Annotated in this window: 56 protein-coding genes and 1 pseudogene (2 of these 57 only partly in view); 17 read left to right on the top strand and 40 right to left on the bottom strand. The window is 70.8% G+C overall.

Annotated elements, in window-relative coordinates:
* Positions 1 to 487: the 5' portion of a DUF4190 domain-containing protein gene (locus AB0N27_RS26640; RefSeq protein ID WP_364375338.1), read on the bottom strand. Its footprint begins 77 nt before the window's first position; 487 of the gene's 564 nt are visible here — the first part of the coding sequence; the start codon lies at positions 485 to 487; its stop codon lies off the left edge, out of view.
* Between the two features lie 27 nt (positions 488 to 514).
* Positions 515 to 811 carry a CD225/dispanin family protein gene (locus tag AB0N27_RS26635; protein WP_364375335.1) on the bottom strand — a complete coding sequence of 99 codons (297 nt, stop codon included), beginning with the start codon at positions 809 to 811 and terminating at the stop codon, positions 515 to 517.
* A 177-nt stretch (positions 812 to 988) separates the two neighbouring features.
* Here AB0N27_RS26635 and purN point away from each other — a divergent pair, with 177 nt between their 5' ends.
* Together purN and purH are read left to right on the top strand one after the other, a co-directional pair.
* On the top strand, positions 989 to 1,609 hold the full coding sequence (gene purN, locus AB0N27_RS26630; RefSeq protein ID WP_364375332.1) for a phosphoribosylglycinamide formyltransferase: 621 nt from the start codon (positions 989 to 991) through the stop codon (positions 1,607 to 1,609).
* On the top strand, positions 1,606 to 3,177 hold the full coding sequence (purH, locus tag AB0N27_RS26625) for a bifunctional phosphoribosylaminoimidazolecarboxamide formyltransferase/IMP cyclohydrolase (RefSeq protein WP_364375329.1): 1,572 nt from the start codon (positions 1,606 to 1,608) through the stop codon (positions 3,175 to 3,177). The genes purN and purH overlap by 4 nt, the downstream gene beginning before the upstream one ends.
* A gap of 111 nt (positions 3,178 to 3,288) precedes the next feature.
* Here purH and AB0N27_RS26620 read toward each other — a convergent pair whose 3' ends face one another.
* The 5 genes from AB0N27_RS26620 to AB0N27_RS26600 form a co-directional block, all read right to left on the bottom strand.
* The gene (locus AB0N27_RS26620; protein ID WP_364375326.1) at positions 3,289 to 4,323 is read right to left on the bottom strand and encodes a dipeptide ABC transporter ATP-binding protein; all 1,035 of its coding nucleotides are present in this window, start codon (positions 4,321 to 4,323) and stop codon (positions 3,289 to 3,291) included.
* Entirely contained in the window at positions 4,307 to 5,335 is a 1,029-nt protein-coding gene (locus AB0N27_RS26615) for an ABC transporter ATP-binding protein (RefSeq protein ID WP_364375323.1), read from the bottom strand. Before AB0N27_RS26615 ends, AB0N27_RS26620 begins: the two co-directional genes overlap by 17 nt.
* A 7-nt stretch (positions 5,336 to 5,342) precedes the next feature.
* Positions 5,343 to 6,299, bottom strand: coding sequence for an ABC transporter permease (locus AB0N27_RS26610; RefSeq protein ID WP_364375320.1), 957 nt, complete (start codon positions 6,297 to 6,299; stop codon positions 5,343 to 5,345).
* A complete protein-coding gene (locus AB0N27_RS26605) occupies positions 6,292 to 7,230 on the bottom strand; it encodes an ABC transporter permease (RefSeq protein ID WP_139588066.1) in 939 nt (312 codons plus the stop codon). The genes AB0N27_RS26610 and AB0N27_RS26605 overlap by 8 nt, the downstream gene beginning before the upstream one ends.
* 201 nt (positions 7,231 to 7,431) lie before the next feature.
* A complete protein-coding gene (locus AB0N27_RS26600) occupies positions 7,432 to 9,033 on the bottom strand; it encodes an ABC transporter substrate-binding protein (protein ID WP_364375316.1) in 1,602 nt (533 codons plus the stop codon).
* Between the two features lie 448 nt (positions 9,034 to 9,481).
* Here AB0N27_RS26600 and AB0N27_RS26595 point away from each other — a divergent pair, with 448 nt between their 5' ends.
* Together AB0N27_RS26595 and AB0N27_RS26590 are read left to right on the top strand one after the other, a co-directional pair.
* A complete protein-coding gene (locus AB0N27_RS26595; RefSeq protein ID WP_266246080.1) occupies positions 9,482 to 10,342 on the top strand; it encodes a bifunctional methylenetetrahydrofolate dehydrogenase/methenyltetrahydrofolate cyclohydrolase in 861 nt (286 codons plus the stop codon).
* 119 nt (positions 10,343 to 10,461) lie between these two features.
* Positions 10,462 to 11,412, top strand: coding sequence for a malate dehydrogenase (locus tag AB0N27_RS26590; protein WP_364375312.1), 951 nt, complete (start codon positions 10,462 to 10,464; stop codon positions 11,410 to 11,412).
* 130 nt (positions 11,413 to 11,542) lie between these two features.
* Here AB0N27_RS26590 and AB0N27_RS26585 read toward each other — a convergent pair whose 3' ends face one another.
* Entirely contained in the window at positions 11,543 to 12,355 is an 813-nt protein-coding gene (locus AB0N27_RS26585) for an MBL fold metallo-hydrolase (protein WP_364375309.1), read from the bottom strand.
* A gap of 138 nt (positions 12,356 to 12,493) precedes the next feature.
* Between AB0N27_RS26585 and AB0N27_RS26580 the strand changes: the two genes are divergently transcribed.
* Positions 12,494 to 13,708, top strand: a complete 1,215-nt coding sequence (locus AB0N27_RS26580) for an NADP-dependent isocitrate dehydrogenase (protein ID WP_364375306.1) — start codon at positions 12,494 to 12,496, stop codon at positions 13,706 to 13,708.
* A gap of 277 nt (positions 13,709 to 13,985) precedes the next feature.
* On the opposite strand, the gene galT is transcribed toward AB0N27_RS26580, so the two are convergent.
* From galT to cysC, 3 genes are all read right to left on the bottom strand, one after another.
* Positions 13,986 to 15,059 carry a galactose-1-phosphate uridylyltransferase gene (gene galT, locus AB0N27_RS26575; protein WP_364375303.1) on the bottom strand — a complete coding sequence of 358 codons (1,074 nt, stop codon included), beginning with the start codon at positions 15,057 to 15,059 and terminating at the stop codon, positions 13,986 to 13,988.
* Positions 15,056 to 15,880 (bottom strand): DeoR/GlpR family DNA-binding transcription regulator, encoded by an 825-nt coding sequence (locus AB0N27_RS26570; protein WP_364375299.1) that lies wholly within the window; start codon positions 15,878 to 15,880, stop codon positions 15,056 to 15,058. The genes galT and AB0N27_RS26570 overlap by 4 nt, the downstream gene beginning before the upstream one ends.
* A 112-nt stretch (positions 15,881 to 15,992) precedes the next feature.
* A complete protein-coding gene (gene cysC, locus AB0N27_RS26565; RefSeq protein ID WP_364375296.1) occupies positions 15,993 to 17,522 on the bottom strand; it encodes an adenylyl-sulfate kinase in 1,530 nt (509 codons plus the stop codon).
* Between the two features lie 315 nt (positions 17,523 to 17,837).
* Between cysC and AB0N27_RS26560 the strand changes: the two genes are divergently transcribed.
* The 5 genes from AB0N27_RS26560 to AB0N27_RS26540 all read left to right on the top strand — a co-directional run bounded on the left by AB0N27_RS26560 (position 17,838) and on the right by AB0N27_RS26540 (position 22,011).
* On the top strand, positions 17,838 to 18,752 hold the full coding sequence (locus AB0N27_RS26560) for an ABC transporter ATP-binding protein (protein WP_364375293.1): 915 nt from the start codon (positions 17,838 to 17,840) through the stop codon (positions 18,750 to 18,752).
* Positions 18,745 to 19,650: an ABC transporter permease gene (locus AB0N27_RS26555; RefSeq protein ID WP_364375290.1), complete on the top strand. Its 906-nt coding sequence runs from the start codon at positions 18,745 to 18,747 to the stop codon at positions 19,648 to 19,650. Before AB0N27_RS26560 ends, AB0N27_RS26555 begins: the two co-directional genes overlap by 8 nt.
* Complete coding sequence (locus tag AB0N27_RS26550) at positions 19,650 to 20,561, top strand: ABC transporter ATP-binding protein (RefSeq protein WP_364375288.1); 912 nt, start codon at positions 19,650 to 19,652, stop codon at positions 20,559 to 20,561. The genes AB0N27_RS26555 and AB0N27_RS26550 overlap by 1 nt, the downstream gene beginning before the upstream one ends.
* Before the next feature lie 4 nt (positions 20,562 to 20,565).
* Positions 20,566 to 21,276, top strand: coding sequence for an ABC transporter permease subunit (locus tag AB0N27_RS26545; protein WP_364375285.1), 711 nt, complete (start codon positions 20,566 to 20,568; stop codon positions 21,274 to 21,276).
* A 90-nt stretch (positions 21,277 to 21,366) separates the two neighbouring features.
* On the top strand, positions 21,367 to 22,011 hold the full coding sequence (locus tag AB0N27_RS26540) for a hypothetical protein (RefSeq protein WP_364375282.1): 645 nt from the start codon (positions 21,367 to 21,369) through the stop codon (positions 22,009 to 22,011).
* A gap of 51 nt (positions 22,012 to 22,062) precedes the next feature.
* Here AB0N27_RS26540 and valS read toward each other — a convergent pair whose 3' ends face one another.
* From valS to AB0N27_RS26510, 6 genes are all read right to left on the bottom strand, one after another.
* On the bottom strand, positions 22,063 to 24,627 hold the full coding sequence (gene valS, locus AB0N27_RS26535; RefSeq protein WP_364375279.1) for a valine--tRNA ligase: 2,565 nt from the start codon (positions 24,625 to 24,627) through the stop codon (positions 22,063 to 22,065).
* A gap of 55 nt (positions 24,628 to 24,682) precedes the next feature.
* On the bottom strand, positions 24,683 to 26,557 hold the full coding sequence (locus AB0N27_RS26530) for an ABC transporter ATP-binding protein (RefSeq protein ID WP_364375277.1): 1,875 nt from the start codon (positions 26,555 to 26,557) through the stop codon (positions 24,683 to 24,685).
* Positions 26,554 to 28,392, bottom strand: a complete 1,839-nt coding sequence (locus AB0N27_RS26525; RefSeq protein ID WP_364375275.1) for an ABC transporter ATP-binding protein — start codon at positions 28,390 to 28,392, stop codon at positions 26,554 to 26,556. Before AB0N27_RS26525 ends, AB0N27_RS26530 begins: the two co-directional genes overlap by 4 nt.
* 37 nt (positions 28,393 to 28,429) lie before the next feature.
* The gene (locus AB0N27_RS26520; protein ID WP_364375272.1) at positions 28,430 to 28,939 is read right to left on the bottom strand and encodes a methylated-DNA--[protein]-cysteine S-methyltransferase; all 510 of its coding nucleotides are present in this window, start codon (positions 28,937 to 28,939) and stop codon (positions 28,430 to 28,432) included.
* On the bottom strand, positions 28,936 to 30,423 hold the full coding sequence (locus tag AB0N27_RS26515; protein ID WP_364375269.1) for an AlkA N-terminal domain-containing protein: 1,488 nt from the start codon (positions 30,421 to 30,423) through the stop codon (positions 28,936 to 28,938). The genes AB0N27_RS26520 and AB0N27_RS26515 overlap by 4 nt, the downstream gene beginning before the upstream one ends.
* 95 nt (positions 30,424 to 30,518) lie before the next feature.
* Complete coding sequence (locus tag AB0N27_RS26510; RefSeq protein ID WP_364375266.1) at positions 30,519 to 31,919, bottom strand: FAD-dependent oxidoreductase; 1,401 nt, start codon at positions 31,917 to 31,919, stop codon at positions 30,519 to 30,521.
* A gap of 189 nt (positions 31,920 to 32,108) precedes the next feature.
* On the opposite strand from AB0N27_RS26510, the gene AB0N27_RS26505 reads away from it, so the two are divergent.
* Positions 32,109 to 32,606, top strand: a complete 498-nt coding sequence (locus AB0N27_RS26505) for a hypothetical protein (protein WP_364375263.1) — start codon at positions 32,109 to 32,111, stop codon at positions 32,604 to 32,606.
* A 73-nt stretch (positions 32,607 to 32,679) separates the two neighbouring features.
* Positions 32,680 to 33,414 (top strand): peptidase E, encoded by a 735-nt coding sequence (locus AB0N27_RS26500; protein WP_364375260.1) that lies wholly within the window; start codon positions 32,680 to 32,682, stop codon positions 33,412 to 33,414.
* Positions 33,415 to 33,421: 7 nt separating this feature from the next.
* Here AB0N27_RS26500 and AB0N27_RS26495 read toward each other — a convergent pair whose 3' ends face one another.
* Genes AB0N27_RS26495 through AB0N27_RS26470 form a run of 6 tightly spaced genes read right to left on the bottom strand, consistent with a single transcriptional unit; the run spans position 33,422 to position 36,160 of the window.
* Positions 33,422 to 33,769 (bottom strand): hypothetical protein, encoded by a 348-nt coding sequence (locus tag AB0N27_RS26495; RefSeq protein WP_364375257.1) that lies wholly within the window; start codon positions 33,767 to 33,769, stop codon positions 33,422 to 33,424.
* Between the two features lie 29 nt (positions 33,770 to 33,798).
* Positions 33,799 to 34,353 (bottom strand): nucleotidyltransferase domain-containing protein, encoded by a 555-nt coding sequence (locus tag AB0N27_RS26490; protein WP_357988183.1) that lies wholly within the window; start codon positions 34,351 to 34,353, stop codon positions 33,799 to 33,801.
* Positions 34,350 to 34,919 (bottom strand): exonuclease, encoded by a 570-nt coding sequence (locus tag AB0N27_RS26485; protein WP_364375253.1) that lies wholly within the window; start codon positions 34,917 to 34,919, stop codon positions 34,350 to 34,352. The genes AB0N27_RS26490 and AB0N27_RS26485 overlap by 4 nt, the downstream gene beginning before the upstream one ends.
* Positions 34,916 to 35,407 carry a hypothetical protein gene (locus AB0N27_RS26480; RefSeq protein WP_364375250.1) on the bottom strand — a complete coding sequence of 164 codons (492 nt, stop codon included), beginning with the start codon at positions 35,405 to 35,407 and terminating at the stop codon, positions 34,916 to 34,918. Before AB0N27_RS26480 ends, AB0N27_RS26485 begins: the two co-directional genes overlap by 4 nt.
* Positions 35,408 to 35,415: 8 nt before the next feature.
* Positions 35,416 to 35,733, bottom strand: a complete 318-nt coding sequence (locus AB0N27_RS26475) for a hypothetical protein (RefSeq protein WP_364375247.1) — start codon at positions 35,731 to 35,733, stop codon at positions 35,416 to 35,418.
* 4 nt (positions 35,734 to 35,737) lie between these two features.
* Entirely contained in the window at positions 35,738 to 36,160 is a 423-nt protein-coding gene (locus tag AB0N27_RS26470; RefSeq protein WP_364375244.1) for a YbaB/EbfC family nucleoid-associated protein, read from the bottom strand.
* 152 nt (positions 36,161 to 36,312) lie between these two features.
* Between AB0N27_RS26470 and ychF the strand changes: the two genes are divergently transcribed.
* Entirely contained in the window at positions 36,313 to 37,398 is a 1,086-nt protein-coding gene (gene ychF / locus AB0N27_RS26465) for a redox-regulated ATPase YchF (protein ID WP_364375241.1), read from the top strand.
* A gap of 32 nt (positions 37,399 to 37,430) precedes the next feature.
* On the opposite strand, the gene AB0N27_RS26460 is transcribed toward ychF, so the two are convergent.
* From AB0N27_RS26460 to AB0N27_RS26450, 3 genes are all read right to left on the bottom strand, one after another.
* Positions 37,431 to 38,021, bottom strand: a complete 591-nt coding sequence (locus AB0N27_RS26460; protein WP_364375238.1) for a GNAT family N-acetyltransferase — start codon at positions 38,019 to 38,021, stop codon at positions 37,431 to 37,433.
* Positions 38,018 to 38,623: a TetR/AcrR family transcriptional regulator gene (locus AB0N27_RS26455; RefSeq protein WP_364375235.1), complete on the bottom strand. Its 606-nt coding sequence runs from the start codon at positions 38,621 to 38,623 to the stop codon at positions 38,018 to 38,020. Before AB0N27_RS26455 ends, AB0N27_RS26460 begins: the two co-directional genes overlap by 4 nt.
* A gap of 142 nt (positions 38,624 to 38,765) precedes the next feature.
* Complete coding sequence (locus AB0N27_RS26450) at positions 38,766 to 39,356, bottom strand: DinB family protein (RefSeq protein ID WP_364375232.1); 591 nt, start codon at positions 39,354 to 39,356, stop codon at positions 38,766 to 38,768.
* 255 nt (positions 39,357 to 39,611) lie between these two features.
* On the opposite strand from AB0N27_RS26450, the gene AB0N27_RS26445 reads away from it, so the two are divergent.
* Positions 39,612 to 40,385 (top strand): class I SAM-dependent methyltransferase, encoded by a 774-nt coding sequence (locus AB0N27_RS26445; RefSeq protein ID WP_364375229.1) that lies wholly within the window; start codon positions 39,612 to 39,614, stop codon positions 40,383 to 40,385.
* 3 nt (positions 40,386 to 40,388) lie between these two features.
* Here the strand turns inward: AB0N27_RS26445 and AB0N27_RS26440 are convergent, their stop codons facing one another.
* Complete coding sequence (locus AB0N27_RS26440) at positions 40,389 to 41,624, bottom strand: GAF domain-containing SpoIIE family protein phosphatase (RefSeq protein ID WP_364375226.1); 1,236 nt, start codon at positions 41,622 to 41,624, stop codon at positions 40,389 to 40,391.
* A 91-nt stretch (positions 41,625 to 41,715) separates the two neighbouring features.
* Positions 41,716 to 42,090 carry a VOC family protein gene (locus AB0N27_RS26435; RefSeq protein ID WP_364375223.1) on the bottom strand — a complete coding sequence of 125 codons (375 nt, stop codon included), beginning with the start codon at positions 42,088 to 42,090 and terminating at the stop codon, positions 41,716 to 41,718.
* A 65-nt stretch (positions 42,091 to 42,155) separates the two neighbouring features.
* Between AB0N27_RS26435 and AB0N27_RS26430 the strand changes: the two are divergent.
* A pseudogene (locus AB0N27_RS26430) lies at positions 42,156 to 42,377 on the top strand (hypothetical protein); the annotation flags it as partial.
* Here the strand turns inward: AB0N27_RS26430 and AB0N27_RS26425 are convergent.
* The 6 genes from AB0N27_RS26425 to AB0N27_RS26400 all read right to left on the bottom strand — a co-directional run bounded on the left by AB0N27_RS26425 (position 42,367) and on the right by AB0N27_RS26400 (position 46,280).
* Positions 42,367 to 43,647, bottom strand: coding sequence for an MFS transporter (locus AB0N27_RS26425; RefSeq protein WP_364375220.1), 1,281 nt, complete (start codon positions 43,645 to 43,647; stop codon positions 42,367 to 42,369). The pseudogene AB0N27_RS26430 and the gene AB0N27_RS26425 overlap by 11 nt on opposite strands.
* A gap of 85 nt (positions 43,648 to 43,732) precedes the next feature.
* On the bottom strand, positions 43,733 to 43,942 hold the full coding sequence (locus AB0N27_RS26420) for a hypothetical protein (protein WP_364375217.1): 210 nt from the start codon (positions 43,940 to 43,942) through the stop codon (positions 43,733 to 43,735).
* A 105-nt stretch (positions 43,943 to 44,047) separates the two neighbouring features.
* Positions 44,048 to 44,776, bottom strand: a complete 729-nt coding sequence (locus AB0N27_RS26415) for a class I SAM-dependent methyltransferase (RefSeq protein WP_364375214.1) — start codon at positions 44,774 to 44,776, stop codon at positions 44,048 to 44,050.
* A 228-nt stretch (positions 44,777 to 45,004) separates the two neighbouring features.
* Positions 45,005 to 45,367 (bottom strand): PH domain-containing protein, encoded by a 363-nt coding sequence (locus AB0N27_RS26410; protein ID WP_139585517.1) that lies wholly within the window; start codon positions 45,365 to 45,367, stop codon positions 45,005 to 45,007.
* A 152-nt stretch (positions 45,368 to 45,519) separates the two neighbouring features.
* Positions 45,520 to 45,843: a hypothetical protein gene (locus tag AB0N27_RS26405; protein WP_364375210.1), complete on the bottom strand. Its 324-nt coding sequence runs from the start codon at positions 45,841 to 45,843 to the stop codon at positions 45,520 to 45,522.
* 128 nt (positions 45,844 to 45,971) lie between these two features.
* Complete coding sequence (locus AB0N27_RS26400; RefSeq protein WP_364375207.1) at positions 45,972 to 46,280, bottom strand: 4a-hydroxytetrahydrobiopterin dehydratase; 309 nt, start codon at positions 46,278 to 46,280, stop codon at positions 45,972 to 45,974.
* A gap of 183 nt (positions 46,281 to 46,463) precedes the next feature.
* Between AB0N27_RS26400 and AB0N27_RS26395 the strand changes: the two genes are divergently transcribed.
* A complete protein-coding gene (locus AB0N27_RS26395) occupies positions 46,464 to 46,904 on the top strand; it encodes a (deoxy)nucleoside triphosphate pyrophosphohydrolase (RefSeq protein WP_364375204.1) in 441 nt (146 codons plus the stop codon).
* A 60-nt stretch (positions 46,905 to 46,964) separates the two neighbouring features.
* Here AB0N27_RS26395 and AB0N27_RS26390 read toward each other — a convergent pair whose 3' ends face one another.
* The 6 genes from AB0N27_RS26390 to AB0N27_RS26365 all read right to left on the bottom strand — a co-directional run bounded on the left by AB0N27_RS26390 (position 46,965) and on the right by AB0N27_RS26365 (position 54,461).
* The gene (locus AB0N27_RS26390) at positions 46,965 to 48,032 is read right to left on the bottom strand and encodes a succinate dehydrogenase/fumarate reductase iron-sulfur subunit (protein ID WP_364375201.1); all 1,068 of its coding nucleotides are present in this window, start codon (positions 48,030 to 48,032) and stop codon (positions 46,965 to 46,967) included.
* Positions 48,029 to 49,957 carry a fumarate reductase/succinate dehydrogenase flavoprotein subunit gene (locus tag AB0N27_RS26385; RefSeq protein ID WP_357988123.1) on the bottom strand — a complete coding sequence of 643 codons (1,929 nt, stop codon included), beginning with the start codon at positions 49,955 to 49,957 and terminating at the stop codon, positions 48,029 to 48,031. The genes AB0N27_RS26390 and AB0N27_RS26385 overlap by 4 nt, the downstream gene beginning before the upstream one ends.
* A 12-nt stretch (positions 49,958 to 49,969) precedes the next feature.
* Positions 49,970 to 50,776: a hypothetical protein gene (locus AB0N27_RS26380; protein ID WP_364375197.1), complete on the bottom strand. Its 807-nt coding sequence runs from the start codon at positions 50,774 to 50,776 to the stop codon at positions 49,970 to 49,972.
* Positions 50,777 to 51,040: 264 nt separating this feature from the next.
* The gene (locus AB0N27_RS26375) at positions 51,041 to 52,423 is read right to left on the bottom strand and encodes a metallopeptidase TldD-related protein (protein ID WP_364375653.1); all 1,383 of its coding nucleotides are present in this window, start codon (positions 52,421 to 52,423) and stop codon (positions 51,041 to 51,043) included.
* 20 nt (positions 52,424 to 52,443) lie between these two features.
* On the bottom strand, positions 52,444 to 53,880 hold the full coding sequence (locus tag AB0N27_RS26370) for a TldD/PmbA family protein (protein WP_364375194.1): 1,437 nt from the start codon (positions 53,878 to 53,880) through the stop codon (positions 52,444 to 52,446).
* 32 nt (positions 53,881 to 53,912) lie between these two features.
* Positions 53,913 to 54,461, bottom strand: coding sequence for a Uma2 family endonuclease (locus tag AB0N27_RS26365; RefSeq protein ID WP_364375650.1), 549 nt, complete (start codon positions 54,459 to 54,461; stop codon positions 53,913 to 53,915).
* A gap of 269 nt (positions 54,462 to 54,730) precedes the next feature.
* Here AB0N27_RS26365 and AB0N27_RS26360 point away from each other — a divergent pair, with 269 nt between their 5' ends.
* A protein-coding gene (locus AB0N27_RS26360) for an ABC transporter ATP-binding protein (RefSeq protein WP_364375647.1) crosses the window boundary here: on the top strand, positions 54,731 to 55,206 show its 5' portion. Its footprint extends 580 nt past the window's final position; 476 of the gene's 1,056 nt are visible here — the first part of the coding sequence; the start codon lies at positions 54,731 to 54,733; the stop codon falls past the right edge of the window.

The raw sequence follows: 55,206 nt of genomic DNA, 5'->3' as shown, positions 1-55,206 counted from the left end.
CGCCGCAGATCAGGCCGGCCTTCGCCTGCCCGGCGTTGTTGGCCTGGCCCTGGGCGACCTTCTGCTTGGCGAGGTAACCGGTCACCACGCCCGCGATGCCCACCGGGATGCCCAGGTAGAGGCAGCAGACCAGCGGAATCGACGCGATGCCGAGGATCATCGACACCAGACCGAGGGTGTTGTTCTGCCCCTGGGCCTGCGGGTAGCCGGCGTTCGGGTACGTCGGTGCGCCGTACTGCGGCTGCTGCTGGCCGTACGGGTCGTGGGGCTGCTGCCCGTACGGTGCCGGCGGCTGCTGACCGTACGGGGCCTGCGGCGCCGAGTACGGGTCCTGCGGCTGCTGGCCGTAGGGCTGCCCGGAGGTCGGCTGCTGACCGTATGGGGCGGCCGGCGGCGGGGCGTACGGGTCGTGCGGCGGCTGGGGGGCGGTCGGGTCCTGGTTGGGCTGCTGGCCGTACGGGTCCTGACCGGGGTTACCGGGCTGCATTCGAGAAGCTCCTTGGGGCTTGTTCCGTCAGTTGGTGCTGCTGTTCCCACTCATGATCGCGCCCAGACCGCCCAACGCACAGCACAGCAGGGCGACGACATACCAGCCGATGCCCACGATGAGCGCCCACTTCGACCACTTGCGCGACTCCGCGGCGGCGGCCTGGGCGCCCGCGTAGTCGCCCTGCTGAAGCAGCGGGTTGACCTTCGAGGCGTTGATGATCGCCGGAATGGCCAGCGGCCAGAAGAGGAAGATGGCGACGATCGACATCGCCATGTTGTTGTTGACAGGCGGCTGCTGGTGGGGGTGGGTACCCGGCTGCATGGGGTGCTCCTCATTCCAACGACACGGCTGGCGTGCCGGATCAGTGACGGGGGTGCGGGCCGGCACGACGTCCGGCCCGAGCGACCGGCAGCGTACCGGGTCGATGCATGTCCGCACTGTCAGAGATCGGCGCCTCCCAGCCGGAGGGAGTGCTGAAGTGCCCGATAGGGTGGCCCGGTGACCGAGCCCGCGTCCGCCGCCCGCATCGTCGTCCTCGTCTCCGGCTCCGGGAGCAACCTGCAAGCCCTGCTGGACGCCGCCGCCGACCCCGCGTACGGCGCGCAGGTCGTCGCGGTAGGCGCGGACCGCGACGGCATCGCGGGCCTGGACCGGGCCGCCGCGGCCGGCGTGCCGACGTTCGTCGAGCGGGTCCGCGACCACGACAGCCGGGAGGACTGGGACCGGGCGCTCACCGCGCACGTCGCGAAGCACCAGCCCGACCTGGTCATCTCCGCCGGGTTCCTCAAGCTGGTCGGCCCGCATTTCCTCGCCGCGTTCGGCGACCGCTACCTGAACACCCACAACACCCTGCTGCCGGCGTTCCCCGGCATCCACGGCCCGCGTGACGCGCTCGCCTACGGCGTGAAGCTCACCGGCGCCACCCTCTTCTTCGTCGACGCGGGGATGGACACCGGGCCGATCGTGGCGCAGGTCGCGGTGCCGGTGCTCGACGACGACGACGTGGACACGCTCACCGAGCGCATCAAGGAAGCCGAGCGGCGGCAGCTCGTCGAGCAGGTCGGTCGCCTGGTCCGCGAAGGCTGGACCATCACCGGAAGGAAGGTCACGGTTCCGTGAGTCCCACTCAGGACGGGCGCCGCCCGATCAGGCGGGCGCTGGTCAGCGTCTACGACAAGACCGGGCTGGTCGAGCTGGCCCAGGCCCTGCACGCCGCCGGTGTGGAGATCGTGTCCACCGGCAGCACGGCCGGCACCATCGCCGCCGCCGGTGTGCCGGTGACGCCCGTGGAGACGGTGACCGGTTTCCCCGAGGTGCTCGACGGCCGGGTGAAGACCCTGCACCCGAAGGTGCACGCCGGCCTCCTGGCGGACCTGCGCAAGGACACCCACGTCGCGCAGCTCGACGAGCTGGGGGTGGCGGCGTTCGACCTGCTGGTCTCCAACCTCTACCCGTTCCAGGCGACCGTCGCCTCCGGCGCCGGCGTCGAGGAGTGCGTGGAGCAGATCGACATCGGTGGCCCGGCCATGGTGCGGGCCGCCGCCAAGAACCACGCCTCGGTCGCCGTGCTCACCGACCCGGCCGGGTACCCGGCGCTGCTCGGCGCGCTCGCCGAGGGTGGCTTCACCCTGGCCCAGCGTCGCGCGCTGGCCGCCCGGGCGTACGCGGACATCGCCGAGTACGACGTGGCCGTCGCCCAGTGGTGCGCCCGGGAGTTGGCCCCGGCCGACGACTCCTGGCCGGCGTTCACCGGTTCGGCGCTGCGCAAGTCGACGGTGCTGCGCTACGGCGAGAACCCGCACCAGCCGGCAGCGCTCTACAGCGACCCGGACGCCCCGGCGGGGCTGGCCCAGGCCGAGCAGTTGCACGGCAAGGAGATGTCGTACAACAACTACGTCGACGCGGACGCCGCCTGGCGGGCCGCCAACGACTTCGCCGACCAGCCGGCCGTGGCGATCATCAAGCACGCCAACCCGTGCGGCATCGCGGTGGGCGCGGACGTGGCCGAGGCGCACCGCCTGGCGCACGCCTGCGACCCGGTGTCGGCGTTCGGTGGCGTGATCGCTGTCAACCGGCCGGTCTCGGTCGAGCTGGCCCGGCAGGTCGCCGACATCTTCACCGAGGTGGTGGTCGCCCCCGGCTTCGACGAGGGCGCGGTCGAGGTGTTGCAGGGCAAGAAGAACATCAGGCTGCTGCGCGCGCCGTCCTGGGCCCCGGCGACTGTCGAGTGGCGGCAGGTGACCGGCGGCGTGCTGGCTCAGGTCGCCGACCGGGTGGATGCCTCCGGCGACGACCCGGTGAACTGGCAGTTGGCGACCGGCGAGGCCGCCGACGAGGAGTTGCTGCGTGATCTCGCGTTCGTCTGGCGGGCGGTTCGCGCGGTGAAGAGCAACGCGATCCTGCTCGCCAGGGGCGGCGCGACCGTCGGCGTCGGCATGGGTCAGGTGAACCGGGTCGACTCGGCGCGGCTCGCGGTCAGCCGGGCCGGCGCCGACCGGGCGCGGGGTTCGGTGGCCGCGTCCGACGCGTTCTTCCCGTTCGCCGACGGCCCGCAGATCCTCATCGACGCCGGGGTCCGCGCCATCGTGCAGCCAGGCGGCTCGATCCGCGACGAAGAGGTCATCGAAGCGGCCAAGAAGGCAAACGTGACGATGTACCTGACCGGTACCCGCCACTTCTTCCACTGACCCCGAGGGCTTCGACCTCGTCGATCATGAAGTTATTGCCCTGACACGCCGATGTGCAGGGCAATAACTTCATGATCAACGGCCAAAGTCGGGTCGGAGGTCGGGCTGGGGTCAGGCTGTGATGGTGGGGCGGAGTTCGGCGAAGTGGCAGGCGGACGGGTGCGGATCGGCGGCCCGCTCGACCAACTGCGGGTCCTCGATCGCGCAGATCTCCTGGGCCTTCCAGCAGCGGGTACGGAAGTGGCAGCCGGACGGCGGGTCGGCCGGGCTGGGCACGTCCCCGACCAACCGGATCATGGTGCGCTGGTCGCGTACCTCCGGGTCCGGCACCGGCACGGCCGAGAGCAGCGCCTGGGTGTACGGGTGCGTCGGCCGCTCGTAGATCTCGTTCTCGGTGCCGATCTCGACGATCCGACCGAGGTACATCACCGCGACGCGGTCGGCGATGTGCCTGACGACTGACAGGTCGTGGGCGATGAAGATGTACGAGAGGCCGAACTCGTCCTGGAGTTGCTCCAGCAGGTTGATCACCTGGGCCTGGATGGAGACGTCGAGCGCGGACACCGGCTCGTCGCAGACGATGATCTCCGGGCGCAGCGCCAGGGCGCGGGCGATGCCGATGCGCTGACGCTGACCGCCGGAGAACTGGTGCGGGTACCTGTTGATGTGCTCCGGGTTGAGCCCGACCACGTCCAGCAACTCCTGGACCCGCTTCTCCTTGCTGCCCTTGGGCGCCGCGTCGGGGTGGATCTCGAAGGGCTCGCCGATGATGTCGCCGACAGTCATCCGCGGGTTCAGCGAGGTGTACGGGTCCTGCATGACCATCTGCATGTTGCGGCGGAGCCGGCGCAGCTCGCCCCCGGAGGCCTTGAACAGGTCCTTGCCCTCCAGGGTGGCCCGCCCGGAGGTGGGCGTCTCCAGGCGCATCAGCAGCCGGGCGAGTGTGGACTTGCCGCAGCCGGACTCGCCGACCACGCCCAACGTCTCGCCCCGGCGCAGCTCGAAGCTCACCCCGTCGACGGCCTTGACCGCGCCGACCTGCCGCTGGAACAGCACGCCCTGACTGATCGGGAAGTGCTTCACCAGATTGTCGACGGAGAGGATGGTCTCGCCGCGGACCTTGGTGGGGCTAGCGGGCGCTGTCATCACGGACCTCCTGCGCGAAGTGGCATGCGCTGGTCCGGCCGTCGCCGAGGACCAGGTCGTGCGGCACCACGTCCACGCAGACCTGCTGCACGTACGGGCACCTGGGGTGGAACGGGCAGCCGGAGGGAATGCGCATCAGGTTCGGCGGCAGACCCTTGATCGTCGCCAGTTCCTGGCCGCGCACGTCCATCCGCGGGATCGACTCCAGCAACCCCTTCGTGTACGGGTGGGCCGGCGCCTTGTACAGCGAGCGGACGTCGGCGTGCTCGACGATGCGGCCGGCGTACATGACCGCGATCCGGTCCGCGACCCCGGCGACCACGCCCAGGTCGTGGGTGATCAGGATCATCGCCATGTTGAGGTCGCGGCGCAGGTCGGCGAGCAGGTCCATGATCTGGGCCTGCACTGTGACGTCGAGCGCGGTGGTGGGCTCGTCGGCGATCAGGACCTTCGGGTCCAGCGCCAACGCCATGGCGATCATGACGCGCTGCCGCATGCCGCCGGAGAACTGGTGCGGGTAGTCGCCGATCCGCTTCGCGGCGCCCGGGATCTTGACGAGGTCCATCAGCTCGATCGCCCGGCGACGGGCGTCGCCACGGGACATGCCGGAGCGCTGGCGCAGTGTCTCGCCGATCTGCCAGCCCACCGGGAAGACCGGGTTCAGCGCGGAGAGCGCGTCCTGGAAGATCATCGCGATCTCCTTGCCACGGACCTGCCGGCGCTGCTCCTCTGAGCTGGTGAGCAGGTCTTGACCCCGGTAGAGGATCTGACCGGAGCGGACGAACGCGGGCGGCGTGTCCAGGATGCCCATGATCGCCTGTGCGGTGACCGACTTGCCCGAGCCGGACTCGCCGAGCACCGCGAGGGTCTCCCCGGCGTCCAGGTGGTACGACACCCCGTTGATGACCCGGGCGACGCCCTCGTTGGTCCGGAACTCGACGTGCAGGTCCCGCAGCTCAAGCAGGTGGCCGCCGTCGGGTGTGGCGGACGCGGGGGTGGGTTCGACGGTCATGAGTTGATCACCGCAGCTTCGGGTCGAAGGCGTCACGGATCGCGTCGCCGAGCATGATGAACGCCAGCACGGTCAGCGCGAGGAAGGCCGACGGGACGATCAGCGGTGTCGCCGCCTCCCGCATGTGGATGCGCCCGGTGTCGATGTCTTGGCCCCACGAGATGGTCGGCGCCTTGAGGCCGATACCCAGGAAGGAGAGCGTCGCCTCGGCGGCGATGAACGAGCCGAGCGCGATGGTCAGCACGACGATGGCCGGGGCGAGCGAGTTCGGCAGGATGTGCCGCCACATGATCCGGCCGTTGCCGGCGCCGAGCATCCGGGCCGCCGCCACGTAGTCCTGCTCCTTGGCGGTGATCACCGAGGAACGCACCACCCGGGCGGCGGTGGTCCAGCCCAGGATGGCCAGCACGAAGATCACCGCGGCGATCCGGGCGTTCTCGCTGTCGCTGGACACCCGCTTGAGCAGCACGATCGCGGCCAGCAGCAGCGGAATGCCGAGCACCACGTCGATCACCCGGGAGAGCACGGCGTCGACCCAGCGGCCGAAGTACCCGGCCAGCATCCCGACGACAAGCGCGATGACGCCGGTGCCCAGCGCCGCGAGCGCGCCGACCAGGAGCGAGGCCCGCGTGCCGTAGACCGCCCGGGAGTACGTGTCGCAGCCCTGGAAGTCGTACCCGAAGATGGCCCCGCCGGACGGCCCGGCGTGCTGCCGGGAGAGCAGGCAGTCGTTCGGGCTGTTGGCGGTGAAGATGCCGGGAGCCAGCGCCATCAGGGTGAAGATGACGACAAGCGCCGACGAGATCCAGAAGATCGGGTTGCGACGTAGGTCGCGCCAGGCGTCTCCGGCGAGGCTGCGCGGCTTCTGCGGAGCGCCGATCTGGTTCGGGGTGCCCGGCTCGCCCGAGGGGCCACGCCGCGCGGCCTGGTTCTCGGTGGCCGCCACAGTTTCGAAGTCACTCATAGCGGATCCTCGGGTCGAGTACGGCGTACAGGACGTCCACCACCAGGTTCGAGACCAGGTAGACCACGACGAGCACGCTGACGATGCCCACCACCAGGGGGCCGTCCTCGGTGCGGATGCCGCGGAAGAGGTTGAAGCCCACGCCGGGGATGTTGAAGACGCCCTCGGTGATGATCGCGCCACTCATCAGGTTGCCGAGTTCCACACCGAGGAAGGTGACCACCGGGATGAGCGAGTTGCGCAGCACGTGGACGGTGACGATGCGGCGCTTGACCAGGCCCTTGGACCGGGCGGTCCGGACGTAGTCGGCGCGCAGGTTCTCCGCCACCGAGGTACGGGTCAGCCGCAGTGCGGTGGCCAGCGACAGCGAGCCGAGCACGATGCCGGGCAGCAGCAGCGCGTAGAACGTGGGCTGGGAGCCGGCGGTGGGCGGGAAGAGTTGCCACTTGACGCCCAGGAGGTACTGCGCGAGCGGCGCCAGCACGATCGTCGGGATGCCCAGCACCAGCAGGGTCAGCACCAGCGTCGAGTTGTCGAAGATGCTGGCCCGGCGGATGCCGGCGACCACTCCCGCGGTGACACCGAAGATGATCGCCACGGCGAGCGCGATGAGCGCGAGCTTGAGGGTGACCGGCCAGGCGGCCTGGAGGATGTCGCCGATCTGCCGGCCGGTCAGGGACTGGCCGAGGTCGCCCTGGAGCAGGCTCCTGACGTAGTCGAAGTAGCGGTAGAAGAAGCCACCGACGCCTGTGGCGTCGAGGTGGTACTTCTCCGTCAGGTACGCCCGCTGGGCCTCCGTCACCGGTCGTTCGCCAGCGAGGGCCTGGATGGGATCGCCCTGGCCGGCGAACATCAGCGCGTAGACGATCAGGGTGGTCCCGAAGAAGGCCAGGACCATCTGGAGTAGGCGCCGCAAGATGTAGCGGAACATGCTTAGCAGTCTCTCCGGAAATGTGCGAAAGGGTCGCAGGACGGCATCTCTGGTCGTACCCGAAATGTCGGAGAGGTGCCGTCCGGCCCGGGGGAGCCGCCGCCACCTCGGCCGGGCCCGCGGGTGCGGCGCCCGGCGGCGGTGGCGCGGTCCGGGCCACCCGGGCGTCGTCGCCCGGGTGGCCCGCAACCATCGGTCAGCTCAGCTGGCCGCTTCGATCTTGACGAGGTTGACCCGCTGGAACAGGTCCATCTCCACGTTCTTGACCTTGGACGAGTGGCCGTACACGTTCTCGCCGAAGCGGAGCGGGATCACCGGCATGTCCTTGGCCAGGATGTCCTCCGCCTGCTGGTACTTGGCGATCGCCTCGTCCTGCGTCTTGGCGGCGGAACCCTCCTTGACGAGCCTGTCGAACTCCGGGTTGCTGTAGCCGTAGTAGTTCGACGAGCCGTTGGTGCTGTACAGCGGGCCGAGGTAGTCCTCCATGGTCGGGTAGTCCATGACCCAACCCATCCGGAACGCACCAACCGGCGTCTTCTTCTCGACCTTGGTCAGCAGGTCGGCGAACTTCGGCTCGGCGACGCCCACGGCGTCCACGCCCAGGTTGGCCTTGAGCTGGTTGACAGTGGCGTCGACCCAGTCCTTGTGACCGCCGTCGCCGTTGTAGGAGATGACGATCTTCGCGGGGCCGCCCGCGGCCTGGTAGAGCTTCTTGGCCTCGGTCGGGTTGAACTCGCCTGCCTTGCCCGCCGTGTTGTCCCGGTAGCCGGGCAGCACCGGCGAGACGAACGAACGGGCTGGGTCCTGCGAGTCCTTGAAGACCGACTTGGTGATCTCGTCCCGGTCGATAGCCATCGAGATGGCCTTACGCACGTCCGGGTTGCTGTAGTCCTTGTCGAACGTCGGGAACGCGAGGAACTGGAACGACGACATCGGGCTGGTCTGGAACCGGTCGCCCAGGTCGGTCGGCGCGGTGCTCAGGCTCTCGGTCGGGATCGTCGGCAGCACGTCCAGGTTGTCCGCCAGGACGTCCGCGTACGCGGCGGTGAGCTGCTGGTAGATCCGGAACTCGATGTTCTTCACCTTGGGCTTCTCGCCCGGGAAGGCGTCGTACCGCTCGACGTCGATCTTGCTGTCGTGCTGCCAGGCGCCCTTCATCTTGAACGGACCCTGCCCGATCGGCGCCTGCTCGTAGGACTCCTTGAGCACGCCCGGGGCGGAGAATGCGGCATCCGGCATCGGGTAGAACGCGGTGTAGCCGAGCATCGTCCGGAAGTCGATGTACGGCTCGGCGAGCGTCACGGTGAAGGTGAGGTCGTCGACCTTCTTCAGGCCGGACATCTCCTTGGCCTTCGGCTCCTTGCCCTGCAGGTCCGTGTAGCCAGCGATCTTCTCGAAGAAGTAGTTGCTGTCCTGGCCGTTGGGGGCGTACGCGCCGTAGTTCCAGGCGTTGATGTAGTCCTCGGACGTGACCTTCTCGCCGTTGTGGAAGGTGAAGCCGTCCTTGAGCTTGACCGTCCAGACCTTGTTGTCGGACGAGGTGATCGACTCTGCGGCGACCTCGTACGGCTTGTTCTGGGCGTCGTAGTCGACGAGCGGGCTGAACAGGCCGGTGAGCACCTGCGCGCCGGACGTCTCGGTGGTGTTCGTGGGAACCAGGTGCTTCGGCTCGCCGATCTGGATGCTGACCGCCGAACTGTCACTGCCGCCGGATCCACCGTCTCCGCCGCTGCCGCAGGCCGCGAGGCCCAGCGTCACCGCGAGCGGGAGGGCGGTCCAGGCGGCGAGTCTACGAACTCGCATTGAGCCTCCTCATCTCCTCACGCTGCGCAGTCATGCCCGACGCTGGGTTTACGCTGCGCAACAAGCGGTAACGGTAGGTCGGGGTGGTGGCCTTCGACAACGAGAGGGTTGCGGGTGCGTAACGGTCCGGGGACGCTTCGCTTGCAGGGCACCCTGACCCGTGCTAGCCCAAACCCGAAACACGGCTATCAGCTGCTGTTTTCTTGAGTGGTGGGGAGTGTCGTGTGCCTGCCTGGAGCCGATTCGGCCGCCGGTGGCCGACCGTCCGGTATCGGTGGGTCTTGAATCCACCGACCGGTTCGGCGGTGACGGGATCCACAGAACGTCACGCAGAGTGATGAGCAACACGTGACTTACCGTTACTGGCGGCGGCACGACGGGAGCGCTGGTGGGCCTGTCGAAACGAGGTCGCCCGAACCGCGCGCGACGGCCGTGAGACGATCTGACCGTGACGGCGACGGTTCTGGACGGCAAGGCGACCGCAGCGGAGATCAAGGACGAGCTGCGGATACGTGTGAAGGCACTCGCGGAACGCGGTATCACCCCGGGACTGGGCACCGTCCTGGTCGGCGCGGATCCGGGCAGCCAGGCGTACGTCAACGGCAAGCACCGCGACTGCGCCGAGGTGGGGATCGCCTCGATCCGCCGGGAGCTGCCCGCCGACGCCACCCAGCAGCAGGTCGACGACGTGCTGGCCGAGCTGAACGCCGACCCGGCGTGCCACGGCTACATCGTCCAGCTGCCGCTGCCCGCCCACCTGGACACCCAGCGGGTGCTGGAGCTGATCGACCCGGCCAAGGACGCCGACGGCCTGCACCCGGTCAACCTGGGCCGGCTCGTCCTCGGCTACGACGGCCCCCTGCCCTGCACCCCGCGCGGCATCGTCGAGCTGCTCCGCCGCCACGACGTGGCGCTGCGCGGCGCCACCGTCGCCGTGGTCGGCCGGGGCAACACCGTCGGCCGCCCGCTCGGCCTGCTGCTCACCAGGCGCAGTGAGAACGCCACGGTGACCCTCTGCCACACCGGCACCCTCGACCTCGCCTCGCACACCCGCGCCGCCGACATCGTCATCGTCGCGGCCGGCGTACCGGGGCTGCTCACCGCCGACATGATCAACCCGGGCGCGGTGGTGGTGGACGTCGGCATCACCAGGGTGATCGGCCCGGACGGCAAGGGCCGCTACACGGGCGACGTCGACCCGGAGGTCGCCGAGACGGCCGGCGCGGTGGTCCCGATGCCCGGCGGTGTGGGCCCGATGACCCGCGCCATGCTCCTCACCAACGTCGTGGAGCGCGCCGAGCGCGGCTGAGGGGGAGGAAACGGTCCTTCTTCGCCCAGCAGGCTGTAACCGTCCGCCCCTGGCCTGATGGGTGCCAGGATGACTGATACGGTCCGGAAAACCGACTGGTATCAGGGAGTGGGACGACCATGGGTAAGAAGGTCACTGTCGTCGGGGCTGGCTTCTACGGCTCCACCACCGCACAGCGCCTGGCCGAGTACGACGTATTCGACACCGTCGTCATCACCGACATCGTCGAGGGCAAGCCCGCGGGCCTCGCCCTCGACCTCAACCAGTCGCGGGCCATCGAGGGCTTCGAGACCAAGGTCGTCGGCGTGACCACCGGCCCGAACGGCGAGGGTTACGAGGCCATCGAGGGCTCCGACGTGGTCGTGATCACCGCCGGCCTGCCGCGTAAGCCGGGCATGAGCCGCATGGACCTGCTGGAGACCAACGCCAAGATCGTGCGGCAGGTTGCCGAGAACGTCGCCAAGTACGCCCCGAGCGCCGTCGTCATCGTCGTCTCCAACCCGCTTGACGAGATGACCGCGCTGGCCCAGCTCGCCACCCAGTTCCCGAAGAACCGGGTCCTCGGCCAGGCCGGCATGCTCGACACCGCCCGGTTCAGTAACTTCGTCGCCGAGGCGCTGAACGTGCCTGTGGCGTCGGTCCGCACGCTGACCCTGGGCTCGCACGGCGACACCATGGTCCCGGTGCCGTCGAAGAGCACCGTCAACGGCAAGCCGCTGCGCGACGCGATGCCGGCGGAGCAGATCGAGGAACTGGTCGTCAAGACCCGCAACGGTGGCGCCGAGGTGGTCGCGCTGCTCAAGACCGGTTCGGCGTACTACGCCCCGTCGGCCGCCGCGGCCCGGATGGCGAAGGCCGTCGCCGAGGACTCCGGCGAGGTCATGCCTGTCTGCGCCTGGGTCGACGGCGAGTACGGCATCTCCGGTGTCTACCTGGGTGTCGAGGCCGAGATCGGCGCCGAGGGCGTCAAGCGGGTCGTCGAGACCGACCTGGACGCCGACGAGCGCGCCAGCCTCCTCGCCGCCGCCGAGGCGGTCCGCGCCAAGCAGGGTGACGTCGCCAACATGTAGTTCCTCGAACCACCGCACCACCGAAGGGCGCGCCGGCTCCGCCGGCCCGCCCTTCGTGCGTCCCACCCCGATCCCACCTTGCTGATCATGAAGTTGTTGCCGACCGGCTCGGCGTGTCGGGGCAACAACTTCATGATCGACGGGCGGGGTGGGGGGTGAAGGGGGTGGCTAGGTGGGGGGTGGCCAGGACGATCGGGGAGTGGGTGTCCAGGGCGTTTCGCCGGGAGGCGCGGGCGAGGTCCGGGTCCACCTCGTGGGCGTACGCCAGGTCGGGGTCGACGAGCTGCACCATGTGCACCAGCAGGTCGCCGGTGATCAGCACCCGTTCGTCGGCGGCCTCCAGCAGCACCGACTGGTGGCCTGGGGTGTGCCCGGGCGTCGGCAGCAGTCGTACCGCCGGGGTGAGGGTGGTCTCACCGTCGACCACCCGGAGCTGGCCGGCGGCGCGCAACGGCGCGATCAGGCCGGCCGGCAGGCGAGGGCTGATGGTCTCCGCCGCGTCCAACTCGGCGCGCTGCACCAGGTAGGCCGCGTTCGGGAAGTACGGCAGACCAGGTGTGCCGGTCACCGCCCAACCGATGTGGTCGCTGTGCAGGTGGGTGAGTACGACCGTGTCGACGTCCACCGGGTCGATACCGGCGGCGGCCAGCTCGGCGGGCAGCCGGCCGGGCACCGGCGCCCAGCTCGCGGCCAGGGAGTCCGCAGGCCCGATGCCGGCGTCTACCAGGGTCACCGGTCCGTCGCCGCTGCGGATCGCGAAGCTGCGGAACGGCAGCCACCACTGCCCGTCGGCGGTCACCGAGCCGGGGTCGCGGCGGTCGGCCTCCCGCCAGTGCGCCGCTGTGGCCTCGGGGAACGCCTCGGCGCGGGGCTGGAAGAAGGGGCCCTGCCCGTCGGTGAGCGCGGTGACCGTGATAGACCCGAGGGTGCGGCTCAGAGGCATCGGGTGATGGTGTCAGGGAAATGCTGTGCCGTGCAGCCCGGTTTCCGCCGGCCGGTAGAGGCCGGCTGGGGGCTGCCGGCCCAATTGCAGTACGCTCGTACTGCTTGAGCACGTGTCCCCCGAGAGGAGCGCCGGCCGATGGCGAAGATCAAGGTAAACAACCCGGTCGTGGAGCTCGACGGCGACGAGATGACCCGGATCATCTGGAAGCAGATCCGGGAGCAGCTGATCCTGCCCTACCTCGACGTCGACCTGCACTACTACGACCTGTCGATCCAGCACCGCGACGAGACCGACGACCAGGTCACCGTTGGCGCCGCCAACGCCATCAAGGAGCACGGCGTCGGCGTCAAGTGCGCGACCATCACCCCGGACGAGGCCCGGGTCGAGGAGTTCGGCCTGAAGAAGATGTGGCGGTCGCCCAACGGCACCATCCGCAACATCCTCGGCGGCGTCGTCTTCCGCGAGCCGATCATCATGTCCAACGTGCCGCGGCTCGTCCCCGGCTGGACCAAGCCGATCATCATCGGCCGGCACGCCCACGGTGACCAGTACAAGGCCACCGACTTCGTCGTCCCCGGCCCGGGCACGGTGACCATCACCTACACCCCGGCCGACGGCGGCGCCCCCATGGAGATGGAGGTCGCCAACTTCCCCGGCGGCGGCATCGCCATGGGCATGTACAACTACGACGAGTCGATCCGGGACTTCGCCCGGGCCTCGTTCCGGTACGGGCTGGACCGCAACTACCCGGTCTACCTGTCCACCAAGAACACCATCCTCAAGGCGTACGACGGCCGGTTCAAGGACATCTTCGCCGAGGTGTTCGAGAACGAGTTCAAGGCCGAGTTCGACGCCGCCGGCATCACCTACGAGCACCGGCTCATCGACGACATGGTCGCCGCCGCGCTCAAGTGGGAGGGCGGCTACGTCTGGGCCTGCAAGAACTACGACGGTGACGTGCAGTCCGACACCGTCGCGCAGGGCTTCGGTTCGCTGGGTCTGATGACCTCGGTCCTGCTCTCCCCGGACGGCCGTACCGTCGAGGCGGAGGCCGCCCACGGCACCGTCACGCGGCACTACCGGCAGTACCAGAAGGGCGAGAAGACCTCGACCAACCCGATCGCGTCGATCTACGCCTGGACCCGGGGCCTCGCCCACCGGGGCAAGCTGGACGGCACCCCGGCGGTCACCGAGTTCGCCAACACCCTGGAGCAGGTCATCGTCGACACCGTCGAGGGCGGCCAGATGACCAAGGACCTCGCGCTGCTCATCTCGCGCGACGCCCCGTGGCTGACCACCGACGAGTTCATGAACGCGCTCGACGAGAACCTGGCCCGCAAGCTCGCCTGAGCTGGCAGATACCACAGCACCGGAGCCCGTCGGCATGTGTCGGCGGGCTCCGGCGTGTCCAGTGCTCGACACACGGCCTCGGCGTCACCGTCACCGGCCGCGCCTCGTTGAGCAGGGTGGACGAGATGCCAGTCGCGTCCAGGAAGGTTGACTTCGGTCGCCTCGCGGCAATGCCTGCCGATCAGCCAGCCTTCCCGGCTGTGTCGTGCACAGCCAGCCGTCCCTTCCCTGCGGGGGGCCCTGTCCCGGGCCCCCCGCGCCCTGTTTCACACCCTTCTCAGGCGGCGCGCAGCAACTCGGCGGCCCGCTCCGGGGAGATGTCGTTGATGAAGACGCCCATCCCCGACTCCGAGCCCGCCAGATACTTCAGCTTGTCCTTGGCCCGCCGGATGCTGAACAGCTGAAGGTGCAGATGGCCCAACTCCCGGTCGACCCGCACCGGCGCCTGGTGCCACGCCGAGATGTACGGCATCGGCATGTCGAACAGCCCGTCGAAGCGGCGCAGCAGATCCAGGTAGAGGGGCCCGAACGCGTCCCGCTCGCCGTCGCTGAGCGCCGGGACGTCGGGCACTACCCGGCGCGGCGCCACGTGCACCTCGAACGGCCAGCGGGCCGCCGCCGGGACGAACGCCGTCCAGTGGTCGTTCTCGGCGACCACCCGCTCGCCGGAGGCGCGTTCGGCGGCCAGCACGTCCGCGTACAGGTTGCCGCCGGTGCGCTCGGCGTGCCGCCGCGCCGCCGCCAGCAGCGCCCGGGTGCGCGGCGTCACGAAGGGGTACGCGTAGATCTGCCCGTGCGGGTGGTGCAGCGTGACGCCGATCTCGACGCCCCGGTTCTCGAAGCAGAACACCTGCTCCACCCCGGGCAGTTCGCCGAGTACCTCGGTCCGGTCGGCGAGCGCGTCGAGCACGGTACGGACCCGGCGCGGCGGGAGGCTGGCGAAGGAGGCGTTGTGGTCCGACGTGAAGCAGACAACCTCGCACCGGCCCAGGCCGGGACGGATCGGCGTGAACGGGGTGATCTCCCCGGGTTCGTCGGCCACCCGGCCGCTCAGCGACGGGAACCGGTTCTCGAAGACGACCACGTCGTAGTCCGGAGCGGGGATCTCGGTCAGCCGGTCACCGACCGACGGGTCGAGCGGGCACTCGTTCGCCGGCGGGAGGAAGGTGCGGGTCTGCCGGTGCACGGCCACCGCCACCCACTCGTCGGTCAGCGGGTCGTAGCGCAGCTGGGACGCGGGCGGCGGCGGTGGCAGCTCCCGGCGGTCCGGCTGGTCGCGTACGGCGTCGTCGCGCTCGTCGAAGTAGATCAGCTCCCGGCCGTCGGCCAGGTCGATCGCGGTGCGCTTCACGGCGCAGTCCCCTCACTCGTCGGCGTGCGCGTTGCGCGTCCCGCCCCCGTCGCCTTCACGATGATCAACTCGCCCACCTGTTCGCCGAGTACCCGTCGGGCGGGTGCAGGCAACGCCTCGTCGCTGACCAGCACGTGCGCCGCCGCCAGCCCGACGATCGAGGAGATGCCCACAGTGCCCCACTTGGTGTGGTCGGCGAGCACCACCAACCGGTCCGCCGCCGCCACCAACGCCCGGTCGGTCTCCGCCTCCATGAGGTTCGGAGTGGTGTAGCCGGCCCGTTCGGTGATGCCGTGCACGCCCAGGAAGAGCAGATCCAGGTGCAGTGTCCGGATGGCGTCGACGGCCAGCGGGCCGACCAGCGCGTCCGACGGTGTGCGTACGCCGCCGGTGAGCACCACCGTCTGGTCCGGTCGACCGCCGCCGTGCAGGATCTCGGCAACCGGCAGCGAATTGGTCACCACGGTCAGGCCGGGCACGTCCACCAGCCTGCGGGCCAGCTCGGCGGTGGTGGTGCCGGCGGACAGCGCGACCGCCGCGCCGGGGCGGACGAGCTGCGCGGCCCGGTCGGCGATGGCGGCCTTCTCCGGCAGTTGACGGACCGACTTGGCGCGAAAGCCCGGTTCGTCTGTCGAACTCGGGCCGGCGGCCGTCGCGCCGCCGTGCACCTTGGCCAGCAGGCCGCGCTCGTGCAGCGCCTCCAGGTCTCGCCTGATCGTCATGTCGGAGACGCCGAACTCGGTGGCCAGGTCGGTCACCCGGACGCCGCCGGCGGCCCGGACCCGTTCCAGGATGGCCGTCTGCCGCTGCTGAGCGAGCATTCGCCGTGCCTCCCCGGTCCCCACGTACTCTCACGCGGTCGAACGTGTTCCAACAAAGATGAACACTAGCGCGTGGCGGGTGCCTGCGGAAGAAACGGGGTGCGACGACGCCTCAGCTGGACGGGATCTTCAACTCCACCCAGCCGGTCTCCGTCAGGTGCTGCAACACGGCCTCCACCGCCTCCGGCACGCTCACGTCAGTGGTGTCCAGCACCAGCTCGGCGTCCGTCGGCACCTCGTACGGGTCGTCGATGCCCGTCATGCCGGTGAGCAGGCCGGCGCGGGCCCGCGCGTACAGGCCCTTGCGGTCCCGCTGCTCACACACCTCCAGCGGGGTGGCGACGTGCACCAGCACGAAACCCGCCCCGGCGCTCAGAGCCATCTCCCGCGCCGTGGCGCGCGCCGCCGCGTACGGGGCGATGGGGCAGCAGACAGCCACCCCCCGGTGCCGGGCGATCTCCGCCGCCACCCAGCCGATCCGCCGGACGTTGAGATCCCGGTCGGCCTTGCTGTAGCCCAATCCCGCGGAGAGCTCCCGGCGCACCACGTCCCCGTCCAGCAGGGTCACCGTCCGCTCGCCGCTCTCCCGCAGCGCGTCGGTCAGCCCCCGGGCCACAGTCGACTTGCCCGAGCCGGAGAGCCCGGTCAGGAAGACCACCAGCCCACGGTGCCGGCGCGCCGGCCGCGCCTGGGCCAGCTCCTTCGCCACAGCGGGCGGGGTGTGCCACTCCGGCAGTGGGAAACCCCTGTCGAGCAGATCGTCGATCTCGGCCTGGGTCAGCGCGAGGCGACGGTTGCGCGGCGGGATGTCCTCCCGCCACCGCCACTGCCCGTCCCGGTTGTCGTACGCCAGCTCGCGCGGCACCAGCACCCGCAGCCCGGCGCCGGAGAGCATCTCCCCGGTGGACAGCAGGTGGGTGACGCCGTACGCGGCGGAGACCCGGGCGCGCAGCAGCGCGTCGTCGATCTCCTCGCGTCGGTGCGACAGCGGCACCGCGACCAGGGTGGCGGGCGGCATCCGGTCCCGTGCGGCGAACACGGACCGTACAAGCGCCTCCGGCGTGAGCCCACCGGCGCCGCCCTCACCGACCGGGATCATCACCAGCAGGTGCGCGGCCAGGGTACGGGCGGCGTGCGCGATCTGGGCGAGCTGCGGGCGGTGCAGGGGCCGGTCGGCGATCACGCCGAGCACCCGACCCGGGGGCAGCAGCGCCCGCACCTCCTCCGGGCTGCGGCGCAACCGTTGGAACGGGCCGTGGCCACCGTCGCCCAGCCGCCGGACCTGACCGCCGACGCCGGCAACGCCGTCACGCACGGGCCAGACGTCCGACACGTCCAGGCCGGCGACAGGTGCGCCCTCGCCGTCGGTCAGCACCAGCGCCCGGCGGGCCGGGTCACGCGGGTCGAAACCCTGGGCCAGTGCCGTCGGCACCTGGAGGGTCACCGCGACCTGCCACGGGGTCCCGTCGGCCAACCGGCCCCGCCGGCTCACCGAGACCAGGTCGGCGCGGGTCATGAACCCCGTCAGAGGGGCGTACGCACCGGTCAGCAGCAGCTCAAGATCCGCCAGCTCACCGGGACGCGGCGTGTACGCCGGCGCGCCCCGGAGCACCTCGTCGGGCAGCACCCAGCCGTTGCTCATCCACACCCCCCACTCGCTGACCGGCACACAGTTTCGCAGCCGACCGCCGATCGGTCGAGGGTGCCACTCCACGACCGGGGCGGGCGGGCGCCGTCGGCCCGGCAGGCCACCGAGACACTGCCCGGCGAACGGGAAGTGAATGGTGTCACCCTCCGGAGGCCTTTCCCCAGTCGGGGTCCGGCCGAACATGGGACCGGCGCTGACGCTCCGACCCCCGGGGCGACGGACCCTAGGGGTCCACTGCGGCAAGGATCAGGGAGGTACCGGGGGCGCGCCGGTGTCTCCGGTGCGCATCGACTCCCTACGCTGGGCAGCGTGACACTGATAGCGACCCAGTCGCTCACCAAGACGTACGGAGGCAGGGTCACCGCGCTGACCGACCTCACCGTCGCCGTCGAGCCCGGGATCATCGGTCTGGTGGGCGCGAACGGCGCCGGCAAATCCACGCTGATCAAGATCCTGCTCGGCCTGATCGCCCCGACCAGCGGTCAGGTCTCGGTGCTCGGCATCGACCCGACGGCCGATCCGGCTGCCGTCCGCGCCCGGGTCGGCTACATGCCCGAGCACGACTGCCTCCCGCCGGACCTGTCCGCCGCCGAGCTGGTCACCCACCTCGGCCGGATGAGCGGCCTGCCCCGTACGGCGGCACGCGAGCGGGCCTCCGAGGCCCTTCGCCACGTCGGGCTGTACGAGGAGCGTTACCGTCCGGTCGGCGGCTACTCCACGGGCATGAAGCAGCGCGTGAAGCTCGCCCAGGCGCTGGTGCACGACCCCGACCTGCTGCTGCTCGACGAGCCGACGAACGGACTGGACCCGGCCGGCCGCGACGCCATGCTCGCGTTGGTGCACCGGATCGGCACCGAGTTCGGCATCTCCGTGCTGGTCTGCTCGCACCTGCTCGGTGAGGTGGAACGGATCTGCGACACGCTCGTCGCGATCGACGGCGGCCGGCTGCTGCGCGCCGACCACATCTCCGCGATGACCTCCGCCACCGACGTGCTCGCCGTGGAGGTCAGCGAGGGTACCGAGGAACTGGCCGCCCGGCTGGCCGCGCTCGACCTGCCGGTGGCGCGCGAGGGCCGGCTGCTTCTCGTGCCGCTCGCCGACGACGGCACCTACGACCTGATCCTCGGCGCGGTCGCCGAACTGGACCTGCCGTTGCACCGACTGGACCAGCGTCGACACCGGGTGGCCGAACTCTTCGCGACGAGGGAGCTCACCCATGCCTGAGCCGTCAACCGCCGCCGTGCGCTCCGCGCCGACAGGCGTCATCCACGACATCGGCTACCAGCGCTACCAGGGCCCGAGGCTGGGCCGGCGGCACGTCTTCGGCGCGCTCTACCTGCACGGGCTGCGTACCACGTTCGGGTTCGGGCGCAGCGTCAAGGCCAAGATCTTCCCGTGGCTGGTGGTCGGGATCGTCACCCTGGTCGCGGTGGCCCTGGCGGCGGTACGCAGCCAGATCGGCGAGCCCGTCGCCACGTACGCCCAGTTCGCCGACGCGATGAGCTGGCTGGTCATCTTCTTCGTCGCGGTGGCCGCGCCCGAGCTGGTCTCCCGCGACCTGCGCAGCGGGGTGCTGCCGCTGTACTTCTCCCGACCGCTGCCGCGTACCGACTACGCGCTGGCCAAGCTGCTGGCGCTCGTCACCGCGCTCTGGCTGCTGCTCGGTGGGCCGCAGCTGGTGATGTTCCTGGGTGCCGCCTTCACCACCAAGGACGGCATGCGCGGGGTCTGGAACGAGCTGCTCGACCTGCTGCCCGGGCTGCTCTACGCCGGCCTCTGGGCGGTGGTCTTCGCCTCGATCGGGCTGCTTGTCGCGTCGCTGACCGGCAAGCGGGCCTTCGCCGCCGGCGGTGTGGTCGCGGTCTTCCTCATGACCACCCCGATCGTGGGCGTGCTGAGCATCCTGCCGTCGCGGGCGGCCAACGAGCTGGCCGGGCTCGCCTCCCCGTCCACCCTGGTGCAGGGGGTCGGCATCTGGTCGCTCGGCGACCTCCTGGTCGAGGGCGATCCGGGCGAGATGACGATAGGCGGTTTCGGTCCGGTCTACGCCCTGGCCGCGGTGCTGCTGGTCGCCGGCGCGACCGCCCTCCTGCTGGCCCGCTACCGGAAGGTCGCCTCCTGATGAGCACGCTGAGCCTGACCGGGGTGTCCCGGTGGTACGGCAACGTGGTCGCGGTCAACGACATCAGCATGGCCCTGGGGCCGGGAGTGACCGGACTGCTCGGCCCGAACGGCGCCGGCAAGACCACGCTGCTGCACATGATGGCCGGGTTCCTCTCCCCGTCGCGCGGCACGGTCACCCTCGACGACGAACCGACCTGGCGCAGCCCCGACGTCTACCGGCGGCTGGGGCTGGTCAGTGAACGGGAGGCGGTGCAGGGCTTCCTCACCGCGTACGAGTTCGTGCTGGCCAGCGCGAAGCTGCACCGGCTGGCGGACCCGGCGGCGGCCGCCCGGCGCGCGATCGACCTGGTGGAGCTGGAGTCGGCGCAGGACCGCCGGATCGGCACGTACTCCAAGGGCATGCGTCAGCGCGCGCGGGTGGCCGCCGCGTTGGTGCACGACCCGCAGGTGCTGCTGCTCGACGAGCCGTTCAACGGGATGGACCCGCGCCAGCGGCTGCACATGATGGAGCTGCTGCACACCCTGGGCGACGCCGGCCGGACGATCCTGTTCAGCTCGCACATCCTGGAGGAGGTCGAGCAGGTCTCCGGCACGGTGCAGGTGATGGTGGCGGGCCGGTTGGCCGCCTCGGGTGACTTCCGGACCATCCGCCGGCTGATGACGAACCGGCCGCACGTCTTCGCGGTGCGCTCCACCGACGACCGGGCGCTGGCCGTCGCACTGATCGCCGAGCCGTCGGTGAGCGGCGTCGAGCTGGACCGCACCGGTCTGACGGTGCGCGCCGGCGACTACGGCGCCTTCACCCGGGCGCTGCCCCGGATCGCCCTGGACCGCGGCATCCGGGTGCGCCAGCTGGTGCCGTCCGACGAATCCCTGGAGAGCGTCTTCTCCTACCTGGTGGAGGCCTGAGAGCATGTCGACAATTACCTGGATCACCGCGCGCGGGCTGTTCGGCCGGCGCCGGTTCCTGCTGCTGCTTCCGCTGCCGCTGGTGCTGCTCGGGTTGGCTGTGCTCTGCCGGTCCCTCGGGGTGGACCCCGGGCAGTGGGGGCCTCCGGTCCTGGTGGGCCTCGGCCTGGCCGTGGTGCTGCCGGTCGTCGCGTTGATCATCGGCACGGGTGTGCTGGGCGCCGAGATCGACGACGGCACCGTGGTGCACATCCTGACCAAGCCCCTGCCGCGCTGGCAGATCGTGCTGCCCAAGCTCGGGGTGGCCGCCGGGGTCGCCGCGGCCACCGTCGCCGTGCCGCTCTACGTGGCGGGCGTGCTTGCCGACTCGGTACGCCTCGGTCTGGCGCTGGCCGCCGCCTCGGCGCTCGGCGCGCTGGCGTACTCGGCGCTGTTCCTCGCCCTGAGCCTCGTCACCCGCCGGCCGGTGCTGCTCGGCCTGGTCTACGTGCTGATCTGGGAGGGGCTGCTGGGCAATTTCGTCAGCGGCACCAAGGTGCTCTCCATCCAGCAGTACGTGATCGCCCTCGCCGACCGGCTCGCCCCCAGCGGGCTGCTGGAGACCAGCGTGTCGGTGCCTGTGGCGGCGGTGATGACCGCGCTGGTGAGCGTCGGCTTCACAGTGCTGGCCATCGACCGTCTGCGGTCGTTCAGCGTGGCCGGCGAGACGAGCTGAGGGTGCGTGCCGCTGCTCCGGCCAGCCACCGCCCGCCGGTAGGGCTGGCCGGATGGACGGCCCCGGGGCCGACGGGCCACGCTGGTGGGCGTGAGCGTCGAAGCGGAGCGGATGTCCTTGTCTGACCCGTACTCCCGGAGCAGCCGGCCCTGGTTGACAAGCCTGGCGGTCGCCGGGCTGGCCTGCGCCACGGTCGCGACGGCCGCCCAGGGCAGCGGACGGTTCCACTGGTGGGCGGGTTTCATCCTGATCCCGGCCGCGTTGATCGCCGCCAGCGGCGGCCCGCTGCTGGCCCGCCGTGGCGGTCGGGCCTTCGCCGGGTACGTCATCGCCTGCGTGGGCACCCTGGTGTTCGCGGTGGGCGCGCTGCTGATGTTCGGCGTGATGGGTCGGGGATGGCCGCTGCTGGTGGTGCTGCCCTGCCTGGCGGTGGCCGGCACGTACGGCTGGCGGGCGGCCCATCCGCTGGCCCGCGGCCTGCACCGGGCGGTGGCGCTGCTCGCGCTCACCGGCGCGCTGGTCGGCCTCACCCTGCTGCTGATCCGGGTGGAGCTGATCCACCTGGAGACCGGCTGGTGGGGTGCGTTCATGATGCTGGCCGGGGCGATAGTGCTGGGCAACGCGGTGGAGCTGACCCGGCACCGGATGCCGTATCGGCTCCAGGCGATCACCCTGCTGGTCGGGCCCGCCGTGGTCGCGATCCTGCTCGGCCTGCGGTTCCTGCGCGGCTGGTGACTCCCCGTCCGCCGCCGCCCCCGGGGGGTGGGCGGCGGCGGACGGCGGTCGTCAGAAGGCGCAGGCGATGACGAGTTCCGGGGTGCGGTCCGGCAGCAGGTCGAGCTTGCCGATCCGGCCGGCCGCCCGCAGGTCGTCGGCGACCAGGGTGAGCTGCTCCAGCAGCGCCGCCGGGCCGAGCGCCTCGGCCAGCGGCACCTCGGCCTTCATCGACAGCTTCCGCTCCGACTTGGCCCGTCGCACCTGGCTCAACGCGTCACCGGCGAGCCGCAGCAGCGCCGGCTCACCCGTCCCCTCGATCGTGCGGGCCACCTCGTGCGTGGTGGGCCACGGCGCCCGGTGCACCGAGCCGTACCGCCACCACGACCAGACCTCCTCGGTGACGTACGGCAGCACCGGGGCGAAGAGTCGCAACTGCACCGACAGCGCCGACGCCAGCGCGGCCCGTGCCGAGTCGGCAGCCGCTCCGGCGCCGTACGCGCGTTCCTTGACCAGCTCGATGTAGTCGTCGCAGAACCGCCAGAAGAACGCCTCGGTCACCTGCAACGCGGTCGTGTGGTCGTACGCGTCGAAGGCGGTGCCGGCCGCCGTGACGACGGTGGACAGCTCGGCGAGCATGGCCCGGTCCAGCGGGGCCGTCGCCGGGGTGCGCAGTGCGTCGGCGGCACCCAACCCGAGCGCGAACCTGGACGCGTTGAGCAGCTTGGTGGCCAACCGCCGGCCGACCTTGATCTGGGCCGGGTCGAACGCCAGGTCCGTGCCGGGTTTGCCGCTTGCCGCCCAGTAGCGCACCGCGTCCGAGCCGTGCTGCTCCAGCAGTGCCAGCGGGGTCACCACGTTCCCCTTGGACTTGGCCATCTTCTTGTGGTCGGGGTCGAGGATCCAACCGGACAGCACGGTGTCCCGCCAGGGCAGCACCCCGTGCTCGAAGTGCGACCGGATCACGGTGTCGAAGAGCCAGGTCCGGATGATCTCCTGGCCCTGCGGGCGGAGGTCCATCGGGAAGACCCGCGCGAACAGGTCCGTGTCGGTTTCCCAGCCGCCGACGATCTGCGGGGTCAGCGACGAGGTGGCCCAGGTGTCCAGCACGTCGGGGTCGCCGATGAAGCCACCCGGCAGGCCGCGCTGGGACTCGTCGTAGCCGGGCGCCGGATCGCTGGACGGGTCGACCGGGAGCGCCGTCTCGTCAGGCGTGAGAGGGTGGGACCAGTCCGGCTCGCCAGTGTCGTCGAGCCGGTACCACACAGGCACCGGCACCCCGAAGAAGCGCTGCCTGCTGACCAGCCAGTCCCCGGTCAGGCCGCCCACCCAGTTGTCGTAGCGCTGTTTCATGTGCGCCGGCACCCAGTGCAGCTCCCCGCCCCGGGCCAGCAACGTCGCCCGCAGGTCGGCGTCCCTGCCGCCGTTGCGCAGGTACCACTGCCGGGTCGAGACGATCTCCAGTGGCCGGTCGCCCCGCTCGTAGAACTTGACCGGGTGGGTGATCGGGCGCGGGTCGCCGATCAGGTCGCCCGCGTCGGCAAGCATCCCGACGATCTCGCGGCGGGCCGCGTTGACTGTCTGCCCGGCCAGCGCCGCGTACGGCTGGGCCGGCACCCCGGCCGGCGGCTCGGGCAGCAGGCGGCCGTCCCGACCGATCACCACCCGGGTGTCCAGTCGCAGCTCACGCCACCAGGTCACGTCGGCGAGGTCGCCGAACGTGCAGACCATCGCGATGCCTGTGCCCTTGGCCGGGTCGGCGAGCGGATGGGCGTGCACAGGCACCTGGACGCCGAACAGCGGGCTGCGCACCGTACCGCCCACCAGGTCGGCGTACCGCTCGTCGTCCGGGTGGCAGACAAGCGCCACGCAGGCCGGCAGCAGCTCCGGTCGGGTGGTGTCGATGAGCACCGCGCGCCCGTCGGGAGTGGTGAATTGCAACTGGTGGTACGCGCCGGGCCGTTCCCGGTCCTCCAGCTCCGCCTGCGCGACAGCGGTGGCGAACCCGACGTCCCACAACGTCGGCGCCTCCGCCTGGTACGCCTCGCCGCGCAGCAGGTTGCGCACGAACGCCCGCTGGCTTGTCGCCCGGGCCACCCGACCGATCGTCGTGTACGTCAGGGACCAGTCCACGGACAGCCCAAGTCGCCGCCACAGCGCCTCGAAGGCCTGCTCGTCGGCGACCGTCAGCCGTTCGCACAGCTCGATGAAGTTGCGCCGCGACAGTGGTGTGGGGTCGCGGCGTGCCGCGTCGTCGACAGGCGTCGCCGGTGGCCGCCACACCGGGTCGTACGGCAACGCGGGATCGCAGCGCACCCCGTACACGTTCTGCACGCGACGCTCGGTGGGCAGACCGTTGTCGTCCCAGCCCATCGGGTAGAACACCGCCTTGCCGCGCATCCGCTGGTACCGCGCGACGGTGTCGGTGTGCGTGTACGAGAAGACGTGCCCCATGTGCAGCTCGCCCGATACGGTCGGCGGCGGGGTGTCGATGGCGTACACGTCGGCCCGCTGCCTGGTGCGGTCGAACGCGTACGTGCCCTCCTCCTGCCAGCGGCGCGCCCAGGTCTCCTCGAGCCCGTCCAGGGTCGGACGGTCGGGGACACCGGCGCGGGCCGTTCTCGCCGTGTCGGTCATCCTGCGATCGTAGGCATCACCAGGGGGCCGGGCCACGCAGTTGCGCATCGCCGGGTCAGACAAGCGAGTCGCGCCACTGGCGGTGCAGGGCCGCGTACCGGCCTTCCGCCTCGGCCAGCACGGCGGGCGGGCCGTCCTCGACGATCCGGCCGCCGTCGACGACGAGGAGCCGGTCGGCCGTCTCCACAGTGGAGAGACGGTGGGCGATCACCAGGGCGGTGCGGTCGCGCAGGATGGTGCCGAGCGCCCGCTGGACCAGCCGTTCGGTGGGCACGTCCAGCGACGACGTCGCCTCGTCCAGGATCAGCACTGTCGGGTCGGCGAGGAACGCCCGCGCGAACGCGACGAGCTGCCGCTGCCCGGCGGAGAGCCGGCCGCCGCGCCTGTGCACCTGCGTGGCGTACCCGTCGGGGAGCGCGGCGATGAACTCGTGCGCGCCGATGGCGCGGGCGGCGGCCCGCACGGCGTCGTCGTCGGCGCCGGGTCGGCCGAACCTGATGTTCTCCGCCAGGCTCCCGCTGAACAGGTGGTTCTCCTGGGTCACCAGCACCACCGCGCGGCGCAGGTCGGCGTCGGCCACGTCGCGCAGGTCGACCCCGTCGAGGCGGATCGTGCCGGTGTCCGGGTCGTGGAAGCGGGCGACCAGCTTGGCGATCGTCGACTTGCCGGCGCCTGTCGGGCCGATCAGCGCCACGGTCTGCCCGGCCGGCACTGTCACGTCCAGCCTGTCGAGGATCGGGGTGTCCGGGCGGTAGCCGAAGGAGACCGCCCGCAACGCCAGCTCGCCGCGACCGGGGCCGGTCGGCAGCGGCACCGGCCGGGCCGGCTCGGCGACGGCGGGCCGTTCGTCGAGGACACCTGCCAGCTTCTCCAGCGCGGCGGTGGCCGACTGGAGCGCGTTGTAGAACTGGCTCAGCTCCTGCATCGGCTCGAAGAAGCGGCGCAGGTAGAGCAGGAACGCGGCGAGCACACCGACCTCGGTCCGTCCGCCGAGCACACGCCAGCCGCCGTAGCAGAGCACCACCGCCACTGTGACGTTGCCGATCAGCTTGATCGCGGGGGAGTAGGTGGCGATCAGCCGGAACGTGTGCAGGCTGGTCTGCCGGTACTCGTCGCCGAGCGCCACGAAGATCCGCTGGTTGCGGGGCTCCCGTCGGAACGCCTGCACCGCCCGGATGCCCCGCATCGACTCGACGAAGTGCACGATGACCAGCGCGACAGCCTCGCGGGTCCGCCGGTACGCGCTTGCCGACGCCTTGGCGAACCAGCGGGAGAGCAGGAACAGGAACGGGAACGCCAGCAGTGTCACGGCGGCCAGCGGCAGGTCCAGCCAGAGCAGGATGGCGGCCACCGAGAGGATCGACAGGGCGGCCAGCACCAGGCTGTCGATGCCGCCGTTGACGAGTTCGGCGATCGAGTCCAGGTCGCTGGTGAGCCGGGAGACCATGCGGCCTGACGTGTACCGCTCGTGGAAGCCCACCGACAGCCCCAGGAAGTGCCCGAACACGCGCTGCCGCAGGTCCAGCAGGACGGCCTGGCCGATCCGGGCGGAGAGGGTCAGAAAGCCCCGGCGGGCCGCGTACTCGCCGACGGCTGCGGCGGCGAACGCTCCCGCGACGGCGGCCAGCGGGACCGCATCCCCGTCCCGCAGCGGCGCGATGCCCCTGTCGATGCCGACCATCACCAGGTACGGGCCGGCCATCGCGGCGGCGTTCTGCGCCAGCAGCAGAGCGACGGCGGCGACGAGCCGGCGCCGGTGTGGGCGTAGCAGGTCGCCCAGCAGGGTGCGGCTGAGGCGGCGCAGCCGTGCCACCGCCTCCGGGCTGCTGTCCTCGGCGCGGCTCCGGTCGGCCTCCGGGTCGGTGGCGGTGCCGCGCCACCGGGTCAGCTCCGGTTCTTCCCCGGGTGGCGGGTCGGCCTCCTGCGTCACGAGCGCACCAGGCCCCATCCGTCCGTCGTGGACGCGGCCGGCGGTGGCTCCCCGGACGATGGTTCGGCGGCGAGCAGGGCCCGGTACGCGGGCACCGTGGCCAGCAGGTCGGAGTGCCTGCCGATCGCTGTGATCCGTCCGCCGGCGAGCAGGGCGACCCGGTCGGCGAGCGCGATGGTCGACGGGCGGTGTACGACAAGCAGGGCGGTGCTGCTGCGCAGGACCCGCCGCAGAGCCGCCTCGACAAGCGCCTCGGTGTGCACGTCGAGGGCGGACAGCGGGTCGTCAAGCACCAGCAACGCCGGTCGGCCGAGCACGGCGCGCGCCAGCGCCAGCCGCTGCCGCTGCCCTCCGGAGAGGGACAGCCCCTGCTCACCCACCCTGGTGGCCAACCCCCACGGCAGGTCGTACGCGAACTCCGCCTGCGCCAGCGCGAGCGCGGCGCGTACCTCGTCGTCGTCGGCGTCCGGGCGTCCCAGCGTGAGGTTCTCGCGGACCGACATGGAGAACAGCGTCGGCTCCTCGAACGCCACCCCGACCAGCCGGCGCAGCGAGTCCAGGCGCAGGTCACGCAGGTCGTGCCCGTCCAGGGTGATCCGGCCCCCGGTCACCTCGTGCAGCCGGGGCACCAGGGAGAGCAGGGTGCTCTTGCCGCAGCCGGTGGCGCCGACCACTGCCACGGTCTCGCCCGGCTCGATGGTCAGGTCGACCTCGCGCAGGACCGGGGCGGCGGCACCCGGGTAGCGGAACGAGACCTTCTCGAAGCGGAGCCGGCCGACCACCGCGTCGCGGGGAAGCGCCAGCGCGTCGGGGGCGTCCACGATCTGCGGCGGGGTGTCCAGCACCTCCTGGATGCGGTCGGCCGCGGTGGCGGCCTCCTGGCCGTTGGCGATGATCCAACCCAGCGACTGCACAGGCCAGATGAGCATCAGTTGCAGACTCACGAACGCCACCAACTCGCCGATGGTGAGCGCGCCCCGCGCGGCGGCGGCAGCCCCGGCGACCAGCACCACGCCCAGGGTCACGTTCGGCACCAGGTCGAGCAGCGCCGAGGTGTTGGCCAGCAGTCGGCCCTTGCCCACGCCTGTGTCGTGCAGCGTCCGCGCCCCACCGGCGAAGCGGGCGGCCAGCTCGGGCCCCCGGCCGTACGCCTTCATGGTGCGCAGCCCCTGCGCGGTCTCCTCGACCAGTGTCGCCACGTCGCCCTGCTGGTCCTGCATCCGGCGCGAAGCCGTGTGGTAGTGCCTGCCGAACCGACGGCTGATCAGCAGCAGCGGCACCCCGCTGGCCGCGACGAGCAACCCGAGCGCCGGGTGCAGATGCACGAGCAGGGCCACGACCACCACGTAGGTGGTGACGTTGAGCAGCAGGAAGAACACGCCGAACGAGAGGAACCGGCGGATCACCGACAGGTCGCTTGTGATCCGGGAGAGCAACTGGCCGGACTGCCAGCGGTCGTGGAAGCTCGCCGGCAACAGCTGCAGGTGGGCGTACACGTCGGCGCGCAGGGCCGCCTCCATGCCCACCGCCGACGAGGACTGCACCCACCTGCGGATGAAGATGAGCACCGCCTCGACCACGCCGAGCAGCAGCGCCAGACCGGCGAGCTGGATCAGCGCACCGGGCTCGCGCCCGGCCACCGGGCCGTCGACCACCCGCTGCACCACAAGGGGTACGGCGATCCCGGCCGCTGTGCCGGCGAGACCCGCGACGAGCAGCCAGGCGAACTCGACGGCGTACGGGCGCAGGTAGCGGCGCAGCCGCCAGAGGTTGTGCACCGGGTGGGGACCCGCGACGGCCCGGGCGGCCGGGTCGCCGTCGTTCTCCGCAGGCACCACCCGACGGTAGCGTCAATACCTGTCGATGCCTGTGTCAGCTTGCTGTCAGCCGTCGCTCGTGACCGAGAAGCCACGTCTTCACGTCCAACCCCCAGCGGTAGCCGCCGAGCGTCCCGTCGGTACGCAGCACCCGGTGACAGGGCACGAAGAGCGCGGCGGCGTTACGGGCGCAGGCGGCCGCGGCGGCCCGCACCGCCGGCGGTCGACCGGCCAGCGCCGCGTACCCGGTGTAGGTGACAGGGGTGCCCGGGGGCACCTCGCGCAGCACCTGCCAGGCGTGTGCCATGAACGCGCCGCTTGTGTGCTGCCGTACCGGCACCGCGTCGATAGCGGCCAGGTCGCCGTCCAGGTAGGACTCGACGGCCGTGCTGATCGGGCCGAGGTCGTCCCGCAGCCGCAGGGGTGCCCGCAGCGTCGGGTGGACCAGGGGCAGCAGTGCCGCCGGGTCCGGGGTGAAGCCGGCCGCCCGCACGTCGCCGTCCGGGCCGGCGAGGATGCTCAGTGGGCCGGCCGGGGTGTTCACAACGGTGCTGTCGATGCTCATGCCGCTCTCCAGAGTCTGATGGTGGCGTAGGACCGCCAGGGGCGCCAGCGGTCGGCGTACGCGTCGAGGGTCGTGGGGTCGTCGGGCAGGCCGAGCCTTGCCGCGCCGCGCCGGACGGCGAGGTCGGTTCCGAGGAAGACGTCCGGGTCGCCGAGGGCACGCATGGCCAGGTAGCCGGCCGTCCACGGGCCGATGCCGGGCAGGGCCAGCAGCCGCCGTACGGTCTCCTCCCGGTCGCCCCCCGGCGCCAGGTCGACCGACCCGTCCACCACCGCCCGAGCCAACGCCCGCAGGGTCTCCCGCCGCCCCGCCGGCATCCCGAACCCGGCGTCCGGCACCGACAACAGTTCCTCCGCGCTCAGGAACCCCCGCAGGTCGCTCCGGCCCTCGACGTGTCGATCACGAGGTTGTTGTCCCGACGCGCAGACATCGCCTGCGACAACTTCATGATCAACCTGCTTCAGCAGACGGGTCAGTGTTGTTCTTGCCGCCGTCACCGAGATCTGCTGGCCGATCACGGCCCGGACTGCCATCTCGAAGCCGTCCACCGCCCGGGGGACCCGGATTCCGGGCTCCGCCGCCACCGCCGGCGCCAGCGCCGGATCCGCGGCCAGCGTCCCGTCGACGGCCACCGGGTCCGCGTCCAGGTCGAGCAGCCGGCGGCAGCGGGCCACCGCCGGCGCCAGATCGCGCAGGTCGGCCAGGCGCAGCGTCGCCGCCACGTACCCGTCCGCCGGGGTCAGGGCCACCTGTCCGACGCCGTGCGGCAACCGCAACCCCCTGTGGTACGTCCCGTCGCGGACCTCCTCCACGCCCGGCAGCGCCCGCAGCGCGAGGAAGTCCAGCAGCGCCCGGGCGTGCAGCGGCGGCCGGTACGCCAGACGGAGCGAGATGGTCCCCGCGCCGCGTGCCGCCTGCTGCCGGCCACGGGCCGCGCGCAGCTCGGACGGGGCGCTCGCGTACACCTCGCGGACCGTGTCGTTGAACTGCCGCACACTGCCGAAACCCGCAGCGAACGCGATCTCGGCCATCCCGAGTCCGGTCGTCTCGATCAGGATCCGGGCTGTCTGCGCCCGCTGGGCACGGGCCAACGCGAGCGGTCCGGCGCCCATCTCGGCGCGCAGCATCCGGTGCAGGTGCCGCTCGGTGTAGCCGAGTCGGGCCGCCAGCCCCGGTACGCCGCCCCGGTCGACGACCCCGTCGGCGATCAGCCGCATCGCCCGGCCGACCACGTCGGCGCGGACGTCCCACTCCGGCGAGCCGGGTGCGGCATCGGGCCGGCAGCGGCGGCAGGCGCGCAGCCCGGCACCCTGCGCCGCCGCCGCGGACGGGAAGAACCGGACGTTCTGCCGCTTGGGTGTGGTCGCCGGGCAGGACGGCCGGCAGTAGATCCCGGTGGACGTCACGCCTGTGTAGAACCAGCCGTCGAACCGCTGGTCACGGCTGTCCACGGCCCGGTAGCACCGCTCGAAGTCCATCTCCACGTCACCGATGATGCCCCGCTCACCCGACCGTCGGCTGGCGGGAATCGGACCTGGGTGTGGGCCGACCCCGGCGCGTACCGCCAGGCGGGTGAGGCTCAGCGGCGACGCCGGTGCGGCTGACCGGACCGCGCCTGCCCGGACCGCGCCGGCCGGCCGGACCGTACCTGCTGTCCCGACCGTTGGGGTCGCGCCGTCAGCAGGGGCGAGCGGAACACGCCGTCCGGGTCGTACCGTCGCCAGAGCCGCCGCACCCGCGCGCCCGTCTCGCCCGGGTAGATCCGGGCGAACGCCGCCGGGTCCGGCCGGCTCTCGAAATTGACGTACGCGCCGTCGGCCCGACCTGCGGCGCCCCGCCAGGCGGTGTCCAGCGCCGCGTCGCCCTGCGGCGGGAACACCGAGGCCACGACCAGGACATCCTGGTGCCGGTGCGGGTACGCCGTCGCGTCCGCGGGGACGTCGTTCACCGCCCCGCCCAGCGAGCGGAGCTGGAGTACCGCCCGGCCCGGCCCGGTCACCGCCCGCATCAACGCCCGTGCTCCGCCGTCGTCCAGCCCGCTGAACAGGCCGTTCGTGGTCGTGCCCCGCTGCTGTCCGACGTTCGGGTGCAGGTGTGCGGTAGGCACCAACGTCGGGTAGGGCAGCAGGTCGGTCCGGTGTTCGAGTAGCTTGCCGATGGCCAGCAGCGGTTCCACCACGGGGCGGACCCGGCGCAGGCTCTCGGCGGCGACCACGGCGGTGACGGACATCAGCGCCGAGCGCCCCTCCGCGAACAGCACGACGGCCGCGGACAGCTCCCGGGGGGCCTGCGCCAGACAGCTCGCCCACTCGCGGAGGGTCCGGCCGTCCGGGTGCGCCTCGACGACGAGCTGCGCCACCCCGACGTTGCGCTGCTCGACGGCCTCGATCTCGAACGCCACCACGATCCCCGCCCCCGCACCGGCGCCCCGGACCAGCCAGAACAGGTCCGGCTCGTGCTGGGCGTCGGCGCGTACCAGCGTCCCGTCCGCGAGCACCACCTCCACCGCGCGGACGCGGTCGATGGTGAGCCCGTGGGCGCGGACCAGCCAGCCGACACCACCGCCGGTGGCCAGGCCGCCGACTCCCACGCCGCCGTGGTCGCCCGAGCTGATCACCAGGCCGTACGGTGCCAGCGCCTTCGCGACGTTCGCCCAGCGGGCGCCCGCCTCGACCCGGACCAGGCCGGCGCGCTCGTCGAGCACCCGCACCCGGTTGAGCATGGACAGGTCGATGACCAGGCCGCCGTTGTTCGAGGAGACGCCGGACAGGCCGTGCCCGCCACTGCGGACGGCGATCGGCAGCCGCTGCTCCCGGGCGTAGCGGATCGCGTCGGCCACCTGCGCGGTGGTCTTCGGCAGCAGGACGGCGGCCGGTGAGGCGGTGGTCGTGTACGTCGAGCGCAGCTGCGCGTACCGACGGTCGCCGGGCGTGACGAGCTGCCCGGTGAGTGAGTCGGGCACCCGGGCCAGGGTGGTCATCGCTGTCTCCTCTGCTCTGCCTCGCCACCCTCCCACCTCCACCGCCCGTTCCCGCCACGGTGATCAGGAGGTCTGCGTCACGACAGGGTCTCCGGTGCCGCGAACCCGTTGATCCGCGGGAGGTTTCCGCCCGGAAGTGTCAGTCGTCCCGGGTAACGTCCGGCCACCAATTCAAGAAGGGGTGCGGCGATGGCGAGCGTGGCGGGTCGGGCGGCGGCGTCGACATCTGGCGCGTTCCCGCCGCTGCCCCGGGCGGTGGCCCAGTCCTTCTACCGCCGGATGCGGGCCGTCGGGCCGGCCGCGGTCGGTGCCCTCGAACGGGACCGGGCGGGCGACATCGAGCGGCCATTCGCCGACACCGCCTGCGGTCGCCTGGCCCACTCGCTCGACGACGCCGGTCTGCGGGCGCTCGGCATGTGGACGCACCACTGGTGCATGCGGTTCTACGACGACGACACCCGCGTCGGCAGGCGACTGCTCCGGGAGATCGCCCGTCGCCCGAGCCTGGGCTGGACGACTGACGAGGTGCTGTGGATGCTCCGGGAGTCGACCGCGGCCGGTCCGGCCGCGCCCGAGCGGTTCACCCTGCCGCGCGCCGCAGCCGCGCACCTGCCCGCGGGTGAGTCGCCCCTCGACAGGCTGCCGGCCGACGCCGTGGTGGTGCCCAGCCAGCGCCGGGCCTGCTGAGCAGCGTCATCCCCGCGCCGGGTGTGGGCTGCGGCAGGATGGACGCCGTCAGCACCGACGAAGGAGACGACGAATGCCTGCCAGCGACCCGACGATCATCGCCACCAGCATGGGCTTCTTCCGGAGCGACCGAGGGCCGTACGACATGCGTCCCAGCCCGGTCTTCGAGCTGGCGGCGGAGCTGGCCCAGGCCGGGGAGCAGCCCCGGGTGTGCTACCTCGGGCAGGCCGTCGGCGACCAGCCCACCTCGTTGACCGCCGTGTACGGCGCGTTCGCCGACACCCGGTTCCGGCTGTCGCACCTCGCCCTCTTCCCGATGCCGAACGTCGAGGACGTCCGCGCCCACCTGCTCGCCCAGGACATTGTCTGGGTGGGCGGCGGCAGCGTGGCCAATCTCGTCGCCGTCTGGCGGGTGCACGGGCTCCCCGAGATCCTGCACGAGTGCTGGCAGGCCGGCGTGGTGCTGGCCGGCGTCTCCGCCGGCTCGATCTGCTGGCACGTGGGCGGCGCCACCGACAGCTTCGGCCCCCGACTGCGCGGCTTCACCGAGGGGCTGGCCTGGCTGCCGTACGGCAACGGGGTGCACTACGACAGCGAGGCCCAGCGGCGACCGCTGATGCACGAGCTGGTCGGCGACGGGACGCTGCCCACCAGCCACTGCACCGACGACGGTGTCGGCCTCGTCTACCGGGGGACCCAACTGGTCGAGGCGATCGCGGACCGCGAGGGCGTCTCGGCGTACGAGGTGAGCCGCGGCGCGGACGGCAGTGTGCGGGAGGCGGTCATCGCTCCCCGTCTGCTCGGCTGAGCGCGGGTCAGACCCGGTCCTCGAAGGCGGCGCACACGGTCGCCCGCGTCTGCGGCCCCTCGATCGCGCGCAGCAGCTCCCGGGCGAGGGCGATCTGGTGTGCCTCGTCGACCGTCCGGTCCATCGGGGTCAGCTCCACCCGCCACCGGAAGTAGAGGTAGTCGTCCTCGTCGGTGGCGGCGAGCTGCGGGTTGGCGTCCTCGTTGGGGTTGATCTCCAGCAGGTTGCCCCGGACGTCCACCGAGTCCCGGCGGTAGGGCACCGCGTCGGGCAGCCGGGTGCGGATCAGGTCGAGCAGCTCCGCCGCCGTGAGCGGGCCGTCGACCATGATGAGGAACTGCAACGTCGTCTGCACGTCTGCCACCTTGCCAGATGCGGATCCGCTCAATCGAGCGGGAGGAACGGGCCGTTGTCGAACTTGCCGCCCCGGCGCAGCACGGAGAACTGCACCTTGTGGGGTACGTGCGTGTCCATCAGTTCGCGCCGCAGGTGGGTGAAGTCGGTGCCCAGGTCGAAGCTGGCGAGCTGACCGTTCTCGTTGATCCGGCGCAGCATCGTCTTGCGCAGCCGGGTGCCGTCCGGCGCCCGGGCCAGGGAGCGTTCGGCGAGGTCGAAGAAGGTCTTGTCGTCGACGATGAGCGCCACGTCGATGTCGGAGTCCGGGCGGGCGGTGCCCTTCACCCGGCTGCCGTGGGCGACCAGGTCGCCGTCGGGCAGCCCGGCCTGCCGTTGGGTCTGCCGGGCGCCCCGGGCGAAGCGGGTCCACTGCCGTTCGGTGAAGCCCTGCGGGATCTGGCGGGCGGCACGGGTGGTCGCCGTCTCGGCGGCCTCGCCCGCCACGTCGTCGGCCCGCCGCATCATGCTCCGGGCGGCCTGCGCCACGATGCCCCGGGCGGCAGAGGTGGCGCCGTCCGGCAGGTCCCGCCGACGGCCGGTCATCGTGGCCCGCCCGACTGCCGGCGGCGAAGTACGGCGTCGAAGACCTGCGCCAGCTCGGCGGCGTCCTCGCCGGCGTGGTGGGTGTGTGGCACGTCGTGCAGACCCAGCTCGTGCTTGATCTTGCCCTTGCGGGTCTGGACCCACTCGCTGCCGGTCAACCCCATCCAGTAGCTGCGCAGATCCACTCCGGACCCGGTGGCGCCGAACGGGCTGTGGCCGACGAAACGTACGAAGTACCAGTGCACGAACATGCCGTCCCAGACGGCGGGCGCGGCGAGGAAGACCGGACGACCGATCCGGCGGAGCCCGTTGACCCAGGCCGCCGCCGATGCCATCGCCTCGGCGGCGGTCGGCGCCTCGCGCAGCAGGCGGTTCCGGTCCAGACCCGACACGGCCAGCGCGGCCGGCACGAACTCGTCGGAGATGGGCCGCAGCTCGGTGTAGAACGTCAGGTCCGGACGCCCGGCCACGGCCATACCCAGCGAGATCATGCTGTACGGCCCGGGGATCGGCCCGTCCGCCTCCACGTCGACGCCGACATACAGCTCGGGCAGGGGAGAGGTCATCCCAGTACCACCCCGATGGCCTGGTCGATCAGCATGTTCAGGACGATGTCGGTGAGCTTCTTGAAGACGGGGATCTCCAGCAGCGAGGCGCCGAACGTCGGCGCGGCCGTCGCGAGCGCCTGGATGATCTGCACCAGCAGGATGATCAGCTGGACGATCACGTTGATCTTCAGGGCGAGGACGATCAGCGCGCACACGAACAGCGTCGCCGCCACCATCTGCGCGCCGGTGCCGCCGTCGCGGAGCACCGATATCGCCGAGCCTCCCGACTCCCAGCGCTGCTGGAACGCGATGAGCGCGTCGCCCTGGTTGCCGTCCAGCACCCGCTGCGCGGCCGCCGTACCCTCCGCCGCCGCGTTGTTCAGCGACTCGGCCATCTCCATCCACATCTGACCGAGTTCGAACATCTTCGTCTCGTCCGACTTGGGCCAGGTGTAGCCCAGCTCGTTCAGCAGGCCGGCGAGTTCGCCGGGCAGCATGATCCCCATCGAGCCGCCTACCAGCTCATCGTCGTGAACTGGGCGTCGTTGTCCTGCTCCACCAGGTCGTACTGGTCGGCCATCAGGCTCAGCCCGTCACCGAAGCCGCGCAGCCCTTCGACGACCGATCCGAGGCACTCGGCCGCGATCTCCTCGGCCACCTGGTACGACATGCCGATCAGGCCGCCGACGTCGTCGTCGCCGAAGATGTCGCCCATCGACGCCGTCCGTGCGCGCAGCGCCTCCCACTGCGCGGCGAGCTGCTCGGCCACCGTCGTCAGGTGGCCGCCGCCCTGCCGCAGCGCGGGTGGGTGCACCTGTAGGTCCTCGCGCATGCCATCACCTCGCTGCCTGCTGGATGCGCCGCACCGCGTCGGTGAGCGCGTCGGTCATCGCCGCCATGCTGCGCACCGACTCGTTCTGCAACTCGTCGAGCTGCTGGCCCAGCGCCACCGGGTCCACCGCTGGCGCGTCCGCGGCCTCACCGGCGGCAAGGCGCAGGTCGTCCAGCGCGGCGTTTACCGCCAGGGTGATCTGTTCGCCGAGCATCTCGGCGCCCATCCGCAGGGCGCGCGGGTCCACCGTCACCGACTCGACGCGTTGGCCGACCGCAACGACCTCGACCTGACCGCCCGCCGCGGAGCCGGTGCCCCGTGCCGGCTCGACGTCCAGGCCGTCGGGGACCTGCCCGGTGGAACGCATCGACGCCAGTGCCTGTCGGGTCTGCTGGAACAGCCTGTCGAATTCGGTCACCTGGTCCACAACGCCCCCTCACGTCGCACGCGACACCGAGAGGGTAGCAACGGGATCCCAGCGTCGGGATCCGTCGAGTCGTGACCAGGGCCGGCGTCCGGCCCGGTGGAATCGGAGCCGCCTGGACCGGCCCGGTCGGGACCGGCGTAAGCTGGCCCGTCGTGAGTCTCACCATCGGCATCGTCGGCCTGCCCAACGTCGGCAAGAGCACGCTTTTCAACGCGTTGACCAAGAACGACGTGCTGGCGGCGAACTACCCGTTCGCCACCATCGAGCCAAACGTCGGCGTGGTCGGGCTGCCCGACGAGCGGCTGGGCAAGCTGGCCGAGATCTTCTCGTCGCAGAAGGTGCTTCCCGCCCCTGTGTCGTTCGTCGACATCGCCGGTCTGGTGCGTGGCGCGTCGAAGGGGCAGGGCCGGGGCAACGCCTTCCTGGCCAACATTCGCGACGCCTCGGCGATCTGCCAGGTCGTCCGCGCCTTCTCCGACCCGAACGTGGTGCACGTCGACGGCAAGGTCTCCCCGGCCGACGACATCGAGACGATCAATACCGAGCTGATCCTCGCCGACCTGCAGACGCTTGACAAGGCGCTGCCCCGGCTGGAGAAGGAGGCGAAGCTCCGCAAGGACCGCCTCGCCGCGGTCGCCGCCGCGAAGGCCGCCATCGAGGTGCTCGACGGCGGCACCACCCTGTACTCCGGGGCCGCCGCCGCGAAAATCGAGCTGGAGCACCTGCGCGAGCTGCACCTGCTCACCACCAAGCCGTTCCTGTACGTCTTCAACGTCGACGAGGCCGAACTGGCCAACGAGACGTTCCTCGACGAGCTGCGCGCCCTGGTCGCCCCGGCCGAGGCCGTCTTCATGGACGCCAAGATCGAGTCTGAGCTGGTGGACCTGCCCGAGGACGAGGCCCGCGAGCTGCTGGAGTCGATCGGGCAGAACGAGCCCGGCCTCAACCAGCTCGTCCGCGTCGGCTTCCGCACGCTCGGCCTCCAGACGTACCTCACGGCCGGCCCCAAGGAAGCACGCGCCTGGACCGTCCCGGTCGGCGCGACCGCGCCGGAGGCCGCGGGTGTCATCCACAGCGACTTCCAGCGCGGCTTCATCAAGGCCGAGGTGGTCTCCTACGACGACCTGGTCGCGGCCGGTTCGATGGCGGCGGCCAAGGCGGCGGGCAAGGTCCGCATCGAGGGCAAGGAGTACGTCATGCAGGACGGCGACGTGGTGGAGTTCCGCTTCAACGTCTGACCGCGGTCAGGCGCGCCCGCCGCACCCTCGCGCTACTCACCGGTCCTGAGACTCATCGATACGTACGCAGAGAAGCCCGCACGCTTGGCGAACTTCATCGGGCGCGTGTGCGACTCCCGGAATCCGAGCTTGCGGTAGAGGGCCAGCGCTGGCGTGTTCGTGTCCTTGATCTCGCGAAGCACGAACTCGTCGTAGGGCAGCTGCAGCACGCGGTTCATGAGGGCCGTCGCCACGCCCTTTCCCTGGTGCTGCGGCGCGGTGGTCACGAAGCCTATCTCCGCGAGGCCGTGCCGTGCACCGTCGAATGCCCCGAGGAACTGGCTCCTGACGATCACATAGCTGAACAGTCCGTGCCAGCGACCCAGTGCACGTTGCATTTCACGGCGGGAAGGTGCAAAGCATTCCTGATCCCCCTCGGTCACGCTGGCAATCCCTGCGGGTTGGCCATCGACGAGCGCCACGTAGAAGCGCTTGAGGATGATCATGTGCGCGAACGCGTCTGTGAGGACCTCCGGGTCTGTTGAAAAGTACTCGAAGTCTTCGGCGAACCCGTTGACGAGGACTCGGGCAATGTCTCGGCGGGAATTCTCGCCGAGCTCGTCACCGCGTTTGATCTCGATCATGGACGTCCCTCCGCGCTCAGCAGGCGCAGCGCGATGTCGACGCCTGAATCGATCGGTGTCTTCTCGTTGACCAGGCGCATGGTCGCGATGCCGGACAGCATCGCGAAGTAGTACGCGGTCAATTGAACGGGGTCGCCTGCCGCGAACTGTCCCGAGGCTTGGCCCCGCCGCACCAGGTCGGCGAAAGCGTTCCACAACGCCTGTTGGCCAACCGCCAGCCGTGCGGCAGTGCCCGGCGGCGTATCCGTCAGAAACCCCTGGTTGATCACCCGGTAGAACTCGGCTGGGCCGTGGTCGCTCGCGAGGTCGGTGAGGAACGCGCGTGTGAATCCGCGGGCCAGTGCGAGCGGATCGCCATCTCTCGAGAGTCCGCCGACTGCTGCGGCGAGACCGGTCAAGGCGCGCTCGAGCAGCGCTTCGAAGAGGGCTTCCTTGCTCGCGTGGTGTCGGTAGATCGATCCGATGCTGAGTGAGGCTTCTTCGGCGATTTGTCGGATGCTCGATGCAGCGTAACCGTGTCGAGCGAAGGCTCGGACGGCGGCGAGCTCGATCGATTCGCGCGTCGCAGCGCTCAGGGCCTGATTCTGTTCCGGCGTTCTCACCCATCGCCTCCTTCGGTGAACCAATGTTCATTCTAGTCGACGGTGGCCCCCGGAGGCAGTGGGTGCCCTGAGTTGTGAGGCCGGTCTGTGACGGAACCCGGTGGAGTTCCGCTTCAACATCTGAATCCGGCCGTCTGCGCTGTCAGGCAGTGCTGGGGTCGGCGGCTCTGGCGGCTCGCTCGATGGTGGCGCGTCGGGCCTCCCAGAGGGCCGCGTCGCGTTCGGCGGGTGCTCTCCTGGCTATCGTCCCGGTCGATCCGTCGAGCTGTTCCCGCAGGATGTCGGCGTGCCCGACGTGCCGGCTGGTCTCGATGAGCATGTGGACCAGGATGGCGAACAGCTTCACGTCCGGTTGCGGCCACCAGGGTGCGCGGCCGGGTGCGTCGATGGCGAGGGCCGTGATCGTGGCGTCCGAGTGTTGCCACACGCGACGGTAGCGGTCGATGATGTCCTCGCGCGTCTCCTGCTCGGTCGCCCACATGTCCAGGCCCTGCCGCAGGGCGTCGTCGTCCCACCGGGGAAGCGGTTCGGGGAAGGGTCGGTCGAAGACCTCGCCGAAGTAGGTGGCCTCCCATATCGACAGGTGTTTGACCAGGCCGAGAAGGTTGGTTCCGGTCGAGGTCAGGGGACGGCGGATGTCGTACTCGGACAGTCCGTCGAGTTTCCAGAGCAGCGCCTCGCGCATCTCTCGCAGATCGCTGTGCAGGTACTCCTTCGCGAAATCATCGATCATGCTCGGGGAGCCTGCCACGCGCCGGCCGCTGTCGCTGCCCGCCCGGGCGTTGGAGGGCTGAACTACACCCAGGGCGGAATGTGCTGGCGCAGGTACTCACGAGCACGGGGGATGGGGTCCCGCCAATACTGGTGGGGCAGGCGGGAGTGGTGCGTCTCGCAGAAGTCGGCGAGGCTGTCCCTGATCCTGACGCTCTCCAGCGGAACCGTTCGCGTCGGGCACCTACCACAGTGGTGCTCGACGTAGGGTGGGCGCGTGGACGACCGGACTCTGCTCAGCTCCTCGTTCGGGGCGGCGGCGACCGCGTACGCCGAGCACCGCCCGGACTACGCGCCGGACGCGGTGCGGTGGGCGCTCGAGCCCGCGCCCGGTCCTCGGGTGCTCGACCTCGGGGCCGGCACCGGCAAACTGTCCGCCACGCTTGTCGCGCTGGGTGCGGAGGTTGTCGCTGTCGAACCCGATCCGGCGATGCTCGCCGAGCTGCGCCACGCGCTGCCGGCCGTCCGTGCCCTGCCGGGCAGTGCTGAGGCGATCCCATTGCCTGACGCGTCAGTCGACGCCGTGCTGGCCGGCAACGCGATGCACTGGTTCGACATGGCCGTCGCGGGGCCGGAGATCGCCCGGGTCCTCGCGCCCGGAGGCGTCCTGGCCGGGCTGTGGAACGTCCTGGACGACCGGATCGACTGGATCGCCGACCTTAAACGCGTCAGCGGAAGCGCGGCCATAGGCCCCCGTGACACGGTGAGCAGTTGGCGCGCGGCGACGGCGGACATGCTGGTACCGGGCGCCGGCATGGTCGCCCGGTTCGGCTCTCCGACGCACGTCGAGTTCCCGCACGGGCAGCTCCGCACCGCCGACTCCCTCGTCGCGACACTCGCGACGCGGGCAGGCCTGTTGGTCATGGGAGATCCGGACCGGGATGCCGTACTGGGCCGGGTCCGCGATTTCCTCGGCAGCAGGCCCGAAACCGCCGACGGCGAGTTCACCCTGCCGATGCTGACCGCCGTGCTGCGTGCCCGGCTGCTGTGACGGTCAGCTGACCTGGTCGGTCGGGTCCGGGGCTGTTCGACGGATGACAAGCAGGGCGACGTCATCGTTGGGGTTCTCGATGTCCAGGGCCGTCATGACTGTGGCGCAGACGGTGTCGGGAGAGGCGAGGGGAACCGCAGACGTCAGACGGGCGAAACCGGTGTCGATCAGTTCGCCGCGGCGTTCGACGAGCCCGTCGGTGTAGCCGACGAGCACCGCGCCGGGCGGAAAGTCCACGGTTGTGCTGCGCCGCTGCGGCGTCCGGTAGCCGATGCCCAGCGGTGGGTCGACCTGTACGGCGAGCAGACGGGCGGGTTGCGATGGCGCAACCAGCACGGGGCTCAGGTGCCCGGCCAGGGAGATGCGGATGGTCGCGCCGTCCGGGGAGATCATCGCGTACATCGCGGTGCTGAGGCTGCCGGTCTCGAAGTGGTTGACCTTCCGGTCGAGGAGGGTCAGCGCCTCCGCCGGGTCGTCCGAGACCAGGGCGTACGCGCGCAGGGCACTTCGGATCCGTCCCATCACCACAGCCGACTGCAACCCGTGCCCCGACACGTCACCGACGACCACTCCCAGCCATCCGGATGGGAGGGTGAAGACGTCGTACCAGTCGCCGCCGACGCCGGAGACGTGACCGGGAACGTACCGGGCGGCCATCTCCAGATTCGGCGCCCTGGGCAACTCGGTGGGGAGCAGACTTCGTTGCAGGGCCAGTGCGGCGTTCTGGTTCAGGCTGTGAGCCCGGGCCTGGCTTGCCACGCCGATCCGGTCGGCGACCAGTTCGAGCAGCCGGACGTCGTCCGCGGCGAACCGGCGCGGGGTGAGGGTCCCGACGTGCAGGACGCCGATGAGTTCACCGCGCGTGAAGACCGGTACGCCGAGCAGGGACCGGACCCCGGTCTCCAGTAGGAGCGGGTTGACCACCTTGTCGGCGGTGACGTACTCGATGATCACCGGCTGGCGGGTGAGGGCGATCCGGCCGGCGAAGCCCTGGCCGATCGAGACCCGGAAGGCCTGCCGGACCTCGTCTTCCAACCCCTTGGCGGCGGTGGCCACGAGTTGTCGGGCGTGCACGTCCAGAAGCAGGATGGCGGCGGTGTCGACGTGCAGCAGTTCGCGGACCCGGTCGAGCAGCTCGTCGAAGAGGTCGGCGACATCGAGCCGGGACAGCGTCGCGTCGGTCACCGCCTCGATGCGGCGCAACCGCTCCGCATCCGTGACACCGCTGGTCGCTACCACGTCAGAATCGTAGCCGCGTCGTCCGCTGCCGCTCGTCACGCGTTCGTCGACCAACGCGTCGACCGGTGGGACCGGCCGGGCTGGCAGCGTGCTACTGCTCGGCCCAGGCGCCCAGCTCGTTGCCGCTGGGGTCGGTGAAGTGGAATCGCCGCCCGCCCGGGAACTCGTACGGCCCGTTCGTCACCTGGCCGCCGGCGTCCTTCACGGCCTGCGCCGACCGGTCCAGATCGTCGGAGTAGAGCAGCACGAGCGGGCCGCCCCTCCGGACGTCCTGGTCCAGACGGAGGCCGCCCACCTCGGGCGCGGCGTCGCCGTGCGGGCTGCGGATGCCCGCATAACCGGGCCCGTAGTCGGTGAACTCCCAGCCGAACGCGTCGGCGTAGAAGCGCTTGGCCTCGGCAATGTCGGTCACCGGAAGCTCGACGTAGTCGATGACGTGGTGCCGGTGCGGAGCTGGCTCAGACATGGCAGGCATTCTGCGCGCCGGGTCCGACAAACCCCGGGAGGCGCAACGAAAGGTTGCGCATCGCGTCGAAGCACCTGGCGGTCCTGGACCGGGTCGGGCTCATCCACGCCGAGCCGGCCGGCCGCGAGCGGCACTACCAGGTCGACGAGGCGCAACTCGCCCGCGCGGTCGCCCAGTTGTCGGCGGTCGGCGCCACCTGGGACGCCCGTCTGCGCCGGATCAAGCGGATCGCCGAGGCGATCGAACGCGGCCGGCCGGCGCCGGACGACGCCCGCATCAGCGACTGACACCTACGTCTGTGGGGGCCGGGTCGCCGGAGGGTCGCGTGCTCCGCCGGGAGAGCGCGATTCCCCCGGCGACCAGGCCGAGCGCCACGATCGCCGCCGCGCAGAGCAGCAGCGTCGGGCGTGCGCCGAGGGCACCCACGAGCGGGCCGCCGAGCATCGTCCCCAGCGGCACCGCCAGCACGAGGACGGCGCCGTTCGCGGCAAGCACAGCCGGGAGTTGCGCGACGGACGCGCTGCGCTGGAACAGCGCCATCGACGTCGACATGTACGGCGCCCAGATGAGGCCCGCCAGGGCGAACGCCGGCAACGACACCCCGATCGGTGCGCCCAGGCCGAGGGGCAGCATCGCGACGCCGAACGCGACGACGATGCCGATGGTGGTGGCGCGCAGCGGCCAGCGGCGAAGGTACCCGGCGATGAGGCCTCCGGTGAGACCGCCGATGCCGAACGCGGTGTAGTAGGCGCCGAGCAGTGTCGCCGAGGCGTGCAGGTCGTCGGTGATGTGGATCGGCATGGCCACGTACACCGGTCCGAAGAGGAAGAAGAACCACAGACTCAGCACCAGGAGACCCAGCAGCGCGGGGTTGCGGCGGATGACGGCGAAACCGGCGGTACGCGAGGCGCCGCGCTCGTACCCGTCGACGCTGCCGGCGGGAGGCAGTGCGAGGCGGTACGTCAGTGCCAGCGCGGCGAAGGTGGCGGCGTCGATGGCGATGACCCACACCGCCCCGACCCAGCCGATCAGGATGCCCGCCAGTGGCGGACCGACGATTGTGGCGAACCCTCCGATGGTGCCGAGCACCGCGTTGGCCGGCAGGTGGTGGCGCTGCGGCAGCAGTTCGGCGATCAGGGTGAAACGTCCGGCGGACCCCCACGAGTGCAGCAGCGCGGACACGGCCAGCAGGACGACGTACAGCTCGACGCTGAGCACGTCGGCGAGGTGGGCGAGGGGGATCGCCGCGAGGGCACAGGCCCGTAGGATCGCGTCCCACCCGGCGAGTTGGGCACCGCCGCGGCCGCGCAGCACCCTGGCGAAGATGACCGTCCCGGCCGCGCTGGGCAGGGTGTACGCCGCCATGGCCAGCGCGATCCAGGTGCCGCGCTGACCGGACGGTGCGAGTTCGATGGCGAGCCAGGCCACCGCGACCACCGCCATGCCGTCACCCAGCGCGGACACCGCCAACCCGGGCAGGACCCGCCGCAGCAGTGGGTGACTCAGCACCGGCCAGTACGGCGAGGTGCGCGGGAAGCGGACCGCATTCGACGACATGCCGCCAGTCGACCTGACGCGGCCGTCGACGGCCAGCGGAGGCTGCTCTCAGCAGATTCCGCTTCGGGCGGAACGTGACCCAGCCTCAGCCGGACTTCCGGTCTCGGCTGTCGCCGTCACGGGAGGCCCGGAAGGACGAGCCGACGGCGGCCACGATCGAACCCACCGAGGCGAGCGACACCGCTGCCCCGCCAGCGGTGTCGGCGCCGCCGTCCCCGGTCACCTTGAGGATGATGCCGGCCACCATCAGAACGACCGACACGGCCAGGATCGCCTGGATGGCCCGTCTGCTCATGGCATCTCACCCTTCGGGCGGCGGGAGATCGACTCGGGTTCCTGAGGTCGGGGTGCCATCGTGGCGATGACACCCGAGTCTCCGGAACCCGAGTCGATCACACCGCTAGTGGACGCGGTAGACGGAGATGTGCGACGGGCTGTCGGCGGTGAACGGCCGTCGGTGCCAGTCGGCGTACCGCTCGGTGAGCCGGAGCCCGGCCCGCTCCGCCATCTCGTCGATCTGGTGCGGCCAGGCGTACCGCATGGCGAACGGCTTCAGGTGGACACCCGCGCTGTCGAACGTGATCGTCTGCCTGATGAAGCGCTGCGCAGGCCTGTCGTACTGATGCAGTCGGATCGTCGCGGAGTCCTCCGTGACGGCCCACACCTGCACCCGCTCGTCCGAGTCGAAGCTACGCGGGTCCGGCACGAACGTCTCGATGACGAACGCTCCGTCCGGCGACAGCACCCGCGCGACGTTACGGAAACAATCCGCCTGCCGCTCGGCGTCCACCAGGTTGAACAGCGTGTTGAAGACCAGGTAGGCGAGCCGGAAGTCGCCCTCCACAGGTACGTCCGCCATGTCGCCGACGACCACCGGGATCTGGTCACCACCCGGTTTCGCCCGCATCTGCGCGATCATCTCCTCGGACGCCTCCACGCCGTGCACGGTGAGCCCGCGTTCGGCAAGGGGCAACGCGACACGGCCGGTGCCGATCGCCAGTTCGAGGACCGGCCCGCCGTCGGCCAGGTCGGCCAGGAAGGCCACAGCGGACGTCGGGTCGGGGTTGCCGATGTCGTAGTCGGCGGCCCACAGCCGGCCGAAGAGGCCGGGATCGTCGAAGACCGACATCAGCGGCCTCCGGGGTTGGTGTCAGTGGCGCGTGACCGCGCCGTGGTCAGGGGAGCAGATCTGCTCACGAAGTCTCGATTCCTCGGATCGGATGACGATGGTTTCGGGGGACTTCGTCGTGTCTGGCATGGTGGCTGCTCCCTTCGCGCGGCTGTCGACCGAGGACACCAGAGACGGCTGGGGCCCGGCAAGGCAATTACGCCGGCCGGGCCCTCAGCTGTCGTACGGTCAGGAGATGTGGTGCAGGATCACGTTGTGCACGTGGTGGCTCTTCTGCGCACCACGGAACTCCACCTCGTAGGTGTGCGTGCCGACGTGGATGGCGATGGCGCCGGTGGAGAAGAACGAGCCTCCCCACGACTTGTTGCTGACCACGCTCACGCTGGTGATCTTCGAGTACGGAATGCTGGTGATCGCGAAGCGCTTCCCGACGAACGAACGGTCCTGGATGATCACCCGCCGGTCGGTCAGCCCGATGAACCCGGTGCCGGTGCCGACGGCGTCGTAGACGGCGATGATCTGCTCACCGTCGAGCAGTCCGCTCTGGATCTGCTGGACCTGCTCCTTGCGGTCGTACGCGATGTTCGCCATGCGAACCAGGTTAGGAAACCGGCGCCAGCCGGCCGGCGGTGTTCGCGTCGGTGGCGGCGCGGACGAACTCGCGGACGCCGGCGGTGATGGTAAAGCCCCGCGCCACCCGCCGGAGAGCGGGAAGCGCGGGGCTTCGGGGGAGCGGCGGTACGTCAGTGGTCGTTGCGGGGGTCGTGGCTGGTGCTGCGGCTGCCCGACTTGGCCAGACCGCGGCTCACCAGGTAACCGATGGTCAGCAGGGTGATGTACCACCAGGCCTTGTCGGCGGCGAAGTAGTCGGCGCCGTTGTTCGCGGCGCCGTCGCCGACGGCGTTCGAGGCGATCAGCACGCCGATCACGGCCAGCACGTAGACAGCCAGCTCGGTGGTCTTCCAGGACGGCTTGGTCTCGTCGCCGTGGCGGTGGACGCGGTGGACGTCGTGCTGGCCGGCGTGCTCGACGTGGTCGTTGGCGCGATTCTGCGTGGGCGTGGTCATGTCAGCTCCTGAAATGCGCTATATCAGAGGGGTATCTCCGGTAGGGGGCGGTTGTCTGCTCCCGCACCGGATTGGTACCCCGAGCGCCTTTCGCGAAACCCGTACATCTCAGCAACCACTCAGGAAACTCAGGACTCGGTGACCGCCCGGTACGCGTCCTCGATGCGGGCAGCCAGCAGGACCTCGCCCTCGGTCAGCGGCTCCCCGTTGCCGTGCCCGACGCGGATCTGGGTGCTGTCGGACCGCCGGCTGATCTCGGGGCGCAGGTGCAGCGCGTCGGCGACCACCTTCACGCGTTCGGTGAGCGCCGCGTGTTGGGTATCGTCGATCACCAGAGTCCGGCGGATCTGCTCGCCTTCCCGCGTCCAACCAGTTAGCAAGGTCAACGCGTCGGAAAGGTAGTCGTGCTTGGACCGGCTGTTGAACAGCACGCGCATCACCGCACCCCCCAAGCGTCGTTGCCGGCTTGTGGCCAAATCGTCGCCATCCCGTGCCTTGTCGGTGCCCTCTAGTCTGTCGTCGCTCGGAAGGGGTGTCCACGCCCACACTTCCGGGTTCTCCTGGCCTAGCGGCCGGTTACGGTACCCAAACCGCCGATTGATCTGGCACCCTGGACGCCCGTGCGGACCGAACGGGCGAATGGCGGCGGGCAGACCGAACGACGGGACCTGAAGGTGATCGTGGGAGCGGCGATCATCCGGGACGGGCGGGTGCTCGCCTGTGCGCGTTCCGCCCCACCCGAGGTGGCGGGCATGTGGGAGTTCCCCGGCGGAAAGGTCGAGCCGGGGGAGGGTGAGACCGAGGCGCTGATCCGGGAGTGCGCCGAGGAGCTTGCCGTACGCGTCGAGATCGGCGACCGGGTCGGCCGCAACGTGCGGATGGCCCACGGACGCTCGGTGCTCAAGGTGTACGCGGCCCGCCTGGTCGGTGCTGACGAGCCGCAGGCCCTGGAGCACGAGGCGCTGCGCTGGCTCACCGCCGACGAGTTGGGCTCGGTCACCTGGCTCCCCGCCGACGCCCCCATCGTCGCGGCCCTCCGCCCCCACCTGAAAAAGCGCTGACCTCCCGGAACGGGACGGGGGCCGCGGCTGGTGCCGCGGCCCCCGTTGTCGTTCGGGTGATCAGTGCTTGTCGTCCTGCTCCGGGTGGGCGAAGTTCAGGTGCTCCGGAGGCAGCGGGAAGGTCACGTCGTCGCCGAACGGCGACGGCGCGGCGGCCCGGTCGAAGGTGAGCTCGGTCAGCGGCAGCCTCCCCCGGTCGTCGACCGCCGGAGCCGTCGGGTGGGGCACCTCCCGATCCCAGTTGACGCCGCTCTGTGCCTGCGCCTCGGCCCGGGGGTCGTGGGAGCCACCCGCGTGCGAGTGGACCCCGCCCCGGGTCGCGCCCGACGACGTCGCCGAGCCCTGACGGGCGGTGGTCACGCTGGTCTGGGGCGTCTCGCCCCGCCGGAAGATCTTGCTACCAAGCCACACAAGGGGATCGTACCTGCGGTCGACGACCCGTTCCTTCATGGGGATGATCCCGTTGTCGGTGATCTTGATGTGCTCCGGGCAGACCTCGGTGCAGCACTTGGTGATGTTGCAGAATCCGAGGCCCTGTTCGGCCTGGGCGTACTCCTTGCGGTCGGTCCGGGTGTCCAGCGGGTGCATGTCCAGCTCGGCCGCCCGGATGAAGTACCGCGGGCCGGAGAACGCCTGCTTGTTCTCGTCGTGGTCGCGGATCACGTGGCACACGGTCTGGCACAGGAAGCACTCGATGCACTTGCGGAACTCCTGCGAGCGCTCCACGTCGACCTGCTGCATCCGGTAGTCACCAGGGGTGACGTCCGCCGGCGGGGCGAACGCGGGCGTCTCCCGTGCCTTCTCGTAGTTGAACGAGACGTCGGTGACCAGGTCCCGGATGACCGGGAAGGTGCGCAGCGGGGTGACCGTGACGGTCTCGTCCTCGCCGAATGTCGACATCCGGGTCATGCAACCCAGCCGCGGCTTGCCGTTGATCTCCATGGAGCAGGAGCCGCACTTGCCGGCCTTGCAGTTCCACCGGCAGGCCAGGTCGGGCGCATCGGTGGCCTGCAGGCGGTGGATGACGTCGAGGACGACCTCGCCCTCGTTCACCTCGACCATGTAGTCCTGCAGGTCGCCGCCGCTCTCGTCGCCCCGCCAGATCCGGAACTGACGCTTCGCGCTCATCGGTTGTCCGCCTCTCCAGCGTCGGCGACGAGAGCGTCGAAGTCGGCGAGCTCCTCGTCGGTGAGGTACTTGGCCAGCTCGGCCCGGTCGAAGAGGCCGATCAGCTCCGGTCGCATCTTCGGCAGCGGCTTGCGGGTCAGTCGTACGGTGTCGCCGTCGAGCGAGCAGACCAGGTTGACCTGCCGCCACTTCGGCTCCATCGCCGGGTAGTCCTCCCGGGTGTGCCCGCCGCGCGACTCCTGCCGCTCCAGCGCCGCCTTCGCGGTGCACTCCGAGACCACCAGCATGTTGCGCAGGTCCAGGGCGAGGTGCCAGCCCGGGTTGTAGCGCCGGCCGCCGACCGCGCTCACCTTGGCGACCCGCTCGCGCAGCTCGGCGAGCCGCACCAGCGCGTCGGCCAGCTCGCCCTCGCGCCGGATGATGCCGACCAGGTCGCCCATGACGGCCTGGAGGTCCTGCTGGAGGGTGTACGGGCTCTCGCCGGTGTCGCGCTGCAACGGCGCCAGAGCGGTCTCCACGGCGGCCTCGACCGCGTCCACGGCCACCTTCGGCCGGGCGGCCAGACCGTCGGCGTAGCTCGCCGCGTGCCCACCCGCCCGCTTGCCGAAGACCAGCAGGTCGGACAGGGAGTTGCCGCCCAGCCGGTTGGAGCCGTGCATACCGCCGGAGACCTCACCGGCGGCGAACAGCCCGCGTACGTGGCCGAAGGCGGCACCCGAGTCCGGGTCCACCTCGACGCCGCCCATCACGTAGTGGCAGGTCGGCCCGACCTCCATCGGCTCGGCCGTGATGTCGACGTCGGCCAGCTCCTTGAACTGGTGGTACATCGACGGAAGTCGGCGGCGGATCTCGTCGGCCGAACGCCGGCTCGCGATGTCCAGGAAGACACCACCGGCGGGGGAGCCCCGACCGGCCTTGACCTCGCTGTTGATCGCGCGGGCCACCTCGTCGCGGGGCAGCAGCTCGGGCGGACGCCTGTTGTTGTCCGGGTCGGTGTACCAGCGGTCCGCCTCCTCCTCGGTCTCCGCGTACTGCTTGCGGAAGACGTCGGGGACGTAGTCGAACATGAACCGCTTGCCCTCGGAGTTCTTCAGGACGCCACCGTCACCGCGCACCGACTCGGTGACCAGGATGCCCTTCACCGACGGCGGCCAGACCATGCCTGTCGGGTGGAACTGGAGGAACTCCATGTTGATCAGCGTCGCCCCGGCGCGCAGCGCCAACGCGTGCCCGTCCCCGGTGTACTCCCACGAGTTCGAGGTGACCTTGTAGGAGCGTCCGACGCCACCGGTGGCCAGCACGACCGCCGGCGCCTCGAAGAGGATGAACTCGCCCGACTCCCGGTAGTAGCCGAACGCCCCGGCGACCCGGTCACCGTCGAGCAGCAGCTCGGTGATCGTCGTCTCGGAGAACACCTTGATCCGGGCGTCGTACGAGCCGAACTCCCGGTGGTCCTCCTGCTGAAGCGAGACGATCTTCTGCTGGAGGGTGCGGATCAGCTCCAGGCCCGTCCGGTCGCCCACGTGCGCCAGGCGCGGGTACTCGTGGCCACCGAAGTTGCGCTGGGAGATCTTGCCGTCCTTGGTGCGGTCGAAGAGCGCACCGTACGTCTCCAACTCCCAGATCCGCTGCGGCGACTCCTTCGCGTGCAGCTCGGCCATCCGGAAGTTGTTCAGGAACTTGCCGCCGCGCATGGTGTCGCGGAAGTGCACCTGCCAGTTGTCCCGGCTGTTCACGTTGCCCATCGCGGCTGCGGCGCCGCCCTCGGCCATCACCGTGTGCGCCTTGCCGAACAGCGACTTGGAGATGATCGCGGTCTTCTTGCCGGCGAGTCGGGCCTCGATCGCCGCGCGCAGACCGGCGCCGCCGGCCCCGATGACGACGACGTCGTAGTGGTGTCGTTCGATGCGAGTGGTAGTGGTCATGTCAGGGGCCCTTTAGTTGATGAACCGCAGGTCGGAGAACCAGCCGGCCGCGAGCGCCATGATGTAGAAGTCGGCGAGCGCCAGGGTGCCGAGGGTGATCCAGGCGAGCTGCATGTGCCGGACGTTCAACGCCGAGACGAACGTCCAGGCCTTGTACCGCACCGGGTGCTTGGAGAAGTGCTTGAGCCGACCGCCGATGATGTGCCGGCAGGAGTGGCAGGAGATCGTGTACGCCCAGAGCATCACCACGTTGAGCACGAGGATGACGTTGCCCAGCCCGAAGCCGAAGCCCTTCGGCGAGTGGAAGGCGAGAATCGCGTCCCAGGTGTTGATCAGCGAGATGATCGCGGCGGCGTAGAAGAAGTAGCGGTGCAGGTTCTGCCCGAGCAGCGGGAAACGCGTCTCACCGCTGTACTCCTTGTGCCCGTCCGGGACGGCGCAGGCCGGCGGGGACAGCCAGAACGACCGGTAGTACGCCTTGCGGTAGTAGTAGCAGGTGAGCCGGAACAGCAGCAGGAACGGCAGGGTCAGCGCGGCGTCCGGGATGATCCACCAGCCGGGCAGGAACCGGCCGAAGTGCGAGGCTTCCTCGACGCACCTGTCGGTCACGCACGGGGAGTAGAACGGGGTCAGGTAGTGGAACTGGTCCACCCAGTACCACTTGTGCATGAAGACCCGGACCGTCGCGTACGCGACCCAGGCGCTGAGCCCGATCACCGTGATCAGCGGGGCGAACCACCAGCGGTCGGTACGCAACGTCTTCGCCGCGATGGCGGCGCGCGCCCGCGCTCCCCGCGGCCTCGTTGCCGTTGAAGTCATTCGAGTCGTCTCCTCGACGGGCCCGTACGGGCGGGCTGAACTTTCTCCGGTCGGCACGCGGACCGGCGAACCCGCACCCGCTGCCACGTCATGCGCACACCAACGACCACGTCGGATCGACCGACGCAGCTAAGTGACACACGTTACGCCGATCTTCCCGAGCCGTCCGCGCAAGGGAGTGTCCCGTGTGTCTGGCCTGCGGAAAAGCCCTGGCACGCCGATCGATGGCCCGTTGTTAAGAACGTCACTGTCCGCCCGGCCGGCTCACCCGGAGGCACCCCCGGTGAAGTGCCAGGACGCCAGCCGCACCGGGGGCGCGGCCCACCAGGAACCGTCCACCCGGTCCGGTTGGAGCACCGGCCGCGCGCCCAGCCCGAGCACCGCGCCCGGCCCGAGCGCCCGGGGGTACGACTCGGTGAACCGCAGGTCACGGACCGCCCGTACGACAGCGCCGTCCTCGATCAGCCAGACCCCGTTGCGGGTCAACCCCGTGACCACCAGGCTCTTCGGGTCGAGCACCCTCGTGTACCAGAGATCGCTCACCAGCAGCCCCCGGCGTACCCCGGCGACCAGCGCGGCGGTGTCCGCGTCGCCGACCGCGCCGGCCGCCGCGCCTGTGGTGCTCCGGCCCGCCGCGCTTACCGGACCAGCCACCGCGCCGGACAGGCGCAGGTTGTGGGCCATCGGACCCCAGGTGGCGCCACCGGCGACGGCGTGCCCGGTGGACTCCGCACCCGCCTCGACGGCCGTCCGCCGATCGTGCGCCACCGCGCGGGTGGTGCCCGCCTCGACCAGGGTCAGTGCCCGCCGACCGGTGCCCTCGGCGTCGAACGGCAGCCCCGACGCGCCCAACGGATCGTCCACCAGGGTCACCGACCTGTCGAACTGGGCCACGCCCGGCTCGGCGAAGGACTGCCGCTCGACGTACCGCTTGCCGTTGAAGCCGTACCAGGACAGGTTCTGCAACAGGTCCGCCACTGCGGCCGGCTCGAACACCACCTCGTACCGCCCCGGCGGCAGTTCGACCGGGTCGACCGCTGCCTGCGCCTTCGCGGCGGCGTGCGCGCCCAGCTCGGCGCCGTCGAGGTCGGACAGCCGGTCGGCGTAACGCCGTGCCACCCCGTCCGCGCCGTCGCGGCGGGCGATGCCGTCCATCGCGGCGTCCGCGCAGCGGCCGTACGCCGAATGCCCGGCCGAGTTGGCGAACGCCGACGACCGGTGCGCGGTACGGCAGTAACCGGCGGTGCTCAGGCCCCCGGCGGCGGCTACGAACGCGCCCACCCGGTCGGCCCGCTGATCCGGCTCGGCGTACGCGGTCGCCTCGTCGACGGGCGGCGCCACAGGCACGGGCGTGGGCGGCGCCAGGCCCGGCCAGGCCGGGTCGAGCGGGCCGAGTCGCGCGGCGGCCAGGGTGCGCTCGACCAGCGCGCGCAGCCCGTCGGAGGTCACCACGCTGCCGCTGCCGGCGGCGGTCCGCCCGTCCAGGTACAGCCGCAGCCGGACACCGACTGTCGACTCGGAGACGTTCTGGTGGATGGCCGAGTTGGCGAACCGGGTGAGCGCCAGATCGGCCCGGGTCACCACCGCCTCGGCCTGCGCGCCCGGCCCACCGAGCCGCCGGACCAGCTCGACGACCTGCCCGGCCAACTCCAGCTCGCCCGACCCGCTCACGCTGACACTCCTACCCGGACGTTGCGGAAGCGGGCCGGCGCCGCCGGATGGCCGGTGTGCCCGATCTGGCCGGGCTGGCCCTTGCCGCAGTTCGGGGTGCCCCAGGGCACCATCTCGCCGGAGAGCATGTCCATCGAGCGCCAGAACAGCGGCCCGATCCCGGTGTACGTGGGATTGCGCAGCATCCGCCCCCGCCGGCCCTTCTTGATCTCCCAGCCGACCTCACAGCCGAACTGGAAGTTGAGCCGCTTGTCGTCGATCGACCAGGACCGGTTGAGGTCCATCAGGACACCGTCGTCGGTCGCCGCGATGATCTCCTCCAGGGTGTGCGGGCCGGGTTCCAGGCCGACGTTCGTCATCCGCACCATCGGTAGCCGGGCCCACCCGTCGGCCCGTACGCTGCCGCCGTAGTCGAGGCTTGCCATGGCCGCCGAGTCGCGGCCGGCGAGCACACCCACCCAGCGACCGTCGCGGACCGCGTCCCGCTTGACCGCGGGGGAGCCCTCGTCGTCGAAACCGAAGCTGCCCAGCGCGCCCGGGATGGTCGGGTCGATTGTGATGTTCATCAGGTCGGAGCCGTAGCGCAGCGAGCCGAGCTGGGCCAGGTCCAGCCAGGACGTGCCGGCGAACGCGGCCTCCCACCCGAGGATCCGGTCCAGTTCGATGGCGTGCCCGACCGACTCGTGGATCTGAAGGGCCAACTGCTCGCCGCCGAGGATCAGGTCGGTCTCGCCGGCCGGGCAGGGCGGCGCGGTGAGCAGCGCCCGAGACTCGTCGGCGATCTGCGCGGCGTGCGCGGCGAGGTCGAGCGACTCGACAAGCTCCCATCCGGTGGTGCCGTACTGCCCCCGGTAGCTGGGCCAGGAGCGCCGCTGCGTCTCGCCGTCGCCGATGGAGGTGGCCGAGATGCCGCCACCGCACTCGCGGATCCGCTGGTCGATCCGGTGCCCCTCGCTGGAGACGAACCATTTGGCGGTGTCCCAGATCTGGTACAGGCCCTCGGCCAGGTCCGCGCCGTGCTCGGTCATCGTGCGGGTCGCGCCGACCAGCAGATCGCCCTTGTCGGACAGCGGAACCCCGAGCGGGTCGATCTGGCAGCCGGAGGCCCAGCTCGCCGTCAACGCCTCGACCGGCACCAGGTCGACCGCCGGGCCGGGCACGCGTGCGCTCGCCATGGCCGTCCGTGTCGCGCGCCGGCCGGCGTCGCGGGCGGCGGCGTCCGACAGATCGGGTACGGCGTGGAAGCCCCAACTCGCCCCGACCAGCGCCCGGACTCCGAGGCCGATGCTCTCGTCCTGGGTCAGCTCCTCCACGTCGCCGTTGCGCGCCGTCATCGACTCGTAGCGGCGGTGCATCACCCGCGCGTCGGCGTACCGCGCCCCCGCGTCGAGAGCGGCCTGGACGGCGGCGCTGGCCGCGTCGAACTCGGTCATGGACCGACCCTAGGCCAGCCGACCGACACCCGTCAGGGGAGCAGATCTTCCGGCCGGATGGTGGCCTTCAGCGGCTCGGTCAGCACGAGCAGGTCGCCCGGCCTGGTCACGGACTGCTCGGTGTAGTGGCTGCCTTGCCGACGGTAGAGGTGCAGCGTGCCATTCGCCTGCTCCACCAGCAGGTACCACTCAATTCCGGCGGAGGCGTAGTAGTGCATCTTGAGCACCTTGTCGGTGGATGCGTTGCTCGGCGAGATGATCTCGCACACCAACCGCACGTCACCCGCTTCGACGTTGAGTTCGTCGAAGTCGATCGGGCCGGTGATCACGAGGTCGGGAATGGGAATCCGGCCGGGCCGGAGGCGGACGTTCACGGCTTCCAGGACGTGCAGGCCAGCCTCACGAGCCGGAGCCCGGAGCGCCGCGCGCAGTTCGCCGGAGATGTTCTGGTGTCGGGGGGTGGGGGCTGGGGTCACGTGGAGGCTCCCGTCGAAGAGTTCGACGCGTTGCTGCGTCTCGCCGAGGGCGAGGTACTCCTCTTCGGTCCACGGGCCTTCGTGGTTGAACACCGCCGCTGTCATCGTCACCTCCACCTCGTACCAGCGGGAATCCTCTGCTGAGTGCTCGGCCAATGATCGCACCTGACGTGCGCTCAAGGCCATGAATGCCCGAGGTGAGGGGTGTTCAGGGCCGATGCCGACTCGTTACGCTCGGCCCCGCTGACACGTGCCGACTTTGTAGCTTATTTTCACCCTCGGGACTTTCCTGTAAGTTCCCTTCGTCACTGAGGGAGGTGGCCGTGGACAGCTCGGAACCGTCGCCGTCCGGGGAACCGGACGACCGACCCGCCGTGCCGGCGCAGCGCTCCGACGAGGACGCCTACCTGCGGGTGAGTGACCTGCGGGTCCGGTTCGACACCGAGGACGGCGTGGTGCGCGCGGTCGACGGGGTGTCCTTCGCCGTCGACAGGGGTCGCACCCTCGGCATCGTCGGCGAGTCCGGTTCCGGCAAGAGCGTCACCTCGCTCGCCATCCTCGGCCTGCACGATCCCAAGCGGACCACCGTCACCGGCGAGATCTCCGTCGGTGGCCGGCAGGTGGTCGGCCTCGGCGACGAGGAGGTACGCCGGCTGCGCGGCCGGGACATGGCGATGATCTTCCAGGATCCGCTCTCCGCGCTGCACCCCTACTACACCGTCGGCCGGCAGATCGCCGAGGCGTACCGGGTGCACCACCCGAAGGCCGACCGGCGTGAGGCCCGCCAGCGGGCGGTGGACATGCTGGACCGGGTGGGCATCCCGCAGCCGGCCCGCCGCTTCGACCAGTA

Source organism: Micromonospora sp. NPDC093244, from assembly GCF_040683695.1.
Lineage (GTDB): Bacteria > Actinomycetota > Actinomycetes > Mycobacteriales > Micromonosporaceae > Micromonospora.
Note: the sequence above shows the minus strand (reverse complement) of the source record. Positions and strands in the feature narration are given on the sequence as shown.

Bases quoted from the DNA above. Each gene is read 5' to 3' on its own strand.
- AB0N27_RS26635 (WP_364375335.1), bottom strand. From the start codon at position 811: ATGCAGCCGGGTACCCACCCCCACCAGCAGCCGCCTGTCAACAACAAC.
- AB0N27_RS26620 (WP_364375326.1), bottom strand. From the start codon at position 4,323: ATGACAGCGCCCGCTAGCCCCACCAAGGTCCGCGGCGAGACCATCCTC.
- AB0N27_RS26615 (WP_364375323.1), bottom strand. From the start codon at position 5,335: ATGACCGTCGAACCCACCCCCGCGTCCGCCACACCCGACGGCGGCCAC.
- AB0N27_RS26610 (WP_364375320.1), bottom strand. From the start codon at position 6,299: ATGAGTGACTTCGAAACTGTGGCGGCCACCGAGAACCAGGCCGCGCGG.
- AB0N27_RS26605 (WP_139588066.1), bottom strand. From the start codon at position 7,230: ATGTTCCGCTACATCTTGCGGCGCCTACTCCAGATGGTCCTGGCCTTC.
- AB0N27_RS26600 (WP_364375316.1), bottom strand. From the start codon at position 9,033: ATGCGAGTTCGTAGACTCGCCGCCTGGACCGCCCTCCCGCTCGCGGTG.
- AB0N27_RS26590 (WP_364375312.1), top strand. From the start codon at position 10,462: ATGGGTAAGAAGGTCACTGTCGTCGGGGCTGGCTTCTACGGCTCCACC.
- AB0N27_RS26585 (WP_364375309.1), bottom strand. From the start codon at position 12,355: ATGCCTCTGAGCCGCACCCTCGGGTCTATCACGGTCACCGCGCTCACC.
- AB0N27_RS26580 (WP_364375306.1), top strand. From the start codon at position 12,494: ATGGCGAAGATCAAGGTAAACAACCCGGTCGTGGAGCTCGACGGCGAC.
- AB0N27_RS26570 (WP_364375299.1), bottom strand. From the start codon at position 15,880: ATGCTCGCTCAGCAGCGGCAGACGGCCATCCTGGAACGGGTCCGGGCC.
- cysC (WP_364375296.1), bottom strand. From the start codon at position 17,522: ATGAGCAACGGCTGGGTGCTGCCCGACGAGGTGCTCCGGGGCGCGCCG.
- AB0N27_RS26555 (WP_364375290.1), top strand. From the start codon at position 18,745: ATGCCTGAGCCGTCAACCGCCGCCGTGCGCTCCGCGCCGACAGGCGTC.
- AB0N27_RS26550 (WP_364375288.1), top strand. From the start codon at position 19,650: ATGAGCACGCTGAGCCTGACCGGGGTGTCCCGGTGGTACGGCAACGTG.
- AB0N27_RS26545 (WP_364375285.1), top strand. From the start codon at position 20,566: ATGTCGACAATTACCTGGATCACCGCGCGCGGGCTGTTCGGCCGGCGC.
- valS (WP_364375279.1), bottom strand. From the start codon at position 24,627: ATGACCGACACGGCGAGAACGGCCCGCGCCGGTGTCCCCGACCGTCCG.
- AB0N27_RS26520 (WP_364375272.1), bottom strand. From the start codon at position 28,939: ATGAGCATCGACAGCACCGTTGTGAACACCCCGGCCGGCCCACTGAGC.
- AB0N27_RS26510 (WP_364375266.1), bottom strand. From the start codon at position 31,919: ATGACCACCCTGGCCCGGGTGCCCGACTCACTCACCGGGCAGCTCGTC.
- AB0N27_RS26505 (WP_364375263.1), top strand. From the start codon at position 32,109: ATGGCGAGCGTGGCGGGTCGGGCGGCGGCGTCGACATCTGGCGCGTTC.
- AB0N27_RS26500 (WP_364375260.1), top strand. From the start codon at position 32,680: ATGCCTGCCAGCGACCCGACGATCATCGCCACCAGCATGGGCTTCTTC.
- AB0N27_RS26490 (WP_357988183.1), bottom strand. From the start codon at position 34,353: ATGACCGGCCGTCGGCGGGACCTGCCGGACGGCGCCACCTCTGCCGCC.
- AB0N27_RS26485 (WP_364375253.1), bottom strand. From the start codon at position 34,919: ATGACCTCTCCCCTGCCCGAGCTGTATGTCGGCGTCGACGTGGAGGCG.
- AB0N27_RS26480 (WP_364375250.1), bottom strand. From the start codon at position 35,407: ATGGGGATCATGCTGCCCGGCGAACTCGCCGGCCTGCTGAACGAGCTG.
- AB0N27_RS26475 (WP_364375247.1), bottom strand. From the start codon at position 35,733: ATGCGCGAGGACCTACAGGTGCACCCACCCGCGCTGCGGCAGGGCGGC.
- AB0N27_RS26460 (WP_364375238.1), bottom strand. From the start codon at position 38,021: ATGATCGAGATCAAACGCGGTGACGAGCTCGGCGAGAATTCCCGCCGA.
- AB0N27_RS26450 (WP_364375232.1), bottom strand. From the start codon at position 39,356: ATGATCGATGATTTCGCGAAGGAGTACCTGCACAGCGATCTGCGAGAG.
- AB0N27_RS26435 (WP_364375223.1), bottom strand. From the start codon at position 42,090: ATGTCTGAGCCAGCTCCGCACCGGCACCACGTCATCGACTACGTCGAG.
- AB0N27_RS26425 (WP_364375220.1), bottom strand. From the start codon at position 43,647: ATGTCGTCGAATGCGGTCCGCTTCCCGCGCACCTCGCCGTACTGGCCG.
- AB0N27_RS26420 (WP_364375217.1), bottom strand. From the start codon at position 43,942: ATGAGCAGACGGGCCATCCAGGCGATCCTGGCCGTGTCGGTCGTTCTG.
- AB0N27_RS26415 (WP_364375214.1), bottom strand. From the start codon at position 44,776: ATGTCGGTCTTCGACGATCCCGGCCTCTTCGGCCGGCTGTGGGCCGCC.
- AB0N27_RS26410 (WP_139585517.1), bottom strand. From the start codon at position 45,367: ATGGCGAACATCGCGTACGACCGCAAGGAGCAGGTCCAGCAGATCCAG.
- AB0N27_RS26405 (WP_364375210.1), bottom strand. From the start codon at position 45,843: ATGACCACGCCCACGCAGAATCGCGCCAACGACCACGTCGAGCACGCC.
- AB0N27_RS26400 (WP_364375207.1), bottom strand. From the start codon at position 46,280: ATGCGCGTGCTGTTCAACAGCCGGTCCAAGCACGACTACCTTTCCGAC.
- AB0N27_RS26390 (WP_364375201.1), bottom strand. From the start codon at position 48,032: ATGAGCGCGAAGCGTCAGTTCCGGATCTGGCGGGGCGACGAGAGCGGC.
- AB0N27_RS26385 (WP_357988123.1), bottom strand. From the start codon at position 49,957: ATGACCACTACCACTCGCATCGAACGACACCACTACGACGTCGTCGTC.
- AB0N27_RS26380 (WP_364375197.1), bottom strand. From the start codon at position 50,776: ATGACTTCAACGGCAACGAGGCCGCGGGGAGCGCGGGCGCGCGCCGCC.
- AB0N27_RS26370 (WP_364375194.1), bottom strand. From the start codon at position 53,880: ATGACCGAGTTCGACGCGGCCAGCGCCGCCGTCCAGGCCGCTCTCGAC.
- AB0N27_RS26365 (WP_364375650.1), bottom strand. From the start codon at position 54,461: ATGACAGCGGCGGTGTTCAACCACGAAGGCCCGTGGACCGAAGAGGAG.